Origin of the sequence: Dyadobacter sp. (assembly GCF_039919315.1) — a bacterium.
In the GTDB taxonomy this organism is placed as follows: domain Bacteria; phylum Bacteroidota; class Bacteroidia; order Cytophagales; family Spirosomataceae; genus Dyadobacter.
The window spans coordinates 1-57,671 of the sequence record NZ_JBDSFX010000110.1; the positions used below are offsets into that span (position 1 = coordinate 1).

Genomic DNA, 57,671 nt, shown 5'->3' on the forward strand with positions numbered 1-57,671 from the left:
TGAAAGCTGGTGAACAGTTTTTCCGTGTAGTTTTTTCTTCCTTGCATTCCTGAAGTTACAAAAAGTCAAGCTGTTTTGGAAGAAAATGGAGTTGTTTTTGTTCGAGTTCTGCAACAGCCACCACCGATTTAATTTCTCCTACTTCCCATAAATAAAGTTATTGTCGGGCTAGAAGCAGATCATCTCTCTAAGCAGAATCTTAAGTGGAAGCAGTGTATCTATCCCATTAACTCAGCTATTTCTGAAAGTGAGACTGCGCGGCTAACGCATTGATTGATGAGACGACAATTTGAAATTGTTTCTTGAAGGGGTCTGGTTCAGTCCTTCGGTGGTCAGTCATAAGCCTTGCTAACGGACATGGCTGTTTGGACAACTCGATAAGCCACTTGATTGCTTACATCTATCAAGTATAGGCCAATTAGACGAAGCCAAGACAGGCTTCTTCTTTGAAGTCGCTTGAAAGCAATTTGTACATTTCCAAGTGAGCGTTTGTCGTGCGAGCTTATCGCAACCCTACCCGCAACGATAACATCTTCTCTCCCTTCGTATATTTCACCTAAATTTAGTTCGATTGATGCTGCATTATCATTTGGTCAACAGCAAATTTTTTACCGCCAGTTTTCTTAGGGACAGTGGGCAATGCTGTTAAAAAAGTAAAAAGATCGCTCGGAGCTATGACGCAACGTCGTCGCTATCTGCAAACTTTCTTCTTTTAACACTTAGGTAATAAATGTACTTCATGCACCAATAAAATCCATAATGACCTCGCAATCAAATACCGCGTTGTGCAACAGTCGCAGAGATCGAAACGGTGCCTGTTTCGGGGTTCGTTAGGCCCATAGGCGTGGTAGCAATTCATCTACCCTGGTGCTAACCCATTTTCTTATACGTTACAAACGTTATGGGTAACTTCTTCCATCTTAATAACGTCTGCGCGCTCGTCACTTTCTGATTGAGAAAAGCACAACTCCATTCGCTTTGCTGATTATTCCCATAAAAACGTAATCAACATTGGTGTGTTGAAAGAAAAAGCCTCTTGATATCGGCAGCGACTTCCATAAACCCGTCAATATTGGTGGGTTTTGAATAAAACCCATCCGCGCGTGCCTGAATGGCAAGATCAAGATTGTATTTATCTCCGGATAAAAGTACAATTGGAACATTTTCAAGGCTTTTATTAGCCCTTAATTTAGTCAAGATCTCAATGCCGCTAAAGCGTGGCATGACCATATCAAGTAATATAATGCGCGGCATGGTGATCAGTTCAAGAACGAGTGTAAGTAATTCGCTGCCACCAGGAAATTGAATGATCCGCTGATCATCTGAAAAAACTTTATTGAGTGCCGCTACCATCATTGCCCGGTCGTCAGCATCGTCATCAGCAATTACTATAGGATTGTTAATCATTCGTTGAGTATTGTATGCAGTTTTTTTGGAACAATTTTATAAAGAAATAGTTGCAAACGTGTAACTCTTAATCTTTGCCTTGCCACGAAACCGCACTATGTCATTGATTCAAAATAGGTTAAAATCCGCTTAATACATCAAATTTTCGTAAAGAGCTTTGATTGTATTTTGTCGAATATGTTCACAAAGTACAGTTGATGGTTTAATTTGACGTCCTAATAAAGGGGTGATAAATAGAAAAATAACCACTTTCCGCCGTTTAACCAGAGCTTCCGGTCTCGTCTTTCGCGTCATCTCCACGCCTTTCTTCTCCAACGTCCATCCATCAATTTCTATCATACATGGATGAGCACTTACATGGCGTATCATTCCATGACCATCATTGACTTGATGACCTCTTCACTTTTAATGACGTTCAAAGCAATGTGGTAATCGGATAACTTCCATATGTGTGTCAAAAGCTTTTCGGTCGGTATTTTTCTTTCAGCAATAAATTTGAGGATTTCGTTTCTTACCAAATGCTCGTTGGGTTCATGCTGAGTAATTTTAATATTACTTGGGAGCCAAGTCCAGTCTATCTCATAGCGGCCATTAGGTGCAACTCCGTACACAGCAACTGTACCGCCAGCTCGAGTGGTGCGTAGCGCTATCTCCATTTGACTGGAAGCGCCGGTGGCTTCAATAAAACAGTCGACTCCGCCTTCACTCAAAGTTTTGATAGTTTCAATAGCTGGCAAATCGTTAACATTGACCGTCTCGTCAGCGCCTAATTCCTTCCCTAGTTTAAGGCGCCTCTCACGACGGCCAAGGAGAATTATCTTCTTCGCACCTGCAAGTTTTGCCCATAACACCAGGCTGAGCCCAGCTATCCCTGTTCCGTTCACGCAGATAAGTCGACCTTTTATATCTAGATGCTTTGACCATTCATAGGTTTCCGAAAGCGCAATGGAAAGAACTGACGATGCAAGGCCAATCTGTGGACCACATTTGAGCACATTTTGGCGCAGGGCAACATAATCGTTTGCCATGGAAAGATCACCGGCCGCGGCCATCGCACGCAAATCCGTTACTAAACCATATTCTGCAAACCCACCCCAAGCAGACGAAATACCATCTTTCATGCTCCCTGGAACGATACCAGCAGGGCGGGTAACCCAATCTCCCAGTTGAAAATGCTTTACACCTGAACCTAAGGATACAACCTCTCCTATTGCCTCATGCCCAAGTAAACATGGATAGTGCTTGTGGAAGGGTTGTGTCCCATTGATTAATTCAATGTCGGTAGTGGAACAAATGCCACAGGCAAGAATCTTAACCATTGCTTGAAATTGGCCGGGATATGGCTTTCTAATTTCACACAGTTCGACTTTATGATCTGATGTAACTACTAGCCCTTTCATCCTCTGGTTCATTAGTAAATTTATATCGCCCTATTTCTATCATTTCAAGTAACAAAAACCGGCTTACTTTAGATTGCAAACAAAGTCCTAGTCATGAATGAAGTGCAAAATTCTAAATATGCTTAAGTGTTAAGCGAGTGATTTGCCGACGGAATTTTTCTGCTCTATTTTTAACAAAATTGTTTACATACCGCCCGACCATTTAAATTATCAAAGCGACATATCTCACTGCAGCCATAACTTTGGCAATTACGTAGTTTGCAAATTAGTAATTGGCTCCAACCGAAAAAGCCACCCTTAGCGCCTGCCTTGCCGATGAGGTCAATTGATCCTAACTTTCAACTCCTGTCAAAAGAGTTAGTGAGAACCATGCTACATCTGGCATGGAAGACGGAGTGGCATCTGGCATGTGTACAGCCTGCATTTCGACCTTGATTGCACCTCCCCGATGGATCGTCAGAAATCCTAAGTTAAAGGTTTTAAAATCTTGCCACCCTTGTGTAGGAATGGCGCTTTTCAATAAAACAACCTCACCAATGACAATTGAGAAAGTACCTCCTATCATTTCGCTTGCCAAGGAATAGTTTATTTCCACTACATACTGACCTGGGTATGTGACCATGCAATTCCACGAAATGATGTCTTCTGTATTGTTCCAGTAATGGATTGCGTAGGTGACCGGCTTATCTAGAACTCTTAAAGATCCAGTTACCGATGCATCATTTGCCCACAGGATTATTTTGTTCACAGATGTGATAAATTAAAAGGTAGCTTTTCTAAGCATATTCACTTCTATTAACTATTATCTCTTTTTTTGTCAATTCCATCTCTGTTCAGTCTATTATCCTCTGGTAAATGTCATGCTTGCTTCGTCTATTAAATGTTTTATTAACAAACTTTTTAAGAATTATTAAGTCATCCTTTTGCAACTTATCTATGTGAGCAAACAAATGACTTAGATCATCTAACGGGTCAAATAATGCTCCGTTTTTCGTGGTTGCCGTTCTGCACACATAATATGCTTTCGATCGTGTCGACTTTACATAGCCAATTTCTTTAAGATGGCTGTAAGCCTTTTCGACCGTATTTCTGGAAACAGCAAAATAACTACTTAATTGATTGATCGATGGCAAGACGTCATTTTCAAGTATTGTTGCATCCGCAATGCGCTCCACGATTGAATTCGCCAACTGTTGATAAATTGCCAGTGGAAACGGCTCCTTAACAAGCGTCACATCTTTCAGCCAGCAATTTCTGAATTCAATATCTTTGTTTATTTTACCCATCTTGTTATACTAACAATCAGTTTCTAATCCAACCTTTTTATTTTATTCATCTATACAACTGCTGGCTAGCTTTGTGAACTCGCTTACAAATCGCGCTCTTGGTATCTTCCACTACTAGCTGCCACACCAAATGCTTTAGCGACCTACTACAGAATAAACTGCACCTTTCTGCGTAGTGAAAACGAGTTCATTACTGTTACTCCTTTTTGTCTTCACCGGCTTTCCCTCCCGCAAAATGGATATAGCATCTTTGCTCATCAACCGGCATAAACCCCCGTTAATTGACGTAATACTACCGGTAATGAGCTTGCCATCCTTCCACTGAATGTCCACTTCAAAACCACCCCTTGCCCTTAACCCCGACACAAACCCTGACGACCAGTTCTTGGGTAAGGCAGGCAACAGATTGACTACTCCGGTATGACTTTGAATGAGCATTTCTGCGACCACAGCTGTTGAGCCGTAGGTGCCGTCCAACTGATAAGCAGAGCCAAAAAAGTTGGGGTAAAATCCGTATTTGAGCTGGTACTGGTGATGCTTGTAGGCCTGCTCTGCCTGGCCAAGCCTCAGCCACATCATACTGATCCAAACGCCCTGCCAAGCACCAAAACTCTCACCATTGAGGTAGCTACCGTAACTTTTGTACCTATTTTGGGCCTCCTCAGTGCTCGCATTTGGATTTCCTAATAATCGACGTTCCAGCGTTTTTCGGGCGGCTTCAAATAAGGCAGGGGTTGCAACAGTAATTTGGTCAGCTGGAAACAGGCCGTACAGATGTGAGATATGTCTATGCCCTAACTCTGGTTCTTTGTAATCTTCTATCCATTCCTGTATTCCGCCAGTCCGCTTGCTGATCTGAACTGGTGCCAGTTTGGTCAATGCTACTTCGAGCTCGCGTTTAAATTCAGCTTCAACGGGTTTGCCCGGCTCGCTCAATTCCTGGATTGCGCGTAGACAGTTGGTAAACAGTTCCCGGCAGATTTGTGTATCCATGGTGGCCCCGTACGTAAATTGAAACTGGGTACCGTCGGCTTTTTCAAAAGCATTTTCAGGTGAGTGAGACGGGTTGGTGACCAGCTTTCCAGCCATAGGTAACCCCGATGGAATTGGTTTTAAAAAATCAAGATAAAACTCGGCAGCTCCCTTCATGAGCGGAAATGCCCGTTTTCGTAAAAATTTTTTATCTCCGGAGAATTGATAGTGTTCATAGGGATGATGCGCAAGCCAGCCACTTCCCATCGGCCACACGCCCACCACCCCGTCGGCTGGCGAAGTTCTCCAAAATACATCGGTTAAGTGATGCACAACCCATCCTCTCGCTCCATACATTTTATCGGCCGTCGAACGTCCGTAAATGGACAGCGAGTCCATCAAATCAAACAGTGGCTCGTGGCATTCTGCCAGGTTAGTAACCTCTGCGGCCATATAATTCATTTGCAAGTTGATGTTGGTATGGTAATCCGAACTCCATGGCGGTCTCATTGTCTGGTTCCATATACCTTGCAAATTAGCCGGTAAGTCTCCTCTGCGTGATGATGCGATCATCAGGTATCTACCATATTGAAATAGTAACGCTGAGAGATATGGATCGTCAACTAATTTTGTTTTCAACCGGTTGAGGCGCGCGTCCTGAGGTAGTTCGCGATGGTCGGCATCCGGAGAAAAGCTGAGTTTCACACGATCATATAAGGATCGATAGTCGATCAGGTGCCGCTGCCAAAGCATTGAAATCGGCTGATTTAATGCTTTCTGCAAGGTCTCAGCCGACCGCTGCTCAGGATTTGGCGCAGCGTAATCCGTGGCTGCGGCCAGGTAAAGGGTCAATTCGGTGGCATTGGTTATAGTCATTAACCCCGAAGAGTCGACTGAAACTTCTCCGTTGGGAGTAACCGCCTGTAAATCGGAAACAAAGCGCATGCCGACAGGTTGTCCACTAGTTTCATCGGTGCGGGCGATGCGGCCGCGGAGATGAAGTCGGTGCTGATCAGTTGGCGAAACGGTGGTCGTGGCATCCTGTTCGCGTTGCAGCCGAATACGAACATTTATGGAACGCGGCTGGTCGGCAGTTAACCGTACAACGATAACCTGGGCTGGATGGGACGCGAACACTTCCCGCCGGTAGCTTTTACCACCATGTTTGTACTGCGTTACGGCAACAGCCGAATCCAAACTGAGCCACCGACGATAGTTCTGATAGGTTGTATCACCGGAAGGATTGAGTTGCTCGATGAAAAGATCGCCTAGTGGCTGGTATGGCCGAATGTTCAGCGGCTTTCCCATTAGCGTTTTGCTTGCCAGTTGCTCGGCCTCATCATTTTTACCCGCAAACATCAATTTCTGCACTTCAGGCAAAGCCTTCAGCGCCTCTGGATTATCCGTATTTCGTCTGTAACCATCCCAGATCGTTTCTTCGTTTACTTGGATTCGTTCGCGCAAAACGCCGCCGAACACCATAGCTCCCATCCGCCCATTACCAACCGGCAGGGCTTCAACCCATCCGCGCTTACCAAAATGAAATGTATTTTGAAACTCTGGCGCAGAATAACTAAATACGGCAGGCTGATAAGCAGGCTTGTCGAACCAAAGTTGCATATTCTTCTGCTGAGCAAAGCCAATAAATGGCGTTACGGAAGCCAGGCACACACTTAGAATAAGTCGGTACATAATTTGATCATTGTGGTTGCAAAAATTTATTGGTTGTGCTTGCAGGCTTTATTTGTTTTGGCCTGACTTTGAATCTTCTTCTAGAAATGACATGAAACCCATCAGAGCCCCCCAGTGATAAAACGAATCACTGCGATTCAGCGCTTCGCCGGTCAATCGTCCGACGCCGGAAGCATGAAAATTTTCCGGTACGCTACGGCTCTGCCGCCAATTTTTCAAAAGCAAAACTTTTGATTTTTCAACGAGTTGTTTTCGGACATCGGGCATGTCATAATTACTGAGTCCCAGGTAAACCAGGAAATTTAGGGGCGCCCAAATTCGCCCGCGCCAGTAATTTTGGTCCTTAAATGCAGGATCATTGCGGGAGATTGATGGCAGTACCCACTCGCCCCAAAATTCATCTGGATTAAGCAGGTGCTCAGCTACCATTCGAGCGGCCTGTGCCTTTGTCGCCACACCAGCGAGCATGGGGTAAAATAAGGTCGGTGACAACCGGCTGCTAAATTGACCAGTATCTGTCCGTTTATTTAAGAACATACCTTTCTCCTCATGCCATAATGTTTTCAGAGCGAGACTATACCTGTCCGTTCGGTTCGTGAGTTCAGTGATTTCTTCTGAACGGCCTAGCACATTCGCCATTTGTGTCAAGGCCTTACAATCAGCGATGTACAGACTGGTTAGCCCAACGTCTGCCAACTGGAATTGATTGGTGGTTGGATTGAAAGGAATGCTGTCATACATGGGTGAGTTATCTAATCCTGACTCATAGGCAGCTCCCTGAGAACTATGGGCTGCTCCATCGGGAGGTAAATTGTCGGATCCCCAACACAGTAGTCCTCCTGTGTCTCGGTGAGTCGGCCACCATCTGTTCCACCGCAATAATCTATCGAATGTCAGCTCCAAAAGCCAGCGCTCATTGTACTTACGGTAAAGTTCCAGAATGACAATACTTCCTACCGGAGGCTGAGAACGGTCAGGTGATCCTAGCCCGCCGCCGGCTACATAGTTAGGCACCATGCCAAATCGGTCAATAGCCTTTGTCGCTTCAATAGCGTTCGCATAGGCTAACGGACGATAATCCAGGCCAGCCATGTAGGCCGACAAGTATGTATCCCAGTCGAAGAGCACATAATGTCCACCGAAGAATGTATTCCAAGACCGGCTAACCGGCGCAACTACTCCACCTAGTTCAGGATCAAATATTGTATTCCAGGCCAAGGCGCTTTGTTGAACTAAATACGTTTCGCTCAGTGGCCCCCACTGGATTAGTGTTTGTTCGAAAGCCGCGCGCTTTTCACCGATGATGCCACGAATAGCGTCGAGGGTTCGATGACTCCCAACAGAAACTCCTACGACACGATCGAAGGTCATTGTGAGGTATTTGCTTGTGAGAGGTAAATTTTGAAATCGCTGCGGAGCAGTACTGCTTATCGAAAAGCGATCGCGGCCTATAGACGCTAGTAGCCCGCTGTCTTGCTTTGTAACATTTCCAGGGTAATTCCAGAGCATACCTGCTTCTACTATAAGGGAGGGAGGCCGAACAGGAAGCGTCAAAGGTGTGATTAACAAAACAAGCCCTGCTCCATCATGGGCGCTTTCCACCCGAAATTGAATTTTTTCCCAGGTTACCGTCAATTCTGTATAGCTCCCATCATATGCGTGGTACCCTGCCAAAACTGTTTCTGGACGAACTTCCTTTGGAGAAATATACGCTTCATGTAAGTACCTATTCCCAGTTAGTCCATTACTCTCTAACCCAATATTAACCGCCAGTCCCTGTGGCAATAGCACATGACTGAGCACTGACCTTGTATTCCATGTATTCCAGCCAGAGGAAAGTCTACTTTGAAGTTTCCGGTATTTTTGTTCAGGCGTGGCCGTTTGAGCTTTACCAGCATACGTGCAGAGAAATAGAAATAAAACAAGTAAATAATTCATGCAAAAGCCATATTTTATTTCTTCACTTACACTGATGTTTGTAGTCTTTCAAAAATCAAGCTTTCTGAATTTAGTAGAATAGTGGAAGTATGCACACATTCATCAATAAGATTGGCTTTTCGTGACGCATTTCCTATGTCGGTATAGAGGCACCACGTGTATCTTTTAACTACCTTAACTAAAAATACTTTTTAGAAATGAAGAAGTATTTCAGCTTTGAAAGTTTATAAGAAATGAGCGACGCCTAAATGACTTCTCATTTACTATGCCGCAGTGCTACTTCTTAAAAACTCACTTCCTATTTTATCTTGCCACCCAATGTCATTGCTGCTGGCGAGGTAGCGTCAAGAGATATATAAAACAATCTACTTTCATGAGGCAATAGGTCAATATTTAGGTTTGATATAGAACCTAAATTATCTGCATGTGCTTCATCCCAATCAAAACAATTGGCTTTTTCCACATCGACCAACCTTTTCAAAGAAAAACTGCTTGAAACTCGCTCTTCCTTTCTATTTGTAAAGAGAACGGCCCAAGACTCGTCGGAATATTTACGGACTAAAACATCCAATTTTTCATTTGAATTTAAAAAAGGAAAAGCAGTATTTAGTTTTGTTTTACCAGGCTCTAAAAACCGAAATAATTGTGTGCGATTTGGTGCAATTTCATAAAATAACTCAGATGTATTGATTACACCGCCCAGCATCCCCATCCAAAGTGCCACAGAACGTATTTCAGGTGCAGTCAAATGCGTATACTGATCGCGCATTGGCATTGCATCGGGATCATTTTGCCACCAAACGTTATTAAGGTGTTGAGCGCTTTTTGACTCCTCAAACATGCTCGTAGCACCACTCCATATAGGGTGTATATCACTTGATATGCGCATTGCGTCCACGTATCCTAACATTGGCCCGAAAGGTGCAATACAACCTAACCAGAAGGACTCCTGTCCTATCTCCTGACGTATCATGTCGAAAAATTCTCTCTGATATTCTACCGAAGTTTTACCTGGCGTGAATCTTATCACCTCATTCGTTTTTTTGCTCCCGTAAAGCATAAAGTCAGTCTTATAAAAACTGATACCCAATTCTTTAAATTTTTTAAATACAATTCTCAGATGATCCATAACTTTGGGGTTACTGGTATCTAAGCAATAGATTTCTTCGTCCATAGCACCCCAAAGTCGGTTTTCGCCGTAGAATGACATTTCTATAACCGGCTTGTTATCTTTATACCGCAGAATCCAATCTGGATGCTCACGGTACAATTTACTTTTATTGCCCACCATGTATGGACCGATCCATATCCCTGCTTTGTAACCGGCAGTTATAATTTCTTTTATTGAAGCGCCAATACCAGACGGAAACTTCTCACTTGGCTCTAGCCAATCTCCTACGTGAGGATGATATCCCGCGTCAATTTGAACTGTTTGAATATTGACGGAAGGGGTAATTTTTTTAAAGCCTGACACATACTCGGAAAGCATTTTATCGGTCAGATAATAGTACGCATAGTACCAGGAACACCAGTGATAGGATTGAGGCTTTTCGTTCTTAACATCCATTAGCTTTCCCGCTTCAATGGCCTCATTTCTCATTGCATCAAATGCGGCTGTATTCTCAGTAATGTAAAAGGTCGGTAGATGTTGGCTAGAGACTTTTTCTGTATTTATATAAACTTCAATAAGCTTCTTGCCTACTTTGTCTTTATATGCATTCGTATAACTGTTGTACTTTTTATAATTTCGTGTGGAGATGACTAAAGTACTTCCAGAATCCGGAACAAAGCCAGTAATTCCCCCACAATTGATAATTTCATCTTTGAGATCGAGCCAGTCTATTATGCCACCGTTGCCCATAATCTGCTTTGAGGTTTTGAAGACTTTTTTTGATCCCGTAACCTCTGCATCACGGAGAATAGATATCGTTTCAGGAATATTTTTTTGTCCTGTCACTTTTGTATCAATAGTCAATGCTTTGCCCTCATATGCAAATCGTAGTTCAAATGTACCTTCCCTAAGGTTGTAAATAATCGTCTTTATATCACCCTGTTCGACAACTTTAACGTTTAGAGGTTTTAAAAATTTGTTGTCAAACCCAGGGTAATTATTCAAGATTGTTACCTTACTACCAATGATATCAAAGCTTCCATCTTTGTAGATAGTAGTTTTTAGGCTTTGTGCGTCTACACCGGTGGTAACTGAAAAGACCAGTAACAGCATTGCCAAAAGAAATCGCTTAAATTGAGGCATAAATGAAGCTTAGAAAAGTTGATTGTAGATGATATACAGATTGTCTTCGCCGACCTGGAATTTGTCCGTTTGCGTCCGCAGGCCCATTCCAGCTGCTTATAGGCAATTCATTATTACTCCTTCGCTAAATTTTGTAGCCTATCTTGAGCAGGCGTGCACATTGCAGTAGCTCACTACTTACTTTATAAGTCGTCATTCTTGATAACCAGTTGTGTCAGAATAATACTTCACTTTTGAAGCAGCGCTTCAAGCATTTGTTCTGCTAAAAACCTGTTTCCTTCGTCTGTCAAATGAACTCTATCCGATGTTAACACACCTTTTTCCTTGTTTTCTGGATTTTTGTGAGTCAGGTAATCATGGAATGACTTTCTTAGATCGCAAAGTTGTAGGTTGTGACGAGTTGCGATATCCCGAATCAGTTTGGAATATTGATTCAAGTCTCCATCCTGAGGATTAGAAGCATCAGTTCTTTCGCCTATCACTGTCGGTGTACATATGATTACACGAATGTTTTCAGCTTTCATCCGTTTAATAAGGCCTTCATAAAACTTGACATACTTGTCCGGATCAGTGCCGGTTCCTGATAACGTTTTGTGCCAAACGTCGTTGATTCCTACGTACACAAAAACAACATGTGGCTTTTTAGAAAGTACATCGGCTTCTAATCGCAGGAAGAGATCGTATACTTTGTCACCGCTAATTCCAGCGCCAATGAGCTCATAATTACTATCTTGGCCTTTTAGTTTGAGGATTTCATTCATTTTAGTGATGTACCCTGTTGGACTAACCCCAGCCTGAGTGATAGAATCTCCAAAAAATATTACACGCAGACGGTTATCCTGCCGCATAGCAACCAGAGGAAGAATACATATTACAATTCTTAAAAACTTACGAGCAAAAACATGCATATTGGTTAGATAAAATGGTTTCAAAACATTACTTTAAATTGTCCCGGTTATCCCAAAAGCTTTTAATTTTTAGATACCACTCAGGATACACGCACTGAGTGTGTTCGTTTAGCTGCCTAGGATTAACTTATGTTCATGCGCTAACTGCGAACGGTCACAAGCGGTATTAGGGACCAATTAGCTGGTTAGCAGGCCTTGGAAAATAATTGTACTCAGGAAATCATTGCGGTTTGCGGTTTGCCTTAAATTTGTCACCAAAGCCGGAATTGTTGGGCTCATAAATAGAATCGAAATCAGCATTCACACCGTCCTTTGGTATTCTACCTTCCAGCCCTAATGCCCAGTACATGCCGTTAAGCGCGAGCTTTCGCATTGCTTTCTCCTTGAAATCAAAAGGATGCCCTAGTGTAGTAAAAAACACGCGGGCCGTTTTTGCACTACTACCTGTGTAAGTCTTGGTCCAGGCAACGGGTTGCGTCAATGGATATTTGTCCAACTTACCGTCAAGCTGGTGCTTCGAACGTAGGGACTTCCCTTCCAGCAGCGTTTTGGCATCGCCTTGCAATTTCCACTCACCGCCATCCACATGGTAGAGCCATGAAAAGGCGTTGAACGGATAAACGCCGTTCAAGATTGGTGAGCTCCTGCCAGGAATCGGGTAAACTGACGTCAGCGGGGCATTCCCATCTTCAAAATGCCCGTGATGTGTGATCCATTGCTGACCAAATACCTTGGCTGGCCACTCGGTGTTCAGGTGCATAAGGCTTGAATCACTTTTGTACATAAAAGTATGGGAAGCCGTGCGAAAACCGACTACGGGTCTGCCGCTCTCGACATAGTCGGTAATCAGTTTGGCCTGCACTTTGGGTAGCTCGCGGTAACGGGCAAAGACCACCATCAGATCTGCGGTTTTCAGCGCTTCAAGTCCGTCGATATGGTCTGCCCGGTTCGGATTGATATTGCCGTTGCTATCCAAAGCATAACAAACAGTAATTTTAGCCCCTAACTCCCGTTTCAGAATTTGTCCCAGCATTGGCATTGATTCTTCCGAACGATATTCTTCATCCCCGGTAACAAACACAATATGTATAGGTTTTTTAGCAGGTGCTGGCTGCTGCACTGGTAGGATAATCGCATGCTGGGCAACAGCAAAAAGCAGCAATAATAATATGTTCATAATTTTATCAGTTTGGATGTTGACTTAGTAATTCCTGGGGTGTATAAAAGCCTTTGCGGGACTTAGTTTCTTCCCGTACCTGTTTGACTAAGTCGGCTGTTAAGGATTCGGTAGTCGAGTTACCAAACGAGTTACGAACATAGGTTAATACCGCTGCCATCTCCTGATCATTAAGCATCCCGCCGAAGGGCGTCATTGGCACGGTTCCAGCGAACTGCTTACCATTTACCTCAATGGGCCCGTATAGGCCGTGAAGGGCTAATTTGATAAGCCGTTCGCGACTACCTGTTACCCATTTGCTTTTGTTAAGTGGTGGAAAGCCTGCCGATTCCAGGCCGTTTCCGTCAGGCTGGTGGCAAGTTCCGCAGAAACCGTCACGATTGTAGATGGATTTTCCGAAGGCCAGCATGTCACTTTGATCTGGCCTCATACGCAAATTTTTGTCCAGGAAGTCGGCAGATGGGTTTTGGATGAAATCGTAATGCGGCTTTATCCAGTCATCGATCGGGTATTTGCCAACAGTAGTCAAAATTGTAGCTGCCTCTTTTTTGGATAGCCAACTGCTTGCTACCAGTGACTCCAATCGCACCCGGCCATGTGGGTCCTTGGCGGCTTCATTCAGCATTTTTAGTTGATTGCTGCCAAGCTGAGGGCCGCAAAAGCGGACTACTCGCACGGCCGCCGACCGGACCCGCTCATCGGGGGAACGAAGAAGTTTTGACAGTAGGCCCTGATCCACTGAATTTAATCCCCAGCTCACCCAGAGCGCTTCCAGCAGGTGATGTTGGTAGCGGCTATCGGTTGAATCTAGGTTTTTGACCCATTTGTGAAGCTTTGGCATCACCTCTTGCTGGCTGTGCCCTCGCAGCTCACGTCTGCTCCGGTAGCGGGACCGGTATTCAGGTAATTTGAGATTATCCAGCAGCACCTCAACGCTGGCACCATCTACCAAAGCGGGATTAACTAAGGGGCGCGAAGGATAAGTGATACGGTAGATACGCCCGTGCACGTGGTCGCGCAATGGATCGCGTGCATTGTGTTGCATGTGACCAATCAACACATTATGCCAGTCTGCCAAATACAGCGAACCATCCGGGGCAAACTCTAAATCAACAGGGCGGAAATTTGGGTCGCTGCTTTTTAAAAGGTCCAAACGGTGGGTTGTTTTATAGCCGGTGCCGTCATCGGTCACCTGGTGCATTTTGGTACCCAAGAAGCCAATGGTGTTATTAAGCATTATGTCTCCCTGCATCAGGTCTGGGAAGTGGCGGCTAGACACAAATTCTAGTCCCGAAGTGGGCCTTACACGGTGTTTGGTCTCCACAAGTGCTCTTGAGTTCGGGGCGGAAAGGCCATAAATAGGCTTGATTGTTCCAGGCATCATCCAGTATAGATCGGGGTTGGATGTCGATAAACAAAAATCTTGTCCCCATTCATCAAAGGCAATACCCCATGGGTTTGTGACAGGTACCTGCGCAATCTTTTCAAGTTTTTTCTGTTGAGGAGCGTAGCGCATAAATCCACCATGGGTACCTCTAACCGTACCATAAGGTGTCTCGACGTTGGTGTGCAGAAAAATACCCTCACCCATGATAATCGCACCCGACGGGTCCGCACAGAAAGCATGAATGACGTGGTGGGTATCGTGATCATCAAATCCGCTTAAGACGATTTCCACCTTGTCGGCTCGATCATCACCGTTGGTGTCTGTATAAAGCTTCAAATTTGTTCCCTGAGATATGTAGACACCTTCTGGGGTAATCTCAAAGCCCGCCGGGATGTGTAGGCCATCGGCAAAGACAATCTGTCTGTCAGCTCTAGAATCACCGTCGGTGTCCTCCAAAATAATTAGCTTATCGTTAGGACGGGGATCACCGGGGCGGTAATGAGGATAGGTCGGCATGGTCGCCACCCACAGCCTGCCTTTATTATCGAAGGCAATTTGTGATGGGTTGGCCAGGTCAGGAAACTCTTTTTCGGAGGCAAACAGATCAATCTTGAAGCCGGGGGCCATTGTAAACTTGCTTAGTGCTTCCCCGTTATAAAGATAGCGCACACCTTCCTGTGGATTGTAGTTGGTCTCGATGGGCGGTAACTTGTGGGTTCGGGCATCTGCGCCTGCAACGTCATAGGCCTGTCCCCTAGCCGTCCGCCAGATAAGCGTGTCACGATTGGCTGTCAATTGCCGTATTTTGATCAGCTCATCCGGGTAGTTATCAGGTCCAAAAGGTTTGTAGCGCCGGCCATAAACATGGACACCATTGGGGATTTTGTAGTCGTTGTGCCAGTACCACCCATGGTCCAGCACCGCCTGCCGAATGGCTGCACGCTTTTGCTCATTGACCACCGGTGCTCTTCCAAAGATCTCGCTAGATAGCCATTTGGCCAGTTTTTCATAACCTGCCTCATTCAACTGCAAACCATCGATTGTCAGCTGCTCCCCAGATTTATACCATTGTTTGGTGATCGCAAAAGCGTCGATAAAAAGGACCCCATACTTTGCAGCGACTTCCTTAGTCGCCAAGGTGTATAAACCAAGGTTTTCATTCTCCCGGATACCATTGGGTAAATCCATCCGTGCCGAAAGGTCCTGAAAGGCCACGGGTGATACCAACGCTAATTGCGGAGCGGAATGCCCATTGTAGCGTTGCTCCATTGTATGGGCTACAAACGCAGCCAGTTCAGCTTTATAATTTATTAGGCCTTCCGGGCCGCTGAACGACTCGCTACCCCCGAAAAAAGCGATTATGATGTCGCTTTTTAAGGAGGTCAGCCATTGGTCGGGTTTAGGAAAAGTACCTTCGCTATTGGAATTTTGAGCGTATTCTGTGTTTTTATAGAACTGATCGGCACCAGGAAATGCCCATGGGCTGTTGCGCGCTGAATGCGGCCGGAAGGCTGGTGTGTCGCCCCCATCACAAAGGTTACGGATGAATAGGTTTTTGCTAGGGTAGCGTAGATGCAACTCTGTCTCAAGGGACCCGTAATTAAGCATCCTTGACCCTAGATTACCTCCAATCAATGAGATATGTGCTCCTTGATCAAGCACAAGTTTTTCAGCAGTGCTTATGAAAAAAGCGGCGCCGAATAGGCATGCAGCCGATATCAAGACAAGGTATTTTAATATTGAAAACTGGGAGTTTATCTTGATCATAATGTCACTAACTTTTTGCATTCACAAGCTGTTTTGAGAAAAAGATTACGATTCCGATGGTCGATATCATTTGTTTTTAAGTTCTTTTTGATCATTTGGCTCACCAGCCTTCACAAATTGCGCCACCGTTGCTTCATTGAAACCCTTAATCACCAATAGATCAGGGTTTCTCCTTCCTACCTGGCTAACCGCACTATCTGAAACAGCCGATTGCCAAACATAGATAGAACGAAGCGCCTTCATATCGGCGATTGCTTTCAAACCCGCGTCCCCGACTTTGGTGTTCACAATGTTGAGATAGCTCAAATAGCGAAGTGGCTTTAGCGCAGCCAGGCCCTTGTCGGTGATGGCGGTGTATTCCAGATGCAGCTTGCTCAAATTAGGGAACTTGGCGATTTGCGGCAATGTGGCGTCTGTAATGGAGGTGTGGCCCAGTTTGAGCCAGGTAATTTGCTGCGCAACTGGCTGCAAAAGATCCATTTGTTTATCACTGAAACCAGGCAAATTCACCGCGCTCACTTCAAGTAAATTCTGATCCTGCGATAATGAAGTGACGATCAGTCCCGCTTTTCTGAGATTTTCAATTGCCTGATCATTTGCTTTTGGCACTTTAAGGCTGAGTACGCCCGATTCTTTGGCCATGTCTGCGCCTGTCGGGGCGCCCTTTGTCAACGAAGCTAATGCAGGCTTAATAGCCTCAGAAACGGTTAGTTGCGAAACTTTTTTATCCGCCGGAGCGCCCTGATCGATCCACCAGGAAAGCAACGCAATCTGATCCGTGGTCAGCTGCGGCTTGCCTTTTGGCGGCATATGCTCGTCCTTATTTTCGGGTAGCAGGCACCTTTTGATCATATCACTTTCAGCCCCTTTTCCAGCTACAAATGCAGGACCATTTTCGCCGCCTTTGGCCAGTAATGCCAGCTGATCCATCCGCAGATCGCCTTTGCTCTTGCTTGCGCTGTGACATTGGGTGCATTTGGCTTCCAGGATCGGTTGAACAATGTCAGTGAAGACAACGGCTTGCTGAACATCGGTAATGGGTTTTATTTCAATGTGGTTCTGCTGCATTGGCGGCAAGCCTGCCAGGCCGCGGAGAGGCTCGGGCGTGTATTGGGTCAGGTAATCCGCTCCATGCGTGAGCGAACCGCCGTCGTGGCCGGTGGACAATGTCAGCGCGGTTGCAACCAAAATAGCAGGAAGGTAAATCACTTTCCCAGCGGGCAATGCTTTTTGGAGTCTCTCGGATTTAACGAGCCAAGCCATCCACGCAAAAACTGCCACGCCAATGCCCTTCCACATGTGGTTATTAAGAAGCGTTTCATCATAACCGCCGCTTGACGAAAGTAAGTAACCTGCCATGCATGCGAATGTTGCATTGAGGGCCGACAATAGCAGAATAAAAACGATAGCACTTTCGCTAACAGCAATTTTGCCCCAACGTCTTCCCAATTCGAGCAGGGACCCTACCAATAAAAAGCCAATAGGGAAATGCACGATCGCTGGGTGGAACCTACCGATGAATGTAGCCCAGGACGAATCCTGGAGCAAAATGTAATGCATGGTCAAGGGTTTAGCAACTAAGCAATTATTTCTTTGACGACCTGGCCTTCTGTATCTGTAAGCCTGAAGTTTCTTCCCTGGAAAGGATAGGTAAATTTTTCATGGTTAAAACCCATTAAGTGAAGGATAGTCGCTTGTAAATCATGTACATGCACCCTCCCTTTTGTACCATAGTAGCCCAGCTCGTCGGTTTCTCCGTGTGAAACGCCTTGCCTCACACCGCCACCTGCCATCCACATGGTGAATGCTTCCAAATGGTGGTCGCGGCCCATGAAGGGCATCACCAGCCCGTTCCGGTTTTCCTGCATAGGCGTCCTGCCAAACTCTGCGCCCCATATCACGAGCGTTTCTTCGAGCAACCCGCGCATTTTCAGATCCTTGATCAGAGCTGCCACCGGCTGATCCGTTTCCCGGCACTTTCCAATCAAACCACCTTCAACATTTTCTCGTTTGGAAGTGCCATGGCCATCCCAGCCCCAGTCGAAGAGCTGCACGAAACGTACATCGTTTTCGACCAGTTTTCGGGCTAGCAGACAGTTCATGGCAAATGTTCCTTCGCCAGGTTTCACCCCATACATGTCCAGTATAAATTGCGGCTCCTTGGAAACATCCATCACTTCAGGGACGGACATTTGCATGCGGAATGCCATTTCGTACTGACTGATACGGGTCAATATTTCCGGATCCCTAACATCCTCATAAGTCTGCTTATTGATTTCATTGATGGCTGCAATGGTCTGCTTGCGCATATCGCGGTTCATACCGCTTGGATCGCTCACATACAAAACCGGGTCACCGCCCGTGCGGCATTGTACACCTTGGTAAACCGAAGGCAGGAAGCCGCTGCCATAAACGCTTTTACCTGCATCTGGCTGCTGCCCGCCCGAAGCAAGCACGATAAAGCCCGGCAGGTTCTGATTTTCAGATCCCAAGCCATAGACAGACCATGCTCCTAAACTAGGCCTACCCAGCCGCGGACTTCCAGTGTGCATCAGCAGCTGCGCTGGCGCATGGTTAAACTGGTCGGTGTGCATGGCTTTTAGAAATGAGATCTCGTCGGCAACAGTTTGCAGGTAAGGCACATAATCCGACATCCAGGCGCCGGACTGGCCGTATTGCGCAAAACGCCCTTGTGGCCCCAGCATTTTAGGCACACCCTGGATGAACGCGAATTTTTTGCCTTCCAAGAATTCCGCGGGGCAATCTTTTCCGTGGTATTTCACCAGTTCGGGCTTATAATCAAACAGTTCGAGCTGCGAAGGTGCGCCGGCCATGTGAATGTAGATGACACGCTTGGCTTTGGGGGCAAACTGCGGAATACGCGATTTGGCAATATCGCCTAGACTCGTTGCCGCCGATGAAGGCCCGCAGGAATCCAGCATTGTCCCTAAGCCCAATGCACCCAGCCCAAACCCAACGGATTGCAAAAAGTGTCGCCGTGTCTGATGAAGCAATGCAGTATGTTCAAGTTCTTTTCTCAGATTTTCCATGCTTATTCCTTTGTAATGACATTATCAAGATTTAGCATGACGTTGGCCGAGATAGTGAGCGCGGCCAGTTCAGGTGCGTGCTCTTTTCCATAGGCCAGCATGCTATCTGCTTCCACTGGTTTTTTCTTGTAGGCATCCAGCGCCTGCCTGTAAACTTTTAAGAGCACATTCAGGTTTTTCTGTTCAATGCCTTGGAAAGTGAGCATGCGGTAACCTGCTTTCAATTGCTGCTCAGGTGTTTTTCCGCGCTGCTGCATTCTGGTCGCCAGTTTTTCGGCTGCTTCCAGATAAACAGGATCGTTCAATGTAACCAGTGCCTGTAATGGTGTGTTGGTTAAAATGCGTCTGGATTGGCAAAATTCGCGGCTTGGCGCGTCAAATGTGACCATGGAGGGATAGGGAGCGGTTCGCTTCCAATAGGTGTAAACGCTCCGCCGGTAACGATCCTCGCCTTCACTGACCACCCACTTTTCACCACTGTATGGCGACTGCCAGATCTTGTCAGGCTGTGGCGGCATCACGCCCGGGCCATACATTTTATTGGAAATAAGTCCGCTGCATGCAAGTGCCTGGTCGCGAACCTGTTCCGCGCTCAGTCTCACGCGCGGGCCCCGTGAAATCCAGATGTTATATGGGTCTTTTTCAAGCTTGTTTCCATCCGTTTTAGAGCTTTGCCGGTAAGTGGATGACATTACAATACGCTTTAAAAGCTTTTTAACGCTCCAGTGGTCGGTTTCCATGAATTCAACTGCCAGCCAGTCAAGCAACTCCGGATGTGTCGGCTCAGCACCCTGTGACCCCAAGTCCTCCACCGTTTCGACGATTCCTCTGCCGAACAGCTGCTCCCAAAAGCGGTTAACAATTACGCGGCCGGTCAAAGCATTTTCCCGGTTAACGATCCAGCGGGCCAGGCCAAGTCTGTCCTTGGAATATTCTTTGGGCATTCCATAAAGCAATTTTGGGACATCGGGCTTCACTTCTGCGCCTTTCACCATCCAATTTCCTCTGACAAAAACATTTGTTGTTCGGCTAAAATCGTCTCTCCCTTCCCATAAAATTGGAATATCTTCTGCTGGTTTGCTCAAAAGTCGACTATACTCGGCCAAGACGGCAGGATACTCCGGGTCACTTTTACCAGGCATTTCTTTTTGAAATGACAGCCATTTGACTTGAAGCCAAGAACTGGGATTTTTGGGATTATCCAGGCTAAAAAATAAATCACGTTTGCCACCGGGTTCAGTGATCGGTATGATCATCACCGAATCCCTTCCCTGCGTGTTTGGAATGCTTATCCGGGCGATTGCCTCAGCAGTGTTTGTGTCGGTTTTAATTGTTAAAGTTGATTTGTCGAAATTGGCCCCAAGGGATACGACCATGTGCGTCTTCCCAGTTAAGTTAGCCACTTGTAGCCTTGCAGTAGTCTTGTGTTTTAAACCCAGGTATTTTCCATCTAATAATGTAGACCCACCGATAATTTGAAAATCGTGCGAATTTATTTTTGGCTCCATTACCCTTAGAAACTGCGTAAACGAAACACTTTGTTGGGGCTCACGTTTAGCTACCCAATCGATCAGGCGTTGCACCTTAGCAGAATCCTCACCCTTGTAAAGACGCAGCGTTGGAAAATCGTTAGGTACATCTTCATCGCGCGTATTGTTAAAAAATGCCATATACTTATAGTATTCGTCATGCGAAATCGGATCATAAGGATGACTATGGCATTGAATGCAAGCGAATGTCGTTCCTTGCCAAACCTCCCAGGTTGTATTGACCCGGTCAATCTGGGCTGCGACGCGAAATTCTTCATCAGAGGTGCCGCCTTCGTCATTGTTCATAGTATTCCGATGAAAGCCGGTCGCAATCAGGCTCTCATCTGAGGGCATTCCATTTTTTTGCCGCAGTAGATCACCAGCCAGCTGTTCAATGGTAAAAACATCAAATGGTTTGTCCGAATTAAATGATCGAACTACATAATCGCGATACCGCCAAATCCTGCGCCCATTGTCCTTCTCATAGCCTTTTGTATCAGCATACCGGGCCAGGTCCAGCCACATGGAAGCCCACTTTTCTCCAAAAGAAGAACATTTAAGTAGGCGGTCTACTACCTTTTCAAATGCATTTGATGAATTGTCGGCTAGGAAGTCTGCGACTTCCTTTTCGTTAGGCGGCAATCCAATCAGGTCTAAACTAACCCTTCGTAGCAAGGTTGCTTTGTCGGCTTCTGATGAAGGTCTAAGCTCCTGTTCACGCATCTTTTGCAAAGTGAAATGGTCGATTTGGTTGGTAGCCCACTTTTTGTCAGCATTGTTAAACAGTCCATAGAGATTATTGAAACCGTCCAGGGAAGGCACCTCAGGCTTTTCAATTCTCTTATAAGACCAATGCCTTTCCCATTTAGCACCCTGATTGATCCATTTTTTTAAAATATCAACTTCGTCGTCTTTCAAAGATGTGCCGTGTTTTGGCATTTTCTGGTCAGGATCATCGCTAAGTATACGGCGTATCATCTCGCTGGCATCTGCATCGCCGCGTAAGACTGGGATCTTGCCTGATTTGCCGGGTTCGAGCATTTCGTGCTCAAAAAGGAAACTTACATCACCTGCCTGTTTAACACCACCATGACATCCTATACAATGTTTGTTAAGGATAGGCTTGACCTGGCTATTGTAATCAATTGAGGTAACGATTAACAGATCTGAAAACAGGAAAATGAAAGAAACTGCTATAATGAGTATTCCCGCTCCAATAAATATTTTGTTATTGAACATCCTCGATTTCTTAGTTAAATTTGCATTTGACACTTACCGGGCTACATCTTGGCCTGCATCAAGTTGTCGGAAAGTATTAGTATTGGCAGAGTAAGCTAGGCCGCCTTAGCTATAATATTCGGCTACAAGAGGCTTAGATAATCCTCAATCGGGAAATATGGACATACATCGCATTTACGAAATCAATTGTCTTTACCTTTATTGGCGGTCAACATTTGTAATTTTTCAGAATTCGCACCAACTATCCAGGTTGGAGCACCTTTTATCTTTAGCATACAAATTGACTTCATATCCCCTCTTAACATAATTCCACTTTTGTCTGACTTCATTGAATTAAATCTTCCTTTGCCGTCCCCCAGTAGCACATTTCCACAAAAAGAATCCTGACGACCACTTAAAAAATCGGGTGCAAATGAGTTGCCAATTGATAGTATATCCAGATGCCCATCCAGATCAAAATCGCCAATGCAAACATCAGAAATCGGAGCAAATTGACAGGTTAAGGGCAGTGGTATGAGCTCATATGACTTTTTATTGTTCTTAAGCCAAGCTGACTTCAAGTAATTGGCGGAAAGTTTAAATTCAATATCCTGCGGAGCAAAAAGGTCTTGAAGCTCAGCGTCTGCAAAGTCGTGATATGTGAGAAATTTTTTCTTGATGACCGGAAATCTACTTACCAGATGATCACGCCCTGCCAGTGTGAATTCCTTACCTTGATTAAAGTAGCTTAATACAGGCTGTACGCCATCTCCAAATTTAACGGCGGATACTGACAATGGTTGCTCTAAACTCACATTATAGTTATTGTTTATTCCCCAATTCCCTAAAATTAGATCCGGATCCCCATCCTCATCGAAATCACCTGCGTCAACACTCGTCCAAAGCCCCTTTTCCTTGGTTTCGTAGCTTTTTTTCAAATGTCCCTTTTTGTTTCCAAAAATTGTAACGGGCATAAATTCACCAACTATGCACAGATCCATCCAACCATCTTTGTCCCTGTCTGACCACGTTGCATCTGTAACCATTCCGATGTAACCGAGCCCAGGCGCTAACAATTCTGTCACATTCTCAAAGTTCCCCTTCCCATCATTCCTAAAAAGAAAACTCTCCGGGGTCCGGGGATACTGATTGGGAATCAAACGCCCTCCAACGAACAAATCCATATCTCCATCATTGTCGAAATCAGCAGGCTTTACACACTTTCCACTCGAAAATTCGATAGGAATAGCTTTCTTGCTTCTTGTAAAATTTCCATTGCCATCATTTAAATATAGCCGATCCTGATAGGCAGCTGTTAGTGCATTATACTCATTTCCGCCGCTGACTACATATAGGTCCATATCCTTATCTCCGTCGGCATCAAAAAAAGCTCCCTCCTGATCCTCGAAACCCGGGTCTCCAAGGTCCTTACTGATAAAGGTTCCATTAGCTTGCTGACAAAATAGTTTGCCAACAGTTCCTGCAGGACCACCAATCCAAAAATCATCTAATCCATTCTTATCAATATCAGCTACTGCCATAAACGGTCCGTTTCTAGAAAACCGATACGGAAGTAATGGCTCGTTATTAAAATCCTCATACTGATTTTCTTGATGAACGTATTCTTTTAGGCTTGATATATTTACGTTTTCGAAAAGAGTTGAGCTACCTTTGGACATCTTTCTGCCAAAACTAAAGTCGCTGATGGTCATCTGGCTAGGCTCATATGAAAGCGATAGTGTTGCATTCACGGTTTGAGAAATTATCCTTTTAAACCTTCCATCCGGCCAAATCACTTCGATTGTGTCTACAATAGCAACGTCTCCTAATCCAAAATGAACAAATTGCTCTTGACTGGATTGAAATCCACGGTACGGGGTATTCTCTGAAAATTGCTCTCCATGCTTGGTGACAATTCTGACTTTGGCACCCATGGATCTATTATCAGTGAACCTGATGCGCAAATATTTATTGTGGCTTAAGGAATTACTTTTATTTCTATGAATTGATGCTGTCGAGTTTAGGTTATTGGTAACCAAATCCAGATCGCCATCGTTATCGAGATCTGCATATACGGCTCCATTACTGAACCCGCGATGATCTAATCCCCATAACTCACGGTTATCTATAAACGTCACCCCGTCGCCACTGTTTCTGAAGGCAAAATTAGGGGTTCGTACTTCCTCCAACTTATTAACTTGTTCTAATAAACGTGACCTAACTTGCTCGTAGGTAACATCACCCATTTGTTGTTCGGCATCCCTGAAAGAAGTAAAATCGTTGTTTGTGATATCCTTGGGAATGCCATTGGTTATGTAAATGTCCTTCCATCCGTCATTATCCAGATCAGCAAAAAGGGCACTCCAACTCCAGTCTGTTTTGTGGATCCCCGCCAATTGCCCTATTTCACTGAAAGAGCCATCGCCATTATTTAACTGGAGCATATTTCGAGCGTATTGAGGAATATATCCATTTCTCAGCGAAGCATTGAATAATTCGTTGCTTGAGGCAATACCCATCATTTTTTGACGCTTGTTATCAGGAGCCATCATGTCAACTGTTAAGATGTCCGGAAAAAAATCGTTATTAAAGTCCGCTACATCGCAGCCCATGGAAAACCGAGACGTATGCCGTAAAAGTAAGCCAGCTTGATCTGTAAAGGTACCGTTCTTGTTATTGATGAACACATTATCGTCATAGGCGAAATCATTTGATACATAAATGTCTGGCCACCCATCCGAGTTGAGATCACTGACTGCAATACCTAAACCAAAGCCCTCTGTGTTTATCCCGGCAGCATCAGTTACATCAGTAAATCGGCCTTTACCATCATTACTAAAAAGCCTATCATTGCTTTTCGACTTTCCATCCAGGGTCTTGATTCTTGGATAGTTTGGATTTACCTTTTCGTGGTAGTGAGTTAATAGATATAAGTCCAAATCCCCGTCCTTATCATAATCCAGGAAAGCAGACTGAGTGCTAAAACCAGCAAAAGCTACGTTTGCAGATTTCGCCTGATCAATAAAACGGATTTTCCCATCAGCCTGCTTTCCCTGATTGATAAAAAGTTGATTTGCAGTTTTATTAAGTCCGGCATGGCAGATGTACAAATCCTGCCAGCCGTCCCCATTTACATCAGCAGCTGCTACACCACTGCACCATCCCTTGGTTTCGAGATTAGCGTCTGCTGTAACGTCTTGAAACCTAATATTTTCCCCATTCGTATGGCTTTGATTTCTATATAGCTTGCCCGGAACATGATTTCCTGAAAAATATAAATCAGTATAGCCATCATTGTCAAAATCAGCCGCAGCTACACCTCCACCCATAAAAAAATAATCATATTCCAGTATGTTGTTAGTCTCAGTTGGGAACAACTGGTTCACAAAGGTTACTCCCGATTCCTTCGCGGCTACCATTTCAAACAACTTATCATTGTTCTCACTTTTGCAGCTTGTCAAATACACGATACAGGCACTTACAAGAATTATTATTTTCTTCATATTCAGAAAGTCCCCAATTTTGAAACCACAACTATGGGGCAGATAAGCAAAGTTAGTAGCCCGGGTTCTGTTTTAACGCCCTATTCACATCAAGTTCTGTCTGCGGGATAGGGAAAATTACCTGAAAATCCTTCAGATCACGATTGTATTCTTTTTTTAGAAATTCAGCAGCCTTTCCTGTTCGGGTTAAATGATACCATTGGTTATACTCGCACAAAGTCTCAACGCGCCGCTCCTGCATGATCTGATCCAAGCACTGAGCCTTCGTCCCAGCAGGTTTGCTTGGTAACCCCGCCCTTGCTCTCACCTGATTTATATACTTATAAGCGTCAGCGGTTCTATTCAATTCATTCAATATTTCTGCATAATTAAGCAGTACCTCTGCATACCGTAACTGTTTTAAGTTGATTTTGCTATGGTCATTTTTGTCTGGGCCTTGCCACCACTTTGTGTAGGCGTACCCAGTTGTTGTCCATTTCTTTTCCATCTTAAACCCATAGTATGCCGGATCTCCTTCTTTTAGAATTTGTGCAGTCCTCCTTTTATCCCCGGGTTCAAATGCCTTAATTACTTGCTCCGTAGGTAGCTGGTTGCCCCATCCTCCATATGGCGCATACTGCTCACCAATACCTCTTGGCGCTAACTGTTGTGGCAAATAATGACCGTTCCGACTTGCACCCCAGCCAAGTTGTGAGTCCCTATATTGGACCTCAAAGACGGTTTCTTCATTGTTTTCATTTTCAAACGAAAAGGAATTTTTATAATCTGCCTCCAAATTATATGTCCCAATAGAAATTAAAGCTTCCGATGCTTTCGCTGCTTCATTCCATTCTTTTTTATACATCTGCACATATGCAAGGTATCCTAGTGCGGCGCCCTTAGTGGCCCTTCCCGTATTTACCTCATCATATTTTACTGGAAGTGATATGGAGGCCTCGGTTAAGTCTAAAACGACTTGCTGCCAAACCGCTTCTACAGGAGCTTTTTCCACATCCGTTGGGGAAGCTGCTGACTGCTCTTCTAGAATTAAGGGCACTCCCCCAAACATTCTTGCAAGGTTAAAATAGGCAAAGCCACGCAAAAACTTTGCTTCACCTGATAAGCGTTTTTTAAGATCCGGCGAAAGCTCCGCAGATGTTGCTTTGTCCATCCTTGACAAAACAAGATTACTTCTGGTGATTATTTCATAACAGCCCGTCCAGGCATTACGCAGCTCGTTATTTGTTGACTGGAAATTTAATGCTTCCAGATTAAAATGATCTGAATTCTCATTAGGCTTTAAATCACCAGTTGGCATATTTGCCAAAGCGTACCATGGAAAACTGGCACCATTCGATTGAAGAGCGAAATATGCAGCATTGACAGCACCTTCAAAATCCTTGTCCGCCTTCCAATAAGATACGTCACTGATCGAATTTTGAGGTGTGGTTTCTAAAAATTTGTCACCACAGCCATATAAAATAAGCAAACTCGATGCAAATGCAACACTAAATAAATATATACTTTTCATAGGTTCAAATTGATTAAAAGCTAATGTTAAGTCCGCCCATTATCACCTTTGCAACAGGATACCTTCCTTGGTCTACGCCAGTGGTCAATGCGTTTTGAGATCTGCTACCGATTTCGGGATCGAATCCTGAATACTTAGTTATTGTAAATAAATTCTGAGCCGCCAGATAGATTCTAAGCCTTTCTATGCCTGCTTTCTGGCTAAGATTTTGAGGAACAGTAAAACCAATCTGAGCATTTCTACACCGCAGAAAAGCACCATTCTCGATATAGACGTCCGAGAACCGGTTGTTGTCTGAGCTCGTAAAGTAAGCAACACGAGGCATTGTATTACTTGTACCTGGCCCAGTCCATCTGCCCATCATATCCTGAGAAACATTCTGAACACCTTGGCCATTACTGTTTCGGATATCATACAAAGCCCTTACAGCGTTATTCGAAATCTTATTTCCTGCCTGCCCCTGCAATAGTACACTTGCATCAAAACCTTTATAATCAGCACGAAGCGTTGCTCCGTAGATTATTTTTGGTAACCCATTACCGAGGTTCACCCTATCATTTCCATCTACCTTTCCGTCGCCGTTGACATCCACGTATCTTCTATCCCCTGGTATCACCGTCTCTTTCATCGGTGATACATCTATCTCTTCCTGATTTTGGAAAATACCGTCTGTTTTATATCCCCAAAAGTAAGCTAGTGATTGTCCAACCACGGTCTGCGTTGCAGCATTGTTCTGACCCTCATTAAAATTATTGACTATCGGGCGACCATTTTGCCCTAATGATGTTACCTCATTTTTAAGAGTAGCAAAATTGGCATCAGCGCTCCAATTGAATTGTCCGGTATTTTGCCTGTATCCAAGCGATAATTCAATGCCGGAGTTTTTCATACCACCAGCATTACGCAAGATACTATTGTTAGGCGCCCCTAGCGAGATTGGAACAGGAATGTTCACTAGCATGTCTGTGGTCTCCCGCTCATAATAATCAGCTGTGACATTAACTCTTCCCTGCCATAGTGACGCATCTAAACCTATATCACTTTGTGTCGTGGCTTCCCACTTAATGTCTGGATTTGCTAAACTCCTAACCGTAATTCCGCCGGCAGCTGCTTGACTACCGGTACCTAAGGTATATTCAATTTGATCGGAAGATAAAGTATTCAGGTATTGGAAATTAGGGATACTCTGATTTCCAAGCTGTCCCCAACTGGCCCGAATTTTCAAATCAGTTATTGAAGAAACAGACTTCATGAAACTTTCCTGAGATATACGCCATCCAGCAGCAACTGAGGGGAAAACTCCGTAACGGTTTTTAGGTCCAAAATTTACAGAACCATCTCTGCGAACGTTAAACTGTAAAAGATATTTATCATTAAACGCATAATTAATGCGTCCAAGGTAGGAGAGAAGCGCAAAGTCACTGGCACCGTTTGATACGTTGCGGTTCGCCGGTAGGGCAAAACCAAAAGTACGTACATTTGGATTTGCAAAGGAGCTTGCACTTCCTGAAAGGGAACTTGACGCGCCCCTCAATGCATCGATCCCCACCAAAGCTCCAACAGCGTGTTTACCGAAAGTTTTTGAATAATTCAGAGTATTGATCCAATTCCAGGAATACGACCTGTCCATACCTTCACTTGCATCGTCTCGGGTTGTATTTCCGAAAATATTTGCTGAAATATAAGGCGTATATGATTTGCTACCACCGTTCCCTAGTTCGATTCCGATACTACTACGGAAGCTCATACCTGGTAGTATTTCATATTCACCAAACACGGTACCCAGCAATCTTAGGCTTACTTGCTCGTTTTCTCTGACCTTGGTGCCGTAAATAGGATTGTAAAGTTGTCTTGGGTAGAACCTCGCCTCTGTTACCAATGGAAAATGTGCATATCCCCCTAAGCCAAAGACTGTTTCACTTTGCAACCCGTCAGGTGCGAAAATTGGCTGCATTGGGTGCATCTGATACGCTGTTTGCAACATCCCAACCGCTGAAGCGTCAGTAGGTACACTTCGTTTGTTATCTCTTGAAATATTTATGCTGTGGCCGAATTTCGCCCGAGCGTTTAACTGATAGTCACTATTAATACGTCCAGTGAAACGATCATATTTGGAGTTAACAATTAAACCGTCTTGTCTGAAATATCCAAAAGAAGCAACGGTCCGAGATTTCGCTGTTCCACCGGAGATACTGACGTTATAACTTTGCACCGGTGAGTTTTGAAATATAGCGTCCTGCCAGTTGTAGGTTGGCAATGATGACGGATTGCTCCATAAGGGATTTAATGGGTTATCTTTCGGCACATTTGCCCTTGGATCATTGTTGGTATTAACAACAGATTCGTTAGCCAAAGTCGCAAAGTCAGGTCCATTCAAAACTTTGATTTCTTTCGCTGTCGCCTGGACTCCAACAAAGGCATCAACCACAATTCTAGTTTTACCTTCTTTACCCCTTTTGGTTGTAACTAGTACCACACCGTTTGCTCCGCGTGATCCATAAATCGAGGCTGATGCAGCATCTTTTAATATCTCAATTGATTCGATATCATTGGGGTTAATGCTATTCAAACTTCCTGTTGGTAGACCGTCAACAATGTAAAGAGGTTCATTTGAACCGATCGTACCGACTCCACGAATCCTTACTGAAACGCTGCCACCCGGTTCGCCAGAATTTTGGGTAACCTGAACTCCTGCGGCCTTGCCCTGCATGGCCTGATCAAGGCCCGTTACCGGGAGTCCCTTAAGGTCATCTGATTTAATCTGAGATATTGATCCTGTAACATCTCTTTTCTTCTGCGTGCCGTAGCCTACTACTATTACCTCTTCAAGCGATTTTTGATCGGTCACTAAAGTCACATTGATAACACTTTGATCCGCGACTATCTTTTCCTGAGACAAATAACCGACGAACGAGAAAACAAGGGTCATGTCGCCTTTGGCAACCTTTAGACTGTAATTGCCATTTTGGTCTGTTGTTGTGCCCTCCAGGGTCCCTTTCACTAAAATATTGACACCAGGAAGACCGGTTCCTTTTTCATCTTTAACAGTACCTGCTACAACGACTTCTAATGGTGGCCCATCCGAAGACTGTTTGGGGAGAAATGATTCTTCTTCCTGTTTTTCAACAGCATCTCGTAATAGTATAATTTGCTTTCCGACAATCTGGAATTTTAATTTATTGGGTACAAGCAATTTCTCTAGTACGACTGAGAGTTTCTCGTTAACTAAGTTAAAGGAAACTTTTCGCGAAGCTCTTATCAGGTTTGGACTGTAGGAGAACCTCACATCTACTGCTTTTTCAATTTCCGACAGAATGGAATTTAGCTTTTGGTCTGAGACTTGAAGTGTTATACGTTGGTTAAGTAATTCCTGTGCATTGCCAGAACTTGCAACTGCAAGGTTTGCAAAGATAATAGCTAAACTAAAATGTAGAATTGACCATTGCATACCGTTTACTATCCAACGTGGGATTTGATAAATTTTTTTCATAAATTTAATCGTTTTGGTTAAAGTGACTTTTGGGCAAAACAACTCTTTGCGCATTTGATGTATCGCACAGAGTCTAATAGAGCTGGTATTGGTGGATCTTTACCAGCTCTTACTATGTATTCAGGGTATTAATTTGTGTTCAAATCATTATCACACCCAGTTCCGCTAACAACAATCTGGGCTTCGATAACATCGTATTTTGCTTCAACACTTTTGCATATAACGTCTAATTTATCGTAGAGTGAAAGATCAGATAGGTTTGCCGTCAAAAGGCAGTTTGCAAAAAGCCCCTCATCAAATTCTATTTCGACACCATAGGTTTTTTCCAAGGTTCTGAACACATCTTTGACTGGGGTAGACTGATAAACAAATGTTTCTACGCTATTTTTCGTCTGGTCAGGCAACGGGATCGGATCTTCCACCAGATTTTTAACCATTTTGGATTCATCCCGTAACCAGGTGGCCTGCTGGTTTGGTAGTAATAAAGTCCCAGCGTGAGGATATTGACCAGTTTTGTAATTTTCGGAAAGAACAACCGATACTTTCCCTGTCAAGACCTTAACAGTAACATGATTGCTAGCTTGATAGGCACTTACATTGAAACTAGTTCCCAGAACTTTGGTCACCAAGTCGTTTGCATAAACAAGAAATGGTTTTTTTGGATTTCGCGTAACATTGAAGAATGCTTCACCACTTAAATAAATCTTTCTCTCTGATCCCTTATTGAAATCTGACGCATAACTGATTTTACTTTTTGGCTTTATTGATATTATACTGCCATCGCGAAGTTTAACTACCATGGTTTGCGCCGTGTTATTAACTTTTTCAATTAATTGTACACCTAACTCGCGACGGTTAACTTCATAGTCATCGCCGCTTGACGAAGACGGCAGCTTACTTAAGCCAAACACAATAGCCATGACCACTGATGCTGCTGCCAACCATCTTGACCACGATGGCAAGCGCCATGAATTCGGTTGGTCATTTTCAATCTCAGTCTGAATACGGCTAAAAACAGCGTCCTCATTTGATTTCGTGGAGAAATCCTGGCTAACTTTTAGGTGGATTGCTAACAACAAATTTTTGGCGGCCCATACTTCGTCAAACTTTTCAGGATGAGCTGACAGGAAACTTTTCCAAAATTTATCTGAATTGGAATTTGGATTTGCCACCCAAGCCCTGAAATAGGGATCTTCAATAAAATCCGCTGGCTGAAAATCCTGATATTTCAAATACATCTACATGGAAATTTTTGCATTATTTCTCCTTCAATGGTATAGAGACAGCCCTAGCCAGTTTTAACTTCTTAAAATCAAGCTTTTTTAAAAAATAATTAATGCCGCCAAAAAAAAGCTTATTAGAGCCCGTCTGAGCATTTGTAGTGCTTTCTGAACAAGATTTCGAACAGACTGTTCTTTGATTTCCAGCAGTTGGGCTATCTCAGAGTATTCAAGCTCATGGTAATATCTTAAAATGATTGCCTCGCTCTGGCGAGTGGGCAGCTTTGCAAGAAGATGATGTAATTTTTTCGACTGATCAGATACGTCCTGGACGGAAATTAAAAGTTCTTCCGGTGATCGCTCTATTGGCAAAAAAGTTTCACCCAAGTCTTCTAGATCCTCATTTCCCGAAAGTTTGCGTTTAGTCAACCGGTGAATCTTGCGCCGAATCGACCTAAACAAATAAAATTTGACAGATTGCGCTTGGCTTAATGAAAACCTGGTTCTCCAAATATCAACAAAAAGGTCCTGTATAGCGTCACTAATCAGGTCTTCGTCGCGGACAAACTGCTTTCCATAACTAAACAGAACCTGAAAGTAACGCCTATAAAGTTCTTCATAAGCCGATTGATCACCTTCTATTACCAAAGCCCACAAATCGTGATCATCTCTATATTTATTCATCACATCAGCACTATCATAAATAATCTGGTAATATGAAAATTTAATCTCGAAATGTTGCAATAGCCACTTAAAATTTTAACGTGATAAAAGCTATTTATATTGGTGCATATAATTTTCGAGGTCATAGCTAGATTTTATTTCCACGAGATGACGTATCAAGTTGTTTCAAGTCTATGAAATGGGTTCTGATCCTATCATCTTGTGCTCGTAATCCCATGATAATCCATTGTGGTCGATTATCTCAAAAAGCACAAACCAATAAGTATGTGCACGTTTAAGGCGCTTAAGAAATATATTATGTCAGTTAATGTATGGCTGCCATCTAATTGAGCATTTGACAATCCAAATCGGCTTGGTGCCCATCCATCAATTTGAACGGATACTTTCCACCAGCAAGCTAATTTGCTAAAGCGATTTAATGATCAGATTCTCCCTTAAGTTCATGCGGTCGACCGCAACGTGTTTGGCCTCGTTAACAGGTCATCCGCTGACTTTTTTTACTATTTTGAGCAACAGAAATAGAAGAGAAAAAACTGCTGCATGCACACGAAAGGCACAATGCGTAAAATCATAAAAGTCAAGATGATATTGGATGAATAAAATTTAATATCATTCCTGACAATTCTACTTAAATATTATATCTTGACACGGGTTAAAAATCGACGTGCCTTTTCCATCACCGGGGCTTTGTAGGTGTAGACGGTATAAGGGAAGATGAACTGGGCGACGAATTTTGAAACCAGACTGGCAATCAGAATGGGGACAAAAAGCATGTAATTATCCGCAATGGCGCAGACGAGGAAAATGGCTGTAAAAGGTGCATGAAGGCTGCCACTAAGCACCGCTGCCATCCCTATTACGATAAAATTGACGACAATTAAATGCAACCCGAAAAAGTGGTTCAGCATGGTGCATACAATCAATCCTAAAAATGCGCCGATGAACAGACTGGGTGCAAAAACACCACCGTCCCCGCCTACCCCCAATGTGATCGAAGTGGCCAAAGGCTTGACCAGCAAAACCAGTAGTAACGGCAGGATCATTGCCATAGCAGTCTCCGGGGTCAATTTGACGAGATTGTTGATCCCTGCGTAACCTTCACCGTACAAACTCGGAAAGAAAAAAACGAGCGCCGAGATCAGCAGGGAGCCTGCCAGGATTTTGGTCAGGTCGTTGTTTAGAGAGCCGAAAAATTGCTTAAAAAAGAGCACGCTTTTGGTCAGATAAACGGAATTGAAACCTGCGATGATCCCGAGCAAAACAAAATAAGGCAATGCCGCATTGTTCCATACCGAGACATTGAAACTGAATATCTGTTTGAAGAAAAAATAACGCGTCAGCACGTAAGAAACGAGCACGGCTGTTATCACACTGGCGGTGTGAAGCTTGCTTTTTCTTTTGGTAAAAACCTCAAATGCAAACAAAAAACCCGCAATCGGCGCATTAAATAAAGCTGTAACGCCTGCCGCCAGGCCCGAACAAACCAAATCGGTGCGGTATTTTTGAGATAATTTACTTTGCGGCTTGACAATGCACCAACCGATGCTGTGGCCACAACTGTGGAAACCTCGATGCCCGTGGAACCACCGAAAATAACCGTAAGGAAACCATTGAAATAATGTGAAGGAACTTTATAGGCAGGCAGTGTATTTCCATTTTTATTAATCGTATCGAGCACTTCCTTAATGCCTTTGTTGGCCTTTTTCCTGAAAAGAAATCTTCTCAGCAAGTGTATCGTGGTAATACCGATCAGGGGCAACACGAAAATCAGAAAAGTATGTTCATGGATCTTTTCCAGCAGACTTTCTTCGTAATGTTCAGTGATTACTTTCAGCGTGTCGGCAATCAATGCAGACAGGGCTCCCGTGAATGCGGCTGCTACCAAAACGCCAAAGACTCTTTTACTTTTTTTTACGTGATAAGATTTCTGATCCATATAAAATACAATTCCCGCAAAATGATTTTGGTTCCGCAGCCAGCCAATTCCATCGCTTTACCATAGCATTGATTTAGGATCTTATCTTAATTTCCTGTGTCAAATCTTCAATAATAATTCGCTTATTGCAGATCAGCAACAAGAAGTTACAACTGCTATTATCTCATGTAATTTGGATCAATTGAACGGTATGCCTTCAAAGCAGCTAATTCTCCTTCTGCTCCATCCTTCTTAATCTTGTGCTCCATGCCGACAAAACCGGTGTAACCTTTGTCGGCTACATGTTGCAGCACATTTACAAAATTGATCTCTCCGGTGGTCGGCTCCGTCCTACCTGGCGTATCGCCGATCTGGATATATGCAATTTCGTCCCACGCATAATCCATGGTCTGGAGAATGTTTCCTTCTTCGATCTGAACGTGGTAAAAATCAAAAAGCATTTTGATACTCGGGCTGTTCGCGGCTTTGGCGAGAGCGTAAGCCTGCGGGATTTCATGCAGAAACATGCCGGGATGGTCGATTTTGTGGTTCATCGTTTCCATGACCATTATGATCCCGTGCGGTTCGTAAATGTCGGCGATCCTTTTCAGTAACTCTATCGCATTCACCATCTGAAAATCCTTCGGAAGCTTGGGATCTTCCAGGCCAAGAACATTATGTATGAATTTGGTATTCATCCGTTTGGCGATTTCTACCGAAGCTTTCACCTCGTTCAATACCTTTTCCCGCAAATCCTTGTCACGCCCTGCAAAGGTCACTTCTTTGAATGTCATTGTACCTACAAACTGCCCGAATTCCATTCCCAGCTCCTGGACCGTTTTGCTGATTTTTTCCTGCTCTGCCGTCGGCCTGCTTTTAAGGCCGGTACTTTCCCAGGCGCGAAAACCTTGTTCATAGCCCCATTTAATCTGATCGACCGGATCCTTTCCGCCTGCATCTGCGAAGATGTTAAACTCTGGTGAAAACTTCATTCTGAAAGGTTTTTCACTAATACTACTTTCGGCAGCATTAGTCTTTCCCAAACCGGAAACCAGTGCAGCACCAGCTAAAAGGCTGTTTTTTAAAAATATATCCCTTTTCATATTGTTATCAAGATTTGAAAATGCACCCGTCAATATCGCAACATGCGGCTAGCGTAAAAAAGCTTTGTCTTTATCAGGATCCTGGTCCTGCCCGATCAGAAATGCCATCAGATCGGCCATTTCCTGTTCGGACAACAACTTATCAAGTCCTTGGGGCATCATCGAAACGTCTATTACTTTCATGCTCGTAACGTCCTTTCGGGCGACGCGAACGGTCGTTTGCGGACCGGTTTTGAGCGTAATCCCTTCGGGCGATTGCTCCTCGATCACACCCAAATATTCATTGGCTTTGGTTTTAATCTGATAGGTTTCAAATTCCCGCACAAAACTGGCATTGGGATAAATGATCGCTTCCAGCAAATCATGGGCGGAACGGTCTTTCTGGATCGATGTTAGATCGGGGCCTAGTTTGCCTCCTTCTGCACCAACGGTATGACAGCCAAAACAGATCGCTTTGCTAAAAAACAGCTGCCGTCCCTTTTCAAGATTTCCTTTGCTGATTTGGCTTTCCAGAGATTGCAAGTATTTGAGACGATCAGCTTGCACAACATTAAGCTTTGCCAGCAACTTGTCCACTTCCGGCTTCACTTCAACGGGATATTTTTCAAAAATGGATTTAAGGCTGGCTTCTGTGAAACTGTCGAGCGTGGACGTTTTCATGAGCGTGCCTGCCACCGCATGCCCTATCTTGGCAGAATGCTCACCACCAAATATCGAAACCAGCCGGGGAAGGATGAATGCATCTGCCTGAGGCAGATATTCGCTTGCTAATTTGTAGAGTTGGTCTTCTGTAGGTTTTGCCTGGGAAAGCACAGTAGCCGCCTGAAGACGCAGCGGTGCTTCATTTTTGACATTTAACTGGCTGTACAAGTAATCGAAATCTTTGTTTGTCAGCTTAGGCTCAGTTTCCAGCAAAATAGAAATGGCCTCCATGCGTAATCCGGCCGGACTTTTCGGATCTGCAATCACTTTTTCCAGCGTGTGCCCCAATGATTTTATGCCGGCCAAGCGAACAAATTCCAATGCGCTTGTCTTTACCTGAGCACTTCCAATTGCTAGCATTATGTCATTCACCCGGTCGGTCCAATCTTGTGGCACCGTTTTCAGCTGGCTTCCTTTCATGACATTGAGTAAAAACAATTGCTGTTCACGGGTAGCCGTTTTGATCTGATCTGATACAAATTGCTGGATCGACGGATCGGCCCGGAAGGCAATGAGTATGTTTCGGAAAGACTCTTTTTCACTTTCGGTCAATGTGCCTTTTTTGAACCTTGCTGCCAGAAATGCCCTGATATCCCCCGACCATTCAGGATGGTGGGAAGTTACCCAAAGGGCCGTCCGCTGCAAATCAGGGTCTTTATTGGAGAGAAAAGCGACCACCTGTATTGAGCTTAAGTGTTTCGTTTTCATCTGATCCAAAGCAATGAGCGATGCTTCCTGCACTTTGGGCGAACTGTTAGCCAGGCCTTTCAAAACAAGAGCGGGCCGGTTCAGAGAAATTAGCGAGTAAATCAAAGAATGCCTTATAAAAGGATCAGCAGTTGTTGCCGTAGCAGCGATCAATGCTGGTATTGCCTTTTCGTCACCAATCTGGCCTAATGCAGTTGCAGCCTGCCGCCGCACAGCCGGGTCACTTTTTTCAACTAGGGAAATCAGTTTTGGAAGCGATTTAATGTCTTTTGCAAGCCCCACAGAACGCGCCGCCGCCACTTTTACCTGCAAATCGGGATCATTTAAAGCCATTCGTAAACCTGCCATAGCCTTTTCAGTTCCTATCTGGTACAGCGTAAACACTGCTTTCGTCCTTACATCAACGGATTTCGATTTTTGTAAAAGACTGATTAACGGGTTCAGTGCTTCCTCGCCTTTGTCGATGATGTGATTGGTGGCACGTCCAGCAACATAGGGACGATTATCCGCCAGATATTCAGTTACTTCCGCTGCTGATAGCGAAGTCCAGGCAATTTTATTTCCGTAAGGGTCTTCGGTTTTTTTGAAACCGTTTTTCCGTATTCTGTAAATAGTGCCCTTAAGCTCAGGCTTTGAAACCTGCGAAAGCGGGCAGCCTTTGATAAACCACCCACCGGTTTCGACTACCAGCAAACTTCCATCCCCATCCTCCAATACGTCAGTCGGGTGGGAATCCTCTTTATCCGTCCACATAAAAACTTCATCTTCCGTGCGGAACGATGCACCTTCCCGGAAGAGCTTATGCCTGAGAATTTGGTGGGTATTAAACTGTGCGCTAAAAAGATTCCCCTTGAAATCCTCTCCAAAAACAGTACTCCTGTAACGTCCGATCCCAGAAGGCGCAACTCTGGAATACTTCGAAACCACAGGCATTAGCTCGCCGGTGCGCACAAGACTGTCGCGGTCTATATTCTTATTGGGTTTTGGATAAATGCCGCCTTCCGTCCAATACACCAGCGCATCGCGCTGACCAGCCTTGGGATCAGTGAAATAGGTTTCGGTGCCAATCGGCTCGGAAGCTTCCGTAAACGTCAATTCCACGGGATTGTTCATGCCCCCGGCCGACACCCATTCCAACCGAGAACCGTCGGGGCGCACTCGCCAGATCCGGGAGGTCTCGCCTTTGAGCCGTACGCCTTCTTTTGTTGTTACATCAAATCCATTGATGGCGCTAGTCAGGTAGAGCCAGCCGTCGGGTGCGATAAAAGGGCCGATGAGACTGTTTGCATTCACATTCAGCGTCCATCCGGAAAGGACCACCTCGCGTTTGTCACTCTTGCCGTCGCCGTTTGTGTCAGTCAGTTTGATTAGGTCCGGGGCAGATGATATATAAAGGCTTCCTTTATAAAAATAACCTCCTTGCGGAAATCCTACCTTATCGGCAAAAATGGTGCTTTTGTCGTAAACACCATCACCATTATTGTCTTCCAGCAGGTTAACCCTGAATTTCGGATCGGTCATTGCATCTTTCGTTTTTTCATAAACATTACCGGTCGATTCAAAAAGGAACAGCCGGCCTATATCGTCCACATAACCAAACATCGGATAAGCCACCAGGCTAGAATCTGCAACGACTTCAACAGCGTATCCCTCAGGTACGTGTATATCACTAACCTGGTCGCGGACCTTTCTGACAGACGACGCAGAAAGCATAGAAACAACAACGAATGTTAGAATATATTTTGCAAAAACTCTTGTCGAAAACATTTTACCTGCCTTTAACTCAATGTTTTTATTCATTTTTAATTGATTTTAATATAGCGTTTGATACCAGGTTCCAAACAGCGACTAGGTACGTCCATTGATAGAACGGATATTGACGATCCGCCCCGCCCGGTGCTCACGCATGGCTGCGTAAAATGCCTAATTAGGTCGGCTAAGCCAAACAGATATACCTCGAATTGCCTCGGGACCTTCTCGATGGGCACGTCTTCGAGCGCTCCAAGGTGGACTACTTTAAAAGTCCGTGATGTACCTCAGAAGTACGAGCGGGATATGAACGGGAATCTGGATTAATTAACAGCTCCTAACTCGCATCAAGAATAAAGAAGAATAAAGCATTTAAATTAAAAATTAGCTATTATCTCATCAATGCATATCCAACCGCACTTCGAATATTACCAAGCTGGATCATATTTCTCTTTCAAATTTTTCTAATATTTCGGTATGATGTCTATTTATATGGAAGTTTCTACCGAATTAAATTTATTAGTAGCAATAATTTATTAAAATTTTTGATTTTATTTCCTTACTACTTGGAATACTGATTGATTTGCCTGTGTTGTAGCCATATATAAATTCGCTTATCTAATAATTATGTGTAAGAAAAAGTGTTTAATGGTAATAACCAAGGCTCACACATACAGATCCTCCCAGGTAATGGGAATATTTTACCTTTTTTTTATTTAAAATTTACTTTACGTATGCCATATAGCTATTACTTGGAACATTTGTTCCATTGCTGTGGATCGAAATAATATGTGCAAATGACCCATTCTAGAGCCTTTCGGTTCTGATAAATTTACTCACGATGCGATTGGACAAAGAATCTCTGGTGAAAATATTATTCAGAATGGGGCTACGGCCAGTCGTTCCATATTTGTAATCACCATTAATTTTATAAAGTCTTTTGCCTTTTTGAGGGCGTTATTCCTTTAGATCTTTTACTTATCTTTTACAATTGTTTTCATAACAAACGCATTTGACAGGTACTTAATAATTCTGTGCAAGGAAAAGGCTTAAAAGAAAATATCCAAAGTTCACCCATACAGACCCCCTCAGGTAATGGTGATATTTTTTCTTTTTTTATGAAAAATTTCACCTAAAAAACATTGCTTATGTGTAGTTACTACCTGAAACAATTCGTTCCATTGTTGATACTGTTGCTTGGAATGAATTATGCTGAAACAGCCAAAGCCCAAAACCGGCCGGTGTCTGGTCAAATCACTGACGCTGCAAGTGGGCAAGGAATTCCCGGTGTAAATATTATACAGAAAGGTGCTACAGTTGGTACTTCTACGAATGCTGATGGGGCTTTCCAGCTCAGCGTTTCCTCAAATGCTAAAACCCTGGTAGTTTCTTCGGTGGGCTACCAAGCTATAGAAATATCCTTAACTAGCAGCAATATAGTTAATGTATCTCTTCAGACTGACAGCCGATCTCTTAACGAAGTGGTAGTGGTGGGCTATGGTCAAAAAACAACTCGCAAACTCACAGAATCGATAGCTACTGTACAATCGAAGGACATCACCAAGCTTCCCGTAGCCAACGCCGAGTCGGCCATTCAGGGTCGGGTATCAGGCGTTCAGATCACTAACGTCGACGGTACGCCCGGTAGCCCGGTTGCTATCCGTATCCGGGGCATCAGCACGGTAGGTAATAACCAGCCACTGTTCGTTGTCGATGGCGTCCCTATCGGCGACGGCACCGGCAACCAGATCAATCCAAATGATATCGAGAGCATGTCGGTATTAAAAGATGCCTCATCGTCGTCAATTTATGGACTTCGGGCGGCCAACGGCGTGGTATTGATAACGACTAAGCGCGGCAAAGCCGGCAAGCCGCGCGTTAACTTCGACGTGTATTCCGGTGTGCAGAACTTTGCGACTTTCTATGAAATGAACAGCACGGCCCAGTATGTGGCACTGGCTCAGGAAAGTTATGACAATGCCAACGCCCAGGCTGGGCTGAAGCCTGGTGACAGCGGCTACCAGGTATTGCCCCCCGATCTGCGGGCTGGCAGCAAATACCTCGACCGCGATAACCGCGATATGTGGCGCGAATCGGTCGTGCAGAAAAATGCGCCCATTACTAACTATAACTTGTCGATGTCGGGTGGCAATGAGAACTCCAACTACTTTGTCTCGGCCGGCTTGTTTCAGCAGCAATCGATGGTGAAAAAGTGGGATTTGGATCGCTATTCGTTTCGTATCAACAGCGATCACCGGGTGGGCAAACGGCTAAAAATCGGTCAGGCATTCACCCTTGCCTATACTCAGACCAAACGCGGCAGCAACGCGGGCGGGAATGGATTCATCTACGCCGCGTCGGCCGCCATGCCTCCCTTCTTTAGTTATTTAGACACTGATAATGCCGTTCCTAACAACCGATACGGCTACACCGGTAACCTCGGCGTGGCCGGGCTGACCATTGGCAACACACCCGGTATGAACCAGATTACTGACGCCAATGACCGCAATCTGCGGGTACTAGGCAATATCTACGGGGAAATTGAATTGTTTCGGGGACTGAAATTCCGGTCCGTGGCGGCCCTTGACTTCAACACCGCGCGCAACACCGGCTGGGAGCCGGGTTTTACGGCCCTGGAGTTGGGTCTCGAGCGTAACCAGAATAGCTATGGTGAGTCCAGGAGCGAAGGTATTCAGCAGGTGTTCACCAATACCCTCAACTACGATGGGGTCTTTGGTGCCCATACAATTAATGCCATTGCCGGCATGGAGTACCAGCAGATCCGGGGCAATGGGCTGTCCTATTCGGGCCAGAACTTCAGCAGCACCAATCCCAATTTCTACCAGAACGTTCAGAATGGACAGGGTAACCCAGATGGAAAGGGAGGATTTCTCTACAACAATGCGTCGTCCTATCTCTCGCAGCGGGCTTATTTTGCTTACTTCGGCAGAGTCAGCTACGATTACAAGGATAAGTATCTGGTTACGGCCACAGCCCGCTACGATATGTCTTCCAACTTTGCCCCCGAAAACCGCGCCAAGCTCTTCCCGGCTATTTCGGCAGCCTGGCGTATTTCCAATGAGGATTTCTTTAAAGATAAACTCCCCTTCATCACCGACCTCAAACTGCGTGGAAGCTGGGGCCAACTGGGAAATGATCGCGTTGGCATCGACTTCCCGTTTGTGTCGCGGGTAGATCAGGCACCTTGGTATAGTCTGGGTGTGGGGCAAACTGCCCTAAAAGGCAGCGGCATACCAGCCCTGGCTAACCGGAAGCTACGCTGGGAAACCAACGAAAGTATCGATGCGGGCTTTGACCTCACCCTATTTGGCAAGCTCAACCTGCTGGCGACCTACTATAACCGTAATACCAAAGACTTCCTGTATAACCTACCCGTCAACTATTCATCGGGATTTGGCAGCATTCCGGTCAACTTAGGTCAGGTGAATAACCGTGGCATCGAGCTGGAAACAAGCTATCGGGCTAACGTGGGCAAAGAGGCCACCATTGAATTCTTTGGGAACCTTACTACCGTTCGCAACCGACTGGTGTCCCTGGCACCAGGTGTAGAGGAGTTTGCCAGTGGCGATTACCGCACGGCGGTGGGCCACCCAATTGGCTATTTCTACGGCTACAAAACGCTGGGTATCTACCAGAATCAGGAGCAGGCAGATGCAGCCGTACTTGATAAATCGAACGGAGAAAACAAACCGGTGCCAGGCGATGTAATTTTTCAGGACAACAACGGGCCTGGAACAGACGGGCAGCAGTTCAGCGGGCAACCTGATGGCCAGATAAACACCGAAGACCGGACCTATCTGGGCAAAACCATTCCTGATTTTTTCTATGGCTTTGGTATCAACGCCAACTGGAAAGGTTTCGACCTGAACATTTTGTTCCAGGGCGTGAGCGGGGTCAGCGTCTATAACTCGTTTCGTCGGGGAGCTGAATCGCTGGGGGGGGTGGCTCGCAATGAGCTGGCCAGCACCCAAAACCGGTGGCGGGGCGAGGGCACCAGCAACGAGATGCCCCGAGCCACGGCCAACGACCTGAACCAGAACGGCCGTTTCTCGAACCGCTGGGTGGAAGATGCCAGCTTCCTACGATTCAAAAACATCCAGCTCGGCTACACGCTGCCCCGGCAAGTCCTCGATAAAATAAAAATTTTTCAGGGTGCCCGTTTCTATGTGGCCGCAACCAACCTGTTCCGCATCACGAAATACACGGGTCTTGATCCCGAAGTGGCTACCTACAACCAGTCTTCTTCTCAGCTGTATGCCGGTACCGACGAGGGTAACATCCCGCAGCCCATTACCGTACAGATCGGTGCTAACCTGACGTTTTGATTTTATTATAAATAAAAAATACTGACTGCAATGAAAAAAGGAATTATATCCCTGACGCTCACCCTGCTACTGATAGGGGGACTATTTACCCGCTGTGAGCAGAAGCTTGACCTCTCGCCGCTGGGTACGCTCGATGAGCAAACCTTTTACCAGACCGAAAACGACTTCAAGGGTGCCGTGCTAGTGGCTTACTCGGCCCTGCTCAACTATACCTACGACCAGGACGATGCGGGCGGCTGGTTTCGGAGCAACCTCATGCCCGACGATGATGCGACCGCACCCAACAATGGAGTCGATAATGTTGATATCTTCAACTGGCTTCCTAACGGGGGGCCTTGGAGCATATTGTGGGAAACTAGCTACAAAGGTGTTCAGCGGTCGAACGTAATTCTTGAGAAACTACCGGACGCCACTTCACTGAACGACTCGCTCAAAAAGTCCTTTGAAGGCGAAGCGCGGTTTCTGCGGGCTTATTACAACTTCGTTCTGGTCACTCAGTTTGGCACAGCCCCACTGATCGAGAAAACCCCGCGTACGCTGGAGGAAACCCGCGCGCCTAACTCCAAACCGGGCGAACTCTGGGACGCCGTTCTGTCGGATCTGAAAATTGCCAAAACCAACCTCCCTCCCAAACGCGACGATGCCAACCTGGGACGGGCCACCAGCGGAGCCGCATCAGCCCTGCTGGGCAAAGCGCTCCTCTACCGGGCGCAGTGGGAAAACAAACCTGAACTATATGCTCAGGCAGCCGCTGAGTTTGAGGGGCTGGCAGGAAAATATAGTTTGGTAAGCAACTACCAGGACAATTTTAGCACCGCTACCGAAAACAATGCCGAATCGATATTTGAGGTACAAATGGGCTTAGGGGGCGGTAACCCCTGGTTAGCACCTGATTTCAACTTCGGCTCGGGCGGGGGCGTGGCCTCGGCAGGCAACGGACGACTTATCTATTTCGGAACGGCCTGCGGTCCTAATCAGGACTGTGCACCCGGTTCCAACCAATTTGGCTACGGCCGGATTCAGATGACTAGCACTATTCAGCGCGAATTTGAAAAGGGTGACCCGCGCCGGGCCGCGTCTATTTTCATCGATGGCGACCCCTACATGACGGCCGCCAACGTTGACGGATCCAAAAACAATCTGCCCCAATGGATCTACAGCAAACTCTGGTCGGCCACCGGCTCATCGCCCGCCAAATATGTGCTCGGCGACCAATCCGACTTTCGGCCTAACCTGAGCGTGAACAACGACCGTGTGCTGCGCTATGCCGATGCACTGCTGATGCTGGCCGAGTGCAAAATCCTGGGAACTGCCAAAGACCTGACGGGAGCCGCTGCCCTGATTAATCAGGTTCGGCGCCGAGCTGATCCCACCGCCAAAATTCTGCCTAATGTTCCTGTAGGTAACGAAACGGAACTGTTCAAAGCGCTCCGGCACGAGCGTCGGGTTGAATTTGTCCTTGAGTGCCACCGGTATGACGACCTTGTGCGCTGGCACCGGGCAGGCAAAATCAACATCAAAACCGACATCGACTTTGGCGTTGCCAAAGCCAACGAAAACTGGGCACCCAAGCACTTGCTGAGGCCTATTCCGCAGCGTGAGATCGACCTGAATCCTGAGCTTGTTCAGAATCCCGGCTACTAATCCCCTTACAGCCATTCTTTGAATACCAAAAGGCCCTATTTGGGCCTTTTGGTATTCAAAACCCATTTTTTGTTTATTTAATGCTAATTTTTGACGAATTACTCCAGTTGAAAACAACAACATCCCCCGACCTTTGTTTCGTTATGTCGGGGAAAACCAATGCGGCATGAACAGCAAAGAACGTCAACGACTGCGGTACCTGGAAGCAGTAACCCAGATGCTGCTATTTATACTGCTATGGCTGACAATCTGGCTTATTCTCCCCGGCTAAGAACACTGAATCTTAGACCGGCTAACTATGAAAACTAACCTTGATTTTGACAGCCAAGGGCAATTACCCAAATACCTTAAATTATTTAATGCAATAGTACAGGATATCGAGCGTGGGTATCTGGTAGTCGGAGACCAGCTTCCTTCGCTCAACGAAGCATGCGCAGAATGGGGTCTTTGCAAAGATTCTGTCAAGCTGGCTTATGCTACTTTGCACCAGCGCGGATTTGTTACCTCCATCACACGAAAGGGGTTCTTCGTGGCTGGATCACCCAAACGCCACGCCTTGCGTGTTCTGATTGTAGCTGGGCAGCTAACCGACGGCGTTAAGGAGCTGCATGATGCCATTTTATCCAGCATGAATCAGGAGATCATTTTAGATGTATGCAGCTACAATTATCAGCGTCAGTTATTATACCCATTACTGGAAAAACACGTAGGTGATTACCATTATTTTATTATGATGCCACACCTGGTCGGGCAGGATCAAGCAACCATACAGTGCCTGAGGAAAATACCAAGCAGCAACCTAATCCTGATCGGTAACGATTGGGCCGAATCTTTGCAGCATGGTCACCGACTTCACTACGGAGGTGAAGAAGCTGTTTATGAGGCGCTAGTCACCCAACTAGATATCCTCCGCAAGTATCATCGCCTGAATTTGGTATTCTCGGGACAAGACTGCTTTGACACCGACTCGATTCGGGCTTTTCGCCGTTTTTGCACAACTCATGCATTCGACTTTCAACTTATCGACGAACTCGTAGCGACCGATGTGCAGGCTGGCCATGCATACTTTGTTGCCCACAGCCACCATCTGGTCGCCCTTGCTCTCCATTGTCAAAGCTTAGGTTGGGAACTTGGCCAGCAAGTGGGAGTAATCAGCTTAGTCGAGAATGACAATACGCGCTTACTCGCTGGTAGTGTAGCGGTAATTGGCTGTCTTTCTGCTGACATTGGCAGGCGGGTAGCACTAATCATGGGTGATCACCAGAAGAGGAACGTAGCTCCATCCCGTACTTCATTGCTGCACCAACAGAGATATCATGTCCACCGCTAATCACATGAAAAATTGTCGTTTTCTTAAAATCAATTTGGTTTTGCTGCTGTTGTGGAGTGTCATGGCGGGGTGCACCATGCACGAGAAACTTTTTAAACTACTCCCCTCGTCGCAAACAGGTATTACCTTCGAGAACCGCCTGACCGAGAGTGACTCAATTAATGCTATTACCTTTGAGTACATTTATAATGGAGCTGGAGTGGGCGTGGGCGATTTCAACCGCGACGGGAGGCCCGACCTTTATTTTGCGGGAAATCAGGTATCGAGTCGCCTGTATTTGAATGATACGAAATCCGGTAGACCCATTCATTTTCAAGATATAACTCAAAAGGCCGGTACAACGACTCGTGACTGGTGTACGGGTGTCAGCGTCGCCGACGTGAACCAAGATGGCTGGCCCGACATCTACGTCTGTGTGGCGGGTCTAGCCACCCGGAGGGAAAACAAACTCTTTATTAATAATGGACCCACGGTAGATTCTATTCCGACATTTACAGAGCAAGCGGTGGTATACGGCCTAAACGATCCGGGGTATAGTACCCAGGCGGTTTTTCTTGACTACGACCGTGACGGAGATCTGGACTGCTACCTGCTTACCAACGCACTCGAATCGACTAATCGAAATGCCCTTCGCCCCAAATTCACGAAAGGTGAAGCCCCCAGCAACGATCGCCTGTACCAAAATGACCGAATGCGATTCAGCAACATCGCCGCGCAAGCGGGCATACTGACCGAAGGTTATGGCCTGGGCATATGCCTGAGCGACCTGGATGACAACGGCTGGCCGGACGTTTACTGCGCTAACGATTTTCTGTCCAATGACCTTATCTGGATGAACAAGGCAGGCGATGCGAAGAAGCCCGTTTTTACCGACCGTGCGAATGCATTTACAAAGCACCAGGCACACAATGGAATGGGTGTAGACATCGCTGACATCAACAACGACGCGCTGCCTGATATCATCGTGGTAGATATGCTCCCTGCTGATAATTACCGGCAGAAGATGATGCTCCCTGGCTCTAACTACAACCGCTTCCAAATGCAGGCTGACCTGGGCTATCAGCCGCAATTCATGCGCAACACCTTGCAGTTAAATTGTAGTTCGGCACAGCGGGGGGTGGTTTTTTCAGAAATCGGGCAATTGGCGGGCATTGAAAAGACCGACTGGAGCTGGGCACCGCTACTAGCCGATCTGGACAACGATGGCTGGAAAGATCTGTATATCACAAATGGATACCGGCGTGATGTCACGAACCTTGACTTTATGGCTTATAGTCAGGAGAATGGTATTTTCGGATCCCCTCAGGCGCAGTTTCGTCAGGCGAGCAAGGAACTTTACGCTTTGGCAGAAATTAACGTCCCAAAACACACCTACAGAAACCGCGGCTCTAACCCTGCTACCGCCCTCACCTTTGAAGACGTTTCGAAAGCCTGGGGCCTAGATCAAACGGGCTTTACCAGCGGTGCGGCCTACGTTGATCTCGACAACGATGGCGATCTGGATCTGGTAACCAATAACATCGACAGCGAAAGTTATGTACTGGAAAACCAATTGAACCAGAGAACAAATCCTCCGAGCTGGCTTCGACTCAGCATCGAACCCGCCGCAGGATTGCCCGTGGTAATAGGCACGAAAGTCTGGCTTTACGCGGGTGGCCAGCAACAAATGCTCGAACTTGCCCCTGTACGCGGCTTCGTTTCCACGGTTGAAAATGTACTGCACTTCGGACTAGGAGCGAGCAACGCCTACGATTCACTGGTAATTCGGTATCCCAATGGGCTCAGGCAGCATATCGGACCAGGAAAAACGAACCGGATTTTGACGATAGATTATCATCCTGATGGACCCTGGCAACCTAATTCCTCCGCTGAGCCAGAACTTTTTACCCGACTGTCCGACGCCGAAAGTGGCCTTTCTGTTTTACACAAGGAAAACCCTGTAGTGGATTTTAACCGAACGCCTTTGTTACCTCATCTTTACTCTAAAAATGGCCCCTACCTGGCCGTGGGTGATGTCAACGACGACGGGATGGACGATTTTTTTGTAGGTACTGACTTTGATCATTTATCTTCGGTATACGTCCAAGAACGCGGTGGTGATTTCCGCCTCGTACCCCTACGTGGTAGTGAAGCCTATGAAGATATGAACGCGGCATTTTTCGATGCTGATGGCGATGGGGACCTTGATCTTTACGTAGTCAGCGGCGGCAGTAAGGAGGAGGGGCTTTCAGCTGAATACCAGGATCGGCTGTATTTTAACGGCGGTAAAGGCGATTTCCAGCCTGCACCCGCCGGAGCACTGCCTGCAATTCGATCAAGCGGCAGCAGTGTAAGCGTGGCCGATTTCGATGTTGATGGCGACCTGGATCTGTTTCGAGGCGGACGCATTGTGCCCGGACAGTACCCCAAACCCGCAGACAGCTACTTGCTGCGAAACGAGGGCGGTGGAAGGTTTAGCGACGTAACTGACCAGATCGCTCCGGGACTCCGGCAAGTGGGACTGGTTACAGCCGCGCTATGGACTGACGCCGACAACGACCGCAAGCCCGACCTGCTGCTGGTAGGTGAATGGATGGCGCCCACACTGTTTCGAAACCAAAGCGGACGACTTCAACTGCAAAAAACTCCCGAACTGGCCCAGGAATCTGGCTGGTGGTGCTCGCTGGTAGCGGGTGACTTCGACGGCGATGGTGATACTGACTACGTGGCAGGCAATTTTGGCCTTAACAGCAAGTTTCGCGCTTCGGCAGAAAAGCCATTGCAAGTATTTGCCAGCGACTACGATAATAACGGCCGTCTTGATCCAATTCTGACATTTTATCTTGGCCAGCAACATGTTCCCGTTGCACCGCGTGACCTGATGATGTCACAAATTCCCAGTATCAAAAAGCGAATTCCCACCTACCACGATTACGCGGTTCATACCTTCGAGGAGATATTTACGAAAGAAGAACGCGATCAAGCCTTTGTTAAGGAAGCGCGGCAAATGGCCAGTTGTTATTTTGAAAATAAGGGAAACTTCACCTTTGCCGTTCAACCCCTGCCGATGGCGGCGCAGATAGGCCCGATTAACGGTCTCATCGCCCGCGACTTTACGGGCGACGATAGATTGGATATCTTGTTGGGAGGTAATTTCTATGGTACCGAGACCACTGGCGGCCAACTCGATGCGGGTAAAGGGCTGCTTCTAGCTAATGTTGGCAAGTCAAACGGTCCCATGCCCTTCCAACCCCTGTTGGATGCTGGATTGAACATGGACGGCGACGTCAAGTCAATCGCGCTGCTTCGTCGACCCAACGGAGCCATATGGTGGCTTGTGGGAGTCAATGACGGGCCGCTGCAAGTATGGCAACAACGCACTGGCAAAGCGGCACTTGCCATGAATATAACGCAGTGAACACAGTCTTACCTTGCCTTTTTTGAAATCACTACCGTCCTGCAAAAAAATTAGTAAGGCAGACCGGTGTCTATTACCAGGCAACGAAACGCAATTCATGTTTTATTTTTGACTGAGACCATTTGTATGAACATATCACTCTTTATTACTATCTTTATTTTAATAGCAACATCGAGTCCCTTCAGGCTCGAAGCCTCGGCTCTGCCGCAGGAGGTGTTTGTTTCCCATTCGGGAAGTGACTCTAACCCCGGAACCAGGAACAAGCCTTTGCGTTCCATTCAGAAGGCAGTCGATCTGCTGCAACCAGGAAAGACTGTTATCTTGCTTGGCGGTCTGTACGAACTCGCGGCACCAATAACCGTTACTGCTAAAGGCAGCGCAGAACGTTGGGTTACGATTCGCGGAGACGGAGGGGCCAAAGTAATTCTGGATGGGCTGAAAATCAATATCCCGAATCAGGGAAAATACCCAAGCAATAACGGTTTGATTCAGATCGAAAACGCAGCTTATGTACGGCTGGTCAACATTCACGTTCGAAATTCACGACGTTCGGGAATCAACATGCAGGAAAGCCGGTATATCGACGTGCTCAATTGTACGTCCGAAAACAGTCTTTCGCCTGGGATTGCTTCATGGCAGCGTTGTGAGTACATCCGTATTCTGGGCAACACGGTGATCAACGCCAGTGATATGGAAATGAGTTGGACACCCTATAAAGGGTCTGAAGCTCCGCATGAGGCGATCAGTGTAGCCGGTTCGCACCACTTCGAAGTAGCTTGGAACCATGTTTACAACTGCCAAAAAGAAGGTATAGACGTCAAGGAAACCGCAGCCTTTGGTACCGTACATCATAATTATGTGCACGACTGCAAGCGGCAGGGATTATACATCGACGCATGGTTCGGGCAGCTTGAACACATCGAGATGTATGGAAATGTGGTCCACAACTGTGAATCGGGCATCGCAATATCCTCCGAAGACGGTCCAAATACCAAAAATCTCAAAATTCATCACAATCTGGTTTACAACAACCGGGGTACTGGTATTTTCTTTTCACGATGGGGTGCGGATAATTTACGGGAAGAAGTAGACGTATATAACAATACTTTCTACCGGAACGGCTGGGGTAAAAACTTTTCAGGGGATCCTCAATATTGGCTGAGCGGAGGTTGTTATTTATATTCAACTAGGTTAAAGGATTTACGTATTCGGAACAATATCTTCGCCCGCAATTTTCCTTTTGAAATCGGCCATACCAGTAAGCTTGTTGATGGATGGGGCAGTTTGCAGCAAATCGATATCAGCTGTAACCTTATCCAGGACATTAACAAAGTTGATTATCCGATTTACCTGCACACATGGCTTAAAGACAGCGTCTTCTCCATGACCGGAACCCACGCCATTCTGGCCGATCCAATCTTTGAGAATCCTGAGGACGGCGATTTTAGATTAAAAGAAAAGTCTCCTGCGAAAGATAATGCTGGTGATTATTTAGGAGTATTTCCCAAGAGTTCAACAAAAGAGAGTTTTTGGTGGAGAGGCAATTTCCCGCCAGTGATCGACATCGAAAACTACTAGCCCAACCACCTGTCTGGGACCGAGGAATAATTGGTAATGCCTCCACCGAGGCCCACAAACCTTTTACACCAAATGTTTAAAACTGTGGTAGAATTTAACCGCTATCGTAAGTATTCTGCAAGTGACTAGGCCTCGTGTTGCATTTTGCTCCATTCTCCCGGTGACACACCGAACTCTTTTTTGAATACCCGATTGAAATAATTAGGGTCATTAAAACCCACTTCATATGCGATTTCGGCGATTTGTCGGTCGGTAGCTTTGAGCAGCTGCGCCGCACGCTGAAGACGGACATTGCGGATAAGTTCGTTCCCGCCTTTGCCGGTAAGGGCTTTCAATTTACGGTAAAGCTGTGTATTACTAAGGCACATTGCCTCCTCGAGCAGGCTTACGTCGAGTTCAGGATCAGACAAACGCGAGTGGATGATGGCTAACACCTTATGCAAAAATACTTCCTCAACCGCTTCGGTTGTGACGGGTGCGGACTGAAGTGTAAGCACACGGCTGTATTTTTCCCGCAGCTTGTGGCGAATCTGGATCAGATTGCGTACTCGGCTTCGTAGCACTTCGAGGTTGAAGGGCTTGGTGACATAATCATCCGCACCGGCGTCGAGCCCTTCTACTTTGCTCTCGTTACTAGAACGCGAAGTAAGCATCAGCACCGGCACGTGGCTAGTCCGCTCGTCACTTTTCAACGCATGGCATAACTGTACCCCATCCATGTCCGGCATGAGCCAGTCACTTACTATCAGATCAGGAATCTCGGTCTGAGCGTAGGCCAGAGCCTGCCTGCCGTTGGGAGCTGTATGCACGCGGTAAGTGCCGCCAAGACATTCCGCCAGATACTGCCGAAGGTCGTCGTCATCTTCTGCAACCAGCACCAGGGGCAAACTCTCACGGCCAGAGCTAACGGTTGACAAGTTAAGCAAAGAGGAGCCTGCTTCCCTATCTTGCGAAAGCAGAGTTTGAGGTGATCCCTCAGTTCTCCTTGAAAGCCATGGCACGGGAAAAGCCCCTATGTGAACAGGTAGCTCAACCACGAAAGCCGTACCCACTCCTAATTGACTTTCTACACGGATGGAACCCAGGTGCAATTCGACCAGCTCACGGGTGAGCGCCAGCCCTATCCCGGTACCGGTTTTTTTAATTTCGTTTTTTCCATCCACCTGGTAGAACCGCTCAAAAACATGCCGGGCGTTTTCTGGAGTAATGCCAATGCCTGTATCTTCGACTTCGAGCAAAAGCCGCGTTGTTCTGTCGGAGCTTGTCACACCAGAATCAACTAATTGGCTCCGCACTGTGACAGAGCCACCAGAGGCTGTGAATTTCAGGGCATTAGCGAGCAGATTATACAAAACCTTTTCAACAATATCCTGATCAAACCATACCGCTTGTCCATCGCCTAAGGTATCGATGCGTAGCTCGATTCCCTGTTTGACAGCCTGTGGCAGAAACGACTGCACCACCTGATGCACGAACCCCACTTCGTCTTGCTGGCTCACATTTGGAGAAAACGATCCCGATTCGAGTCTGGAGAGGTCGAGAAGCTGGTTGATTAGGCGGAGCAGTCGGCTCGCATTGCGGTGCATGCTCTGAAATTGGCGCCGCCAGTGACCGGAGGTCGAGTCGGAAATGAATTGTTCCAGAGGCGTGATAATCAATGTAAGTGGGGTACGAAACTCGTGTGAAATATTGGTAAAAAAACCAGCCCGAATCCGGTCTAGCTCACGGGCCTTCTCAGTTTCCAAGTGCTCAGCCCGGATTTCGGTCTTATAATTCTCCCGTATCTGGATCAAGTGTCGAAGCAAAGCCAGCAGTAGAAGAACGATTAGCGCGTAGGCTGTATAAGCCCAGGCCGTCCGGTACCAGGGAGGTAAGATCGTCAGAATAAGTACCGTTTCGGGGGCATTCGTAAAATCGTCGGTCAACGATGCCTTCACCCGGAATTGGTAAGTGCCAGGGTTCTGGTTGGTGTACGTTGCCGAGTGTTGAGCACCTACGTAGTTCCAGTCTTTCTCGAAGCCGTCTAGTTTATAGGCATAACGCACATTTCGGTGCACGCGGTACAGCACCGCGGAAAAGTCAAAGGTAAATACCGATTCCTCATAACGCAATTTAAGAGCGTTGGTCTCAATAAGCGCATGAGCGAGAGGCGAACCCGGTGCATCTGGGTGAACAGTGCGGTTGAATAGCTTAAGGTCTGTAAGGTAGACTGGAATAGGTATATGAAAGTCCTCATTCTCATTTTGTCGATAAGCCGTCAACCCGTGTTTTCCGCCCCAGAATATGGTTTTGTCAGGATTTTGGGTGAAGGCTTTATTGGTAAAATCATTGCCAGCCAGTCCATCGGCACGACGATATGTATTCAGCACCTTACCCTCTAGGCTCAGACGGCACAAGCCATCATTCGTAGCGATCCATAAATAGCCGTCCTTATCCTGTCCAATACTCATTATGGCATCGTTGGTCAGCCCATTGTCTGTATCTAAAAGCGTGAAGCGGCGACTCTGGCGGTCATAGCGATGCAATCCACTCATAGTGCCTACCCATAGGTTTTGATTACGGTCTGTAAACAATCCTGTTATATACTCACTATGTAATGCGCCCGGTTTCCGATCTGGTTGATGATATTTTAAAGTTCCGGTTCCCGGTGGAATTTCTACCAGCCCTTTGTTCGGGGTGCCGATCCACAGAGTGCCGTCGGCAGTCTCGGCGACTGAGGTTAATCTCCCATTAATTTTCGGCAAAGCAGGGCCTTGCCTGAGATCACCGGTAGTTTTGTCGAGTAGCCAGACTACTCCAGGCTCGGTAAATATCCGAACATCCCGGAGTGTATCTGAACTAACTACGCAAAAGTTACCCAACCCTAATGCTTGCAGTCGCTTTCGGACCTGACCCGTTGTGGGATCCATGAGCACCGTTCCCTGGTTCCAGATGCTCACCAGCAAGACATTAGGAGATAGAAAAAACAATTGCGTGACGTCGTTTCCAGGTAAAGACTGAGGGTTTCCAGGCTGGTGTTGGAAATGTTTGCTTGACGAACGAAACTTGTCGATAAAAGTCAACCCCTGGGTACCACCTACCCATACCCCATCCCCATCGTCGGCGGCAACCGCAGAAACCGCTTGAGCCAATAAACCGCCGGGCTGGCCAGGGAGGTAGGTAACTACTCGGAATGGGTCAGGGCGCTTGAAAAGTACGTTCAAGCCCCCTTCCCACGTCCCTACCCATATGTTACCCTGCCGATCGCCCCTTACACAAACCGTAGCGTGTGTGCTGAGACTACTCATTCGGGCGGGGTCATGCCGCAACTGTTGCAACATCCGAAAATCTGGATCTTCCGAGACAATAACACCATCGTCAGTGCCAAGCCAAAAACGTCCGTCCTCGTCTTCGTACAAACTCCGTGCGTTGTTGACTCCTTCTACGGTACCAGCTCTAAAAAATACTGGTTGGAAAATAGTTTTTCCACGCATGCAACGAAACAAGCCACTGCCTTTTGTGCCAACCCACACCCTACCCTGCCTATCGCACTCGATGGTCATAATTTCAGCTGAGATAAGGGAACTAGTTTTGGGCAAAAAAAGACGAATCGGATTCTTACCATCCGGTCCTAGGCGCTGGAGAGAGCCATCTTTGTCTGCTACCCACAGCTTGCCGTCTGCGTCGAAACAGATTTGTTTTATGAAGTTCGACGTTAATGCGGAGTTCGCAGTATTAATTTGCCGTACCTTATATGAAATAGGATCAAATTTTAGAAGCCCATTTCCAGCGGTAGCCGCCCAGATGAATCCCGTATTATCTATGGTGAGATCAGTAATTGTGGCTGATGAAATATCGCTGCCGTCCTCGCAATGGGTTAGGCGCAGGACCTTTTCCCCAGCCTCTTTCAATACATTTACTCCCCCGTTATTTGTTCCCGCCCAAAGCTGTCGCTGCCGATCCTCAGTAAGACAATTTACATAGTTGTTACTCAGGGTGTTGGTATCCTTAGCCGACCGCCGATAATTTCGAAACCGATCCCCGTCATAGCGGTTCAGACCATCAGCTGTTGCGAGCCACAGGAAACCTCGGTGATCCTGAACAATATTCATCACCGCACTATGGGACAGTCCGTCGTTAGTAGTCAGGTGATGAAACGTGCCCTGTGCCCGACAATCAGAAAACACGAGGCTTAGAATAAAAATTAGACTTATCCCTAACTTAAATGGCTTCATTAATTTTTAATAATAACAGAATCCAAAAACATTACCTGAATAGGAGGCAACTAATATCGTTATTACGGGGGGAATCTTGTATTAGCAGCTTGTGCAAGCATTACATTTGACTAGTCATGTTCACACGGAATGATCAAATATAACGAAAGAGTTCGTGCTATCTCGTCTTTGTTTGGTTAGAGTTATAATGCTTTAGGCATCCAAATTAAGAATATTGTCTGTATTGAGAGGCATAAAATCGGATTGCAATCTCGTTTGAGTTTGGAATCACATATTAGCCAAAGTTCATATCAGTTCACTACGTGAAGGCCTCTCATAATATGACCGCCATGGCCTTTAGATTTTGTGCAATAAGATTATGTCATGTCCTAAATGGTTCTCATTAGCGTCTACCTACAGTGCCAAGTAATCTTGACGTGCAACCGGACAGGTGGTCCAATTCTGGGCACGATTTAACGACGCCCAAAAGTATTGAATTGGCAGATAGGCGTTATACTTTTTTTTGAAATTCGAACTTACACTTTACCCGGTAAAATTCGATACCACTATTACCCGCTTACTTATTAGTAGTTTTTATGGCACCAACTGGATTGAAATTAGTGAATGTAACGACAGTCTACAGCCAAGTGATTTGGCAAGTACTAAATAACCTAGTATCGCCCCTCTTGCCTTTTCCAGTTCCTGTATCTGCAATTCGCAGGTTGGGTCAATATTACCAAACCTTTCCTGCAGACTGAAATTCTTAATATTCTGAGAGTTGATCTTATCGTTAATCACGCCCAACAATATATCACGTGCATCATCGGTCTCGAAGACCCCCGAAATAAAGGTGATCTCGGTCTGTTCCATAGAAGCGGAATTTAATTTCGTTTATGTAAATGACTACTTGCATTATCCCACGTTGATGTGAGAGATGACCGCGACTTTGCCTGCGGTTGTCCCTATGAATTTCTTCAATTCGGATAGATCTTCCTGAAGCTTTTTTATTTTCTTCTCTCGACTTTTAATATCTTCTTCGTTCATGTCAAGGCTTATTTTCTGCTCATGGTACTTTATTTTCACCTGGATCATTTGGGCAATCAACCCGAAAGCGTCACTGGACTGAAACTCCCCCTTTATTAATTGAATAGTCATCATTGTTGTGTTAATGTTTCTGTCGAATGCGTTCTTTTCTTTTCACCTAAGTTCTGTCAGCTCCTCCTGATTATTGCCCCTGTCCTAAAGAGAACCCTGGCTTTCCATCGAAGGTGTACAGGTTTTCTGTTTTAATCGTGTCAATATTTTCCTTCACGCACCTGTCCAAGAGTTCGACGATGAAGGCCTTATCAAAAGAAGCGCCTGATTTTGGCTGGAAACGGCACCGCCAATGGTCGGTACAAAGTATCCGGCCTATCAACTACATATTTGTTAACTGGTGAACCTTGTTAAAGTGTTGCGGATACAGGTCAGTGATGTTTTTATGATTGATTGTGGAGATGTTTAGTAGAGTGTTTTTTAGCCAATTGTAAGGATTGACGTTGTGTTTTTTGCAGATAGCAAAGAAGGAGTAGATCATGGCAGCCCGCTGTGCTGCTTCGTGTGATCCGGCAAAAAGGTAATTTTTCCTGCCCAGGGCCAATGGGCGTATGGAATTTTCAATTTGATTATTATCAATCAGCAAATTTCCGTCGTATAAGTAGGCACTGAGTGCATCCCAGCGGCCATAACTGTACTGCATCGCCTTTCCAATCTGGCTTTTTGGAAGTGTGCTTTTTATTTGTTCAAAGATCCATTTGCCTAGCTCGTTGATAACCGGAAGAGATTCTGTCAGCCGCAACTCTTTGATGCCAGCAGCATTCAGCATCAACTGGCTGGCCTTCCGCTCCACAGCGTATAGTTGTTGAATCATCGATAGTGCTTTTTGCGCTCTGGTTTTGTCGTTGTCCAGGGCCCGTTCAAATTCTCTTCGCGCATGCGCCCAACAAGCCAGATGGATAACATCCTTCCGTTTTCCATGCTTTTCGTAAACCGCATATCCATCCGTCTGCAGATAACCTTTGAAGCTTTCTAACATCGTTTTCGCTCCTGCTGATCCTCTTGTCGGTTGGTAATCAAAGAGAACCACTCCATCTAACGGGCTATGGTATACCCAATAGTATCCCTGATGACAAGCGCCTTTCTTGTCACTTTCCAGTACTTTAATGGGACTTTCATCCACCTGCCAATAGCCCTTTGATTTCATATCAAAGACCAGTTGCTCATAGAGCGGTTCGAGTTTGATCAGGGCTTCTTTGGTCCAGCCTTCAAGGGTTGAAGATGCAATCTGGATGTCTTCTCTAGCAAAGCGCTGTTTTTGCCGGTAAAGCGGGAGATGGTCTGCATATTTATCGGTTAAAATGCTGGCTAGCAGTCCGGCAGAAGGTATCCCCTTGTCGATGACCCGTTCCGGAAGCTGACCGATTCTGACCCCTTCACCATTTTTAGGTGCATATTTATAGCGTATATATCTTTTGATCAAAAAGCGTGCGGGTTCGTAATCCAGCTCTTCAGTAACTTCCTTGCCGATACATACCATTTCAGAAAGATCACCGGCAGGATAAATCTCGATCTCTTC

At 45.8% G+C, this 57,671-nt stretch carries 31 protein-coding genes and 1 pseudogene (1 of these 32 running past the window's edge); 5 read left to right on the forward strand and 27 right to left on the reverse strand.

Features of this window, described 5'->3' with window-relative positions; all coding sequences use genetic code 11:
* Positions 1–1,005 precede the first annotated feature (1,005 nt).
* From ABIO93_RS32670 to ABIO93_RS32775, 22 genes and pseudogenes are all read right to left on the reverse strand, one after another.
* On the reverse strand, positions 1,006–1,407 hold the full coding sequence (locus tag ABIO93_RS32670; RefSeq protein WP_348074260.1) for a response regulator: 402 nt from the start codon (positions 1,405–1,407) through the stop codon (positions 1,006–1,008).
* A 365-nt stretch (positions 1,408–1,772) separates the two neighbouring features.
* On the reverse strand, positions 1,773–2,807 hold the full coding sequence (locus ABIO93_RS32675) for a zinc-binding dehydrogenase (protein ID WP_348074261.1): 1,035 nt from the start codon (positions 2,805–2,807) through the stop codon (positions 1,773–1,775).
* A gap of 331 nt (positions 2,808–3,138) precedes the next feature.
* Positions 3,139–3,555, reverse strand: coding sequence for a hypothetical protein (locus ABIO93_RS32680; protein ID WP_348074262.1), 417 nt, complete (start codon positions 3,553–3,555; stop codon positions 3,139–3,141).
* An 85-nt stretch (positions 3,556–3,640) separates the two neighbouring features.
* Positions 3,641–4,093 carry a winged helix-turn-helix domain-containing protein gene (locus ABIO93_RS32685; RefSeq protein ID WP_348074263.1) on the reverse strand — a complete coding sequence of 151 codons (453 nt, stop codon included), beginning with the start codon at positions 4,091–4,093 and terminating at the stop codon, positions 3,641–3,643.
* A gap of 135 nt (positions 4,094–4,228) precedes the next feature.
* A complete protein-coding gene (locus ABIO93_RS32690; protein WP_348074264.1) occupies positions 4,229–6,757 on the reverse strand; it encodes a glycoside hydrolase family 95 protein in 2,529 nt (842 codons plus the stop codon).
* A 48-nt stretch (positions 6,758–6,805) separates the two neighbouring features.
* Positions 6,806–8,695, reverse strand: coding sequence for a trehalase family glycosidase (locus ABIO93_RS32695; RefSeq protein ID WP_348074265.1), 1,890 nt, complete (start codon positions 8,693–8,695; stop codon positions 6,806–6,808).
* A gap of 298 nt (positions 8,696–8,993) precedes the next feature.
* A complete protein-coding gene (locus ABIO93_RS32700; RefSeq protein WP_348074266.1) occupies positions 8,994–10,949 on the reverse strand; it encodes a glycoside hydrolase family 36 protein in 1,956 nt (651 codons plus the stop codon).
* A gap of 227 nt (positions 10,950–11,176) precedes the next feature.
* Positions 11,177–11,857 carry an SGNH/GDSL hydrolase family protein gene (locus ABIO93_RS32705; RefSeq protein WP_348074325.1) on the reverse strand — a complete coding sequence of 227 codons (681 nt, stop codon included), beginning with the start codon at positions 11,855–11,857 and terminating at the stop codon, positions 11,177–11,179.
* A gap of 220 nt (positions 11,858–12,077) precedes the next feature.
* Positions 12,078–13,034: a ThuA domain-containing protein gene (locus ABIO93_RS32710; protein ID WP_348074267.1), complete on the reverse strand. Its 957-nt coding sequence runs from the start codon at positions 13,032–13,034 to the stop codon at positions 12,078–12,080.
* 7 nt (positions 13,035–13,041) lie between these two features.
* Positions 13,042–16,209: a PVC-type heme-binding CxxCH protein gene (locus ABIO93_RS32715; RefSeq protein WP_348074268.1), complete on the reverse strand. Its 3,168-nt coding sequence runs from the start codon at positions 16,207–16,209 to the stop codon at positions 13,042–13,044.
* 45 nt (positions 16,210–16,254) lie between these two features.
* Positions 16,255–17,748, reverse strand: coding sequence for a c-type cytochrome domain-containing protein (locus ABIO93_RS32720; RefSeq protein ID WP_348074269.1), 1,494 nt, complete (start codon positions 17,746–17,748; stop codon positions 16,255–16,257).
* Between the two features lie 17 nt (positions 17,749–17,765).
* A complete protein-coding gene (locus tag ABIO93_RS32725) occupies positions 17,766–19,238 on the reverse strand; it encodes a DUF1501 domain-containing protein (protein ID WP_348074270.1) in 1,473 nt (490 codons plus the stop codon).
* A 2-nt stretch (positions 19,239–19,240) separates the two neighbouring features.
* Positions 19,241–22,006, reverse strand: coding sequence for a DUF1553 domain-containing protein (locus ABIO93_RS32730; protein ID WP_348074271.1), 2,766 nt, complete (start codon positions 22,004–22,006; stop codon positions 19,241–19,243).
* Positions 22,007–22,188: 182 nt separating this feature from the next.
* Positions 22,189–25,488: a VCBS repeat-containing protein gene (locus ABIO93_RS32735; RefSeq protein ID WP_348074272.1), complete on the reverse strand. Its 3,300-nt coding sequence runs from the start codon at positions 25,486–25,488 to the stop codon at positions 22,189–22,191.
* Positions 25,489–25,540: 52 nt separating this feature from the next.
* A complete protein-coding gene (locus tag ABIO93_RS32740; RefSeq protein ID WP_348074273.1) occupies positions 25,541–26,998 on the reverse strand; it encodes a RagB/SusD family nutrient uptake outer membrane protein in 1,458 nt (485 codons plus the stop codon).
* A 13-nt stretch (positions 26,999–27,011) separates the two neighbouring features.
* A complete protein-coding gene (locus ABIO93_RS32745; protein WP_348074274.1) occupies positions 27,012–30,488 on the reverse strand; it encodes a TonB-dependent receptor in 3,477 nt (1,158 codons plus the stop codon).
* A gap of 128 nt (positions 30,489–30,616) precedes the next feature.
* On the reverse strand, positions 30,617–31,720 hold the full coding sequence (locus ABIO93_RS32750) for a FecR family protein (RefSeq protein ID WP_348074275.1): 1,104 nt from the start codon (positions 31,718–31,720) through the stop codon (positions 30,617–30,619).
* A 90-nt stretch (positions 31,721–31,810) separates the two neighbouring features.
* Positions 31,811–32,452, reverse strand: coding sequence for a sigma-70 family RNA polymerase sigma factor (locus tag ABIO93_RS32755; RefSeq protein WP_348074276.1), 642 nt, complete (start codon positions 32,450–32,452; stop codon positions 31,811–31,813).
* Positions 32,453–33,027: 575 nt separating this feature from the next.
* Positions 33,028–33,879 (reverse strand): chloride channel protein, encoded by an 852-nt coding sequence (locus ABIO93_RS32760; protein WP_348074277.1) that lies wholly within the window; start codon positions 33,877–33,879, stop codon positions 33,028–33,030.
* A gap of 89 nt (positions 33,880–33,968) precedes the next feature.
* Positions 33,969–34,328 (reverse strand): annotated as a pseudogene (locus tag ABIO93_RS32765) (chloride channel protein); the annotation flags it as partial.
* A 158-nt stretch (positions 34,329–34,486) separates the two neighbouring features.
* Complete coding sequence (locus ABIO93_RS32770) at positions 34,487–35,410, reverse strand: TIM barrel protein (RefSeq protein WP_348074278.1); 924 nt, start codon at positions 35,408–35,410, stop codon at positions 34,487–34,489.
* A gap of 48 nt (positions 35,411–35,458) precedes the next feature.
* Entirely contained in the window at positions 35,459–38,620 is a 3,162-nt protein-coding gene (locus tag ABIO93_RS32775) for a PVC-type heme-binding CxxCH protein (protein WP_348074279.1), read from the reverse strand.
* Between the two features lie 1,097 nt (positions 38,621–39,717).
* On the opposite strand from ABIO93_RS32775, the gene ABIO93_RS32780 reads away from it, so the two are divergent.
* The 5 genes from ABIO93_RS32780 to ABIO93_RS32800 all read left to right on the forward strand — a co-directional run bounded on the left by ABIO93_RS32780 (position 39,718) and on the right by ABIO93_RS32800 (position 50,864).
* Positions 39,718–42,915: a TonB-dependent receptor gene (locus ABIO93_RS32780; RefSeq protein WP_348074280.1), complete on the forward strand. Its 3,198-nt coding sequence runs from the start codon at positions 39,718–39,720 to the stop codon at positions 42,913–42,915.
* A gap of 30 nt (positions 42,916–42,945) precedes the next feature.
* Positions 42,946–44,559, forward strand: a complete 1,614-nt coding sequence (locus tag ABIO93_RS32785; RefSeq protein WP_348074281.1) for a RagB/SusD family nutrient uptake outer membrane protein — start codon at positions 42,946–42,948, stop codon at positions 44,557–44,559.
* 298 nt (positions 44,560–44,857) lie between these two features.
* Positions 44,858–45,889 carry a winged helix-turn-helix domain-containing protein gene (locus ABIO93_RS32790; protein ID WP_348074282.1) on the forward strand — a complete coding sequence of 344 codons (1,032 nt, stop codon included), beginning with the start codon at positions 44,858–44,860 and terminating at the stop codon, positions 45,887–45,889.
* The gene (locus ABIO93_RS32795; RefSeq protein WP_348074283.1) at positions 45,876–49,286 is read left to right on the forward strand and encodes a VCBS repeat-containing protein; all 3,411 of its coding nucleotides are present in this window, start codon (positions 45,876–45,878) and stop codon (positions 49,284–49,286) included. The genes ABIO93_RS32790 and ABIO93_RS32795 overlap by 14 nt, the downstream gene beginning before the upstream one ends.
* A 126-nt stretch (positions 49,287–49,412) precedes the next feature.
* Positions 49,413–50,864 (forward strand): right-handed parallel beta-helix repeat-containing protein, encoded by a 1,452-nt coding sequence (locus tag ABIO93_RS32800; protein ID WP_348074284.1) that lies wholly within the window; start codon positions 49,413–49,415, stop codon positions 50,862–50,864.
* A 125-nt stretch (positions 50,865–50,989) separates the two neighbouring features.
* On the opposite strand, the gene ABIO93_RS32805 is transcribed toward ABIO93_RS32800, so the two are convergent.
* From ABIO93_RS32805 to ABIO93_RS32825, 5 genes are all read right to left on the reverse strand, one after another.
* Positions 50,990–55,078, reverse strand: coding sequence for a two-component regulator propeller domain-containing protein (locus ABIO93_RS32805; protein WP_348074285.1), 4,089 nt, complete (start codon positions 55,076–55,078; stop codon positions 50,990–50,992).
* 573 nt (positions 55,079–55,651) lie between these two features.
* Positions 55,652–55,927 carry a hypothetical protein gene (locus ABIO93_RS32810; RefSeq protein WP_348074286.1) on the reverse strand — a complete coding sequence of 92 codons (276 nt, stop codon included), beginning with the start codon at positions 55,925–55,927 and terminating at the stop codon, positions 55,652–55,654.
* A 42-nt stretch (positions 55,928–55,969) separates the two neighbouring features.
* The gene (locus tag ABIO93_RS32815) at positions 55,970–56,215 is read right to left on the reverse strand and encodes a hypothetical protein (RefSeq protein ID WP_348074287.1); all 246 of its coding nucleotides are present in this window, start codon (positions 56,213–56,215) and stop codon (positions 55,970–55,972) included.
* Positions 56,216–56,282: 67 nt separating this feature from the next.
* The gene (locus ABIO93_RS32820) at positions 56,283–56,474 is read right to left on the reverse strand and encodes a hypothetical protein (protein WP_348074288.1); all 192 of its coding nucleotides are present in this window, start codon (positions 56,472–56,474) and stop codon (positions 56,283–56,285) included.
* Positions 56,475–57,671: the 3' portion of an IS66 family transposase gene (locus ABIO93_RS32825; protein ID WP_348074289.1), read on the reverse strand. The gene runs 312 nt beyond the window's last position; the window shows 1,197 of its 1,509 coding nt (coding positions 313–1,509); its start codon lies off the right edge, out of view — the gene reads right to left on this strand; the stop codon is at positions 56,475–56,477.

Excerpts from the sequence above, each read along its gene's own strand:
- ABIO93_RS32670 (WP_348074260.1), bottom strand. The coding sequence starts at position 1,407 with ATGATTAACAATCCTATAGTAATTGCTGATGACGATGCTGACGACCGG.
- ABIO93_RS32675 (WP_348074261.1), bottom strand. The coding sequence starts at position 2,807 with ATGAAAGGGCTAGTAGTTACATCAGATCATAAAGTCGAACTGTGTGAA.
- ABIO93_RS32685 (WP_348074263.1), bottom strand. The coding sequence starts at position 4,093 with ATGGGTAAAATAAACAAAGATATTGAATTCAGAAATTGCTGGCTGAAA.
- ABIO93_RS32690 (WP_348074264.1), bottom strand. The coding sequence starts at position 6,757 with ATGTACCGACTTATTCTAAGTGTGTGCCTGGCTTCCGTAACGCCATTT.
- ABIO93_RS32695 (WP_348074265.1), bottom strand. The coding sequence starts at position 8,695 with ATGAATTATTTACTTGTTTTATTTCTATTTCTCTGCACGTATGCTGGT.
- ABIO93_RS32700 (WP_348074266.1), bottom strand. The coding sequence starts at position 10,949 with ATGCCTCAATTTAAGCGATTTCTTTTGGCAATGCTGTTACTGGTCTTT.
- ABIO93_RS32705 (WP_348074325.1), bottom strand. The coding sequence starts at position 11,857 with ATGCATGTTTTTGCTCGTAAGTTTTTAAGAATTGTAATATGTATTCTT.
- ABIO93_RS32710 (WP_348074267.1), bottom strand. The coding sequence starts at position 13,034 with ATGAACATATTATTATTGCTGCTTTTTGCTGTTGCCCAGCATGCGATT.
- ABIO93_RS32715 (WP_348074268.1), bottom strand. The coding sequence starts at position 16,209 with ATGCAAAAAGTTAGTGACATTATGATCAAGATAAACTCCCAGTTTTCA.
- ABIO93_RS32720 (WP_348074269.1), bottom strand. The coding sequence starts at position 17,748 with ATGCATTACATTTTGCTCCAGGATTCGTCCTGGGCTACATTCATCGGT.
- ABIO93_RS32725 (WP_348074270.1), bottom strand. The coding sequence starts at position 19,238 with ATGGAAAATCTGAGAAAAGAACTTGAACATACTGCATTGCTTCATCAG.
- ABIO93_RS32730 (WP_348074271.1), bottom strand. The coding sequence starts at position 22,006 with ATGTTCAATAACAAAATATTTATTGGAGCGGGAATACTCATTATAGCA.
- ABIO93_RS32735 (WP_348074272.1), bottom strand. The coding sequence starts at position 25,488 with ATGAAGAAAATAATAATTCTTGTAAGTGCCTGTATCGTGTATTTGACA.
- ABIO93_RS32740 (WP_348074273.1), bottom strand. The coding sequence starts at position 26,998 with ATGAAAAGTATATATTTATTTAGTGTTGCATTTGCATCGAGTTTGCTT.
- ABIO93_RS32745 (WP_348074274.1), bottom strand. The coding sequence starts at position 30,488 with ATGAAAAAAATTTATCAAATCCCACGTTGGATAGTAAACGGTATGCAA.
- ABIO93_RS32770 (WP_348074278.1), bottom strand. The coding sequence starts at position 35,410 with ATGAAAAGGGATATATTTTTAAAAAACAGCCTTTTAGCTGGTGCTGCA.
- ABIO93_RS32775 (WP_348074279.1), bottom strand. The coding sequence starts at position 38,620 with ATGAATAAAAACATTGAGTTAAAGGCAGGTAAAATGTTTTCGACAAGA.
- ABIO93_RS32780 (WP_348074280.1), top strand. The coding sequence starts at position 39,718 with ATGTGTAGTTACTACCTGAAACAATTCGTTCCATTGTTGATACTGTTG.
- ABIO93_RS32785 (WP_348074281.1), top strand. The coding sequence starts at position 42,946 with ATGAAAAAAGGAATTATATCCCTGACGCTCACCCTGCTACTGATAGGG.
- ABIO93_RS32790 (WP_348074282.1), top strand. The coding sequence starts at position 44,858 with ATGAAAACTAACCTTGATTTTGACAGCCAAGGGCAATTACCCAAATAC.
- ABIO93_RS32795 (WP_348074283.1), top strand. The coding sequence starts at position 45,876 with ATGTCCACCGCTAATCACATGAAAAATTGTCGTTTTCTTAAAATCAAT.
- ABIO93_RS32800 (WP_348074284.1), top strand. The coding sequence starts at position 49,413 with ATGAACATATCACTCTTTATTACTATCTTTATTTTAATAGCAACATCG.
- ABIO93_RS32805 (WP_348074285.1), bottom strand. The coding sequence starts at position 55,078 with ATGAAGCCATTTAAGTTAGGGATAAGTCTAATTTTTATTCTAAGCCTC.
- ABIO93_RS32810 (WP_348074286.1), bottom strand. The coding sequence starts at position 55,927 with ATGGAACAGACCGAGATCACCTTTATTTCGGGGGTCTTCGAGACCGAT.
- ABIO93_RS32815 (WP_348074287.1), bottom strand. The coding sequence starts at position 56,215 with ATGATGACTATTCAATTAATAAAGGGGGAGTTTCAGTCCAGTGACGCT.